Annotated in this window: 52 protein-coding genes, 1 tRNA gene and 1 pseudogene (2 of these 54 only partly in view); 32 read left to right on the top strand and 22 right to left on the bottom strand. The window is 66.0% G+C overall.

Annotated elements, in window-relative coordinates:
- From AB1411_12105 to AB1411_12095, 3 genes are all read right to left on the bottom strand, one after another.
- Positions 1 to 1057, bottom strand: the 5' portion of a protein-coding gene (locus tag AB1411_12105; protein MEW6544342.1) for an ATP-binding protein. 341 nt of this gene lie to the left of the window's left edge; the window shows 1057 of its 1398 coding nt (coding positions 1-1057); its start codon is at positions 1055 to 1057; the stop codon falls past the left edge of the window.
- Positions 1058 to 1255: 198 nt separating this feature from the next.
- The gene (locus AB1411_12100; GenBank protein ID MEW6544341.1) at positions 1256 to 2650 is read right to left on the bottom strand and encodes a sigma-54 dependent transcriptional regulator; all 1395 of its coding nucleotides are present in this window, start codon (positions 2648 to 2650) and stop codon (positions 1256 to 1258) included.
- Positions 2651 to 2700: 50 nt separating this feature from the next.
- A complete protein-coding gene (locus AB1411_12095; protein ID MEW6544340.1) occupies positions 2701 to 3102 on the bottom strand; it encodes a response regulator in 402 nt (133 codons plus the stop codon).
- A gap of 469 nt (positions 3103 to 3571) precedes the next feature.
- On the opposite strand from AB1411_12095, the gene AB1411_12090 reads away from it, so the two are divergent.
- Complete coding sequence (locus tag AB1411_12090; protein MEW6544339.1) at positions 3572 to 4075, top strand: response regulator; 504 nt, start codon at positions 3572 to 3574, stop codon at positions 4073 to 4075.
- Here AB1411_12090 and AB1411_12085 read toward each other — a convergent pair.
- From AB1411_12085 to der, 6 genes are all read right to left on the bottom strand, one after another.
- Positions 4052 to 5299: a protoglobin domain-containing protein gene (locus AB1411_12085; GenBank protein ID MEW6544338.1), complete on the bottom strand. Its 1248-nt coding sequence runs from the start codon at positions 5297 to 5299 to the stop codon at positions 4052 to 4054. The two genes, AB1411_12090 and AB1411_12085, sit on opposite strands and share 24 nt — an antisense overlap.
- Positions 5300 to 5320: 21 nt before the next feature.
- Complete coding sequence (locus AB1411_12080; GenBank protein ID MEW6544337.1) at positions 5321 to 6706, bottom strand: sigma-54 dependent transcriptional regulator; 1386 nt, start codon at positions 6704 to 6706, stop codon at positions 5321 to 5323.
- 101 nt (positions 6707 to 6807) lie between these two features.
- The gene (locus tag AB1411_12075; GenBank protein ID MEW6544336.1) at positions 6808 to 10257 is read right to left on the bottom strand and encodes an efflux RND transporter permease subunit; all 3450 of its coding nucleotides are present in this window, start codon (positions 10255 to 10257) and stop codon (positions 6808 to 6810) included.
- Between the two features lie 74 nt (positions 10258 to 10331).
- Positions 10332 to 11411: an efflux RND transporter periplasmic adaptor subunit gene (locus AB1411_12070; GenBank protein ID MEW6544335.1), complete on the bottom strand. Its 1080-nt coding sequence runs from the start codon at positions 11409 to 11411 to the stop codon at positions 10332 to 10334.
- Between the two features lie 14 nt (positions 11412 to 11425).
- Entirely contained in the window at positions 11426 to 11614 is a 189-nt protein-coding gene (locus AB1411_12065; protein MEW6544334.1) for a DUF2892 domain-containing protein, read from the bottom strand.
- Positions 11615 to 11871: 257 nt separating this feature from the next.
- Positions 11872 to 13227, bottom strand: a complete 1356-nt coding sequence (gene der / locus AB1411_12060; GenBank protein ID MEW6544333.1) for a ribosome biogenesis GTPase Der — start codon at positions 13225 to 13227, stop codon at positions 11872 to 11874.
- Positions 13228 to 13409: 182 nt separating this feature from the next.
- On the opposite strand from der, the gene AB1411_12055 reads away from it, so the two are divergent.
- The 7 genes from AB1411_12055 (at position 13410) to AB1411_12025 (ending at position 19920) form a co-directional block, all read left to right on the top strand.
- The gene (locus AB1411_12055; GenBank protein ID MEW6544332.1) at positions 13410 to 13634 is read left to right on the top strand and encodes a type II toxin-antitoxin system VapB family antitoxin; all 225 of its coding nucleotides are present in this window, start codon (positions 13410 to 13412) and stop codon (positions 13632 to 13634) included.
- A 187-nt stretch (positions 13635 to 13821) separates the two neighbouring features.
- Positions 13822 to 15381: an ankyrin repeat domain-containing protein gene (locus AB1411_12050; GenBank protein ID MEW6544331.1), complete on the top strand. Its 1560-nt coding sequence runs from the start codon at positions 13822 to 13824 to the stop codon at positions 15379 to 15381.
- 73 nt (positions 15382 to 15454) lie between these two features.
- On the top strand, positions 15455 to 15694 hold the full coding sequence (locus tag AB1411_12045; GenBank protein MEW6544330.1) for an AbrB/MazE/SpoVT family DNA-binding domain-containing protein: 240 nt from the start codon (positions 15455 to 15457) through the stop codon (positions 15692 to 15694).
- Complete coding sequence (locus tag AB1411_12040; GenBank protein ID MEW6544329.1) at positions 15691 to 16086, top strand: type II toxin-antitoxin system VapC family toxin; 396 nt, start codon at positions 15691 to 15693, stop codon at positions 16084 to 16086. Before AB1411_12045 ends, AB1411_12040 begins: the two co-directional genes overlap by 4 nt.
- A gap of 14 nt (positions 16087 to 16100) precedes the next feature.
- Entirely contained in the window at positions 16101 to 17639 is a 1539-nt protein-coding gene (locus AB1411_12035; protein ID MEW6544328.1) for an ankyrin repeat domain-containing protein, read from the top strand.
- Positions 17640 to 17665: 26 nt separating this feature from the next.
- Positions 17666 to 19156, top strand: a complete 1491-nt coding sequence (locus tag AB1411_12030) for an ankyrin repeat domain-containing protein (protein MEW6544327.1) — start codon at positions 17666 to 17668, stop codon at positions 19154 to 19156.
- A gap of 92 nt (positions 19157 to 19248) precedes the next feature.
- Complete coding sequence (locus AB1411_12025) at positions 19249 to 19920, top strand: HAD family hydrolase (GenBank protein MEW6544326.1); 672 nt, start codon at positions 19249 to 19251, stop codon at positions 19918 to 19920.
- 78 nt (positions 19921 to 19998) lie between these two features.
- On the opposite strand, the gene AB1411_12020 is transcribed toward AB1411_12025, so the two are convergent.
- Both AB1411_12020 and AB1411_12015 read right to left on the bottom strand, forming a co-directional pair.
- Positions 19999 to 21483: a PAS domain S-box protein gene (locus AB1411_12020; protein ID MEW6544325.1), complete on the bottom strand. Its 1485-nt coding sequence runs from the start codon at positions 21481 to 21483 to the stop codon at positions 19999 to 20001.
- Positions 21484 to 21513: 30 nt separating this feature from the next.
- Entirely contained in the window at positions 21514 to 24828 is a 3315-nt protein-coding gene (locus tag AB1411_12015) for a PAS domain-containing protein (protein MEW6544324.1), read from the bottom strand.
- A gap of 474 nt (positions 24829 to 25302) precedes the next feature.
- Between AB1411_12015 and leuS the strand changes: the two genes are divergently transcribed.
- The 3 genes from leuS to holA all read left to right on the top strand — a co-directional run bounded on the left by leuS (position 25303) and on the right by holA (position 29798).
- Positions 25303 to 27939: a leucine--tRNA ligase gene (gene leuS / locus AB1411_12010; GenBank protein ID MEW6544323.1), complete on the top strand. Its 2637-nt coding sequence runs from the start codon at positions 25303 to 25305 to the stop codon at positions 27937 to 27939.
- A gap of 151 nt (positions 27940 to 28090) precedes the next feature.
- Positions 28091 to 28618 carry an LPS assembly lipoprotein LptE gene (gene lptE, locus AB1411_12005; GenBank protein MEW6544322.1) on the top strand — a complete coding sequence of 176 codons (528 nt, stop codon included), beginning with the start codon at positions 28091 to 28093 and terminating at the stop codon, positions 28616 to 28618.
- A gap of 25 nt (positions 28619 to 28643) precedes the next feature.
- Positions 28644 to 29798, top strand: coding sequence for a DNA polymerase III subunit delta (holA, locus tag AB1411_12000; GenBank protein MEW6544321.1), 1155 nt, complete (start codon positions 28644 to 28646; stop codon positions 29796 to 29798).
- On the opposite strand, the gene rpsT is transcribed toward holA, so the two are convergent.
- Positions 29770 to 30048, bottom strand: coding sequence for a 30S ribosomal protein S20 (gene rpsT, locus AB1411_11995; GenBank protein MEW6544320.1), 279 nt, complete (start codon positions 30046 to 30048; stop codon positions 29770 to 29772). The genes holA and rpsT overlap by 29 nt on opposite strands.
- Before the next feature lie 126 nt (positions 30049 to 30174).
- On the opposite strand from rpsT, the gene pyrF reads away from it, so the two are divergent.
- The 4 genes from pyrF (at position 30175) to AB1411_11975 (ending at position 32509) form a co-directional block, all read left to right on the top strand.
- A complete protein-coding gene (gene pyrF / locus AB1411_11990; protein MEW6544319.1) occupies positions 30175 to 30891 on the top strand; it encodes an orotidine-5'-phosphate decarboxylase in 717 nt (238 codons plus the stop codon).
- Positions 30892 to 31058: 167 nt separating this feature from the next.
- Positions 31059 to 31134, top strand: a tRNA-His gene (locus AB1411_11985).
- Positions 31135 to 31205: 71 nt separating this feature from the next.
- On the top strand, positions 31206 to 31718 hold the full coding sequence (locus AB1411_11980; GenBank protein MEW6544318.1) for a type II secretion system protein: 513 nt from the start codon (positions 31206 to 31208) through the stop codon (positions 31716 to 31718).
- Positions 31719 to 31873: 155 nt separating this feature from the next.
- Entirely contained in the window at positions 31874 to 32509 is a 636-nt protein-coding gene (locus AB1411_11975) for an outer membrane beta-barrel protein (GenBank protein ID MEW6544317.1), read from the top strand.
- A gap of 478 nt (positions 32510 to 32987) precedes the next feature.
- On the opposite strand, the gene AB1411_11970 is transcribed toward AB1411_11975, so the two are convergent.
- From AB1411_11970 to AB1411_11960, 3 genes are all read right to left on the bottom strand, one after another.
- Positions 32988 to 34886 (bottom strand): sigma 54-interacting transcriptional regulator, encoded by a 1899-nt coding sequence (locus tag AB1411_11970; protein ID MEW6544316.1) that lies wholly within the window; start codon positions 34884 to 34886, stop codon positions 32988 to 32990.
- 533 nt (positions 34887 to 35419) lie between these two features.
- Positions 35420 to 35920, bottom strand: a complete 501-nt coding sequence (locus AB1411_11965; GenBank protein MEW6544315.1) for a polymer-forming cytoskeletal protein — start codon at positions 35918 to 35920, stop codon at positions 35420 to 35422.
- Positions 35921 to 35967: 47 nt separating this feature from the next.
- Positions 35968 to 36201 (bottom strand): hypothetical protein, encoded by a 234-nt coding sequence (locus tag AB1411_11960; GenBank protein MEW6544314.1) that lies wholly within the window; start codon positions 36199 to 36201, stop codon positions 35968 to 35970.
- A gap of 362 nt (positions 36202 to 36563) precedes the next feature.
- Here AB1411_11960 and AB1411_11955 point away from each other — a divergent pair, with 362 nt between their 5' ends.
- From AB1411_11955 to AB1411_11930, 6 genes are all read left to right on the top strand, one after another.
- A complete protein-coding gene (locus tag AB1411_11955) occupies positions 36564 to 37043 on the top strand; it encodes a hypothetical protein (protein MEW6544313.1) in 480 nt (159 codons plus the stop codon).
- 22 nt (positions 37044 to 37065) lie between these two features.
- On the top strand, positions 37066 to 37548 hold the full coding sequence (locus tag AB1411_11950) for a hypothetical protein (protein MEW6544312.1): 483 nt from the start codon (positions 37066 to 37068) through the stop codon (positions 37546 to 37548).
- 5 nt (positions 37549 to 37553) lie between these two features.
- The gene (locus AB1411_11945) at positions 37554 to 38111 is read left to right on the top strand and encodes a hypothetical protein (GenBank protein MEW6544311.1); all 558 of its coding nucleotides are present in this window, start codon (positions 37554 to 37556) and stop codon (positions 38109 to 38111) included.
- A gap of 132 nt (positions 38112 to 38243) precedes the next feature.
- A complete protein-coding gene (locus AB1411_11940; GenBank protein MEW6544310.1) occupies positions 38244 to 38705 on the top strand; it encodes a cytochrome c in 462 nt (153 codons plus the stop codon).
- 5 nt (positions 38706 to 38710) lie between these two features.
- On the top strand, positions 38711 to 40183 hold the full coding sequence (locus tag AB1411_11935; protein ID MEW6544309.1) for a hypothetical protein: 1473 nt from the start codon (positions 38711 to 38713) through the stop codon (positions 40181 to 40183).
- A gap of 37 nt (positions 40184 to 40220) precedes the next feature.
- On the top strand, positions 40221 to 41099 hold the full coding sequence (locus AB1411_11930; protein MEW6544308.1) for an SHOCT domain-containing protein: 879 nt from the start codon (positions 40221 to 40223) through the stop codon (positions 41097 to 41099).
- A 16-nt stretch (positions 41100 to 41115) separates the two neighbouring features.
- On the opposite strand, the gene AB1411_11925 is transcribed toward AB1411_11930, so the two are convergent.
- Positions 41116 to 41571 (bottom strand): hypothetical protein, encoded by a 456-nt coding sequence (locus tag AB1411_11925; GenBank protein MEW6544307.1) that lies wholly within the window; start codon positions 41569 to 41571, stop codon positions 41116 to 41118.
- A gap of 22 nt (positions 41572 to 41593) precedes the next feature.
- Here AB1411_11925 and AB1411_11920 point away from each other — a divergent pair.
- Together AB1411_11920 and ade are read left to right on the top strand one after the other, a co-directional pair.
- A pseudogene (locus AB1411_11920) lies at positions 41594 to 41689 on the top strand (QacE family quaternary ammonium compound efflux SMR transporter).
- Positions 41690 to 41753: 64 nt separating this feature from the next.
- Positions 41754 to 43562, top strand: a complete 1809-nt coding sequence (gene ade, locus AB1411_11915; GenBank protein ID MEW6544306.1) for an adenine deaminase — start codon at positions 41754 to 41756, stop codon at positions 43560 to 43562.
- Between the two features lie 19 nt (positions 43563 to 43581).
- Here the strand turns inward: ade and AB1411_11910 are convergent, their stop codons facing one another.
- From AB1411_11910 to AB1411_11890, 5 genes are all read right to left on the bottom strand, one after another.
- Complete coding sequence (locus AB1411_11910) at positions 43582 to 44184, bottom strand: hypothetical protein (protein ID MEW6544305.1); 603 nt, start codon at positions 44182 to 44184, stop codon at positions 43582 to 43584.
- Positions 44185 to 44239: 55 nt separating this feature from the next.
- Positions 44240 to 45199 (bottom strand): diguanylate cyclase, encoded by a 960-nt coding sequence (locus tag AB1411_11905; GenBank protein MEW6544304.1) that lies wholly within the window; start codon positions 45197 to 45199, stop codon positions 44240 to 44242.
- A complete protein-coding gene (locus AB1411_11900; protein MEW6544303.1) occupies positions 45196 to 46053 on the bottom strand; it encodes an HDOD domain-containing protein in 858 nt (285 codons plus the stop codon). The genes AB1411_11905 and AB1411_11900 overlap by 4 nt, the downstream gene beginning before the upstream one ends.
- Positions 46050 to 46388, bottom strand: coding sequence for a Fur-regulated basic protein FbpA (locus AB1411_11895; GenBank protein MEW6544302.1), 339 nt, complete (start codon positions 46386 to 46388; stop codon positions 46050 to 46052). The genes AB1411_11900 and AB1411_11895 overlap by 4 nt, the downstream gene beginning before the upstream one ends.
- An 85-nt stretch (positions 46389 to 46473) precedes the next feature.
- The gene (locus AB1411_11890; GenBank protein MEW6544301.1) at positions 46474 to 47412 is read right to left on the bottom strand and encodes a diguanylate cyclase; all 939 of its coding nucleotides are present in this window, start codon (positions 47410 to 47412) and stop codon (positions 46474 to 46476) included.
- A 431-nt stretch (positions 47413 to 47843) separates the two neighbouring features.
- Between AB1411_11890 and AB1411_11885 the strand changes: the two genes are divergently transcribed.
- The 7 genes from AB1411_11885 to AB1411_11855 all read left to right on the top strand — a co-directional run bounded on the left by AB1411_11885 (position 47844) and on the right by AB1411_11855 (position 55288).
- Positions 47844 to 48833, top strand: coding sequence for a Gfo/Idh/MocA family oxidoreductase (locus AB1411_11885; GenBank protein MEW6544300.1), 990 nt, complete (start codon positions 47844 to 47846; stop codon positions 48831 to 48833).
- An 81-nt stretch (positions 48834 to 48914) separates the two neighbouring features.
- Positions 48915 to 49073, top strand: coding sequence for a hypothetical protein (locus tag AB1411_11880; protein MEW6544299.1), 159 nt, complete (start codon positions 48915 to 48917; stop codon positions 49071 to 49073).
- A gap of 175 nt (positions 49074 to 49248) precedes the next feature.
- On the top strand, positions 49249 to 51348 hold the full coding sequence (locus AB1411_11875) for a PAS domain-containing protein (protein MEW6544298.1): 2100 nt from the start codon (positions 49249 to 49251) through the stop codon (positions 51346 to 51348).
- Between the two features lie 8 nt (positions 51349 to 51356).
- Positions 51357 to 52691 (top strand): NCS2 family permease, encoded by a 1335-nt coding sequence (locus AB1411_11870; protein MEW6544297.1) that lies wholly within the window; start codon positions 51357 to 51359, stop codon positions 52689 to 52691.
- A gap of 63 nt (positions 52692 to 52754) precedes the next feature.
- The gene (gene pxpB / locus AB1411_11865; protein MEW6544296.1) at positions 52755 to 53489 is read left to right on the top strand and encodes a 5-oxoprolinase subunit PxpB; all 735 of its coding nucleotides are present in this window, start codon (positions 52755 to 52757) and stop codon (positions 53487 to 53489) included.
- Positions 53490 to 53559: 70 nt separating this feature from the next.
- Positions 53560 to 54330, top strand: a complete 771-nt coding sequence (locus tag AB1411_11860) for a 5-oxoprolinase subunit PxpA (protein ID MEW6544295.1) — start codon at positions 53560 to 53562, stop codon at positions 54328 to 54330.
- Complete coding sequence (locus AB1411_11855) at positions 54320 to 55288, top strand: biotin-dependent carboxyltransferase family protein (GenBank protein ID MEW6544294.1); 969 nt, start codon at positions 54320 to 54322, stop codon at positions 55286 to 55288. Before AB1411_11860 ends, AB1411_11855 begins: the two co-directional genes overlap by 11 nt.
- 126 nt (positions 55289 to 55414) lie before the next feature.
- On the opposite strand, the gene AB1411_11850 is transcribed toward AB1411_11855, so the two are convergent.
- Positions 55415 to 55765 carry a hypothetical protein gene (locus AB1411_11850; GenBank protein ID MEW6544293.1) on the bottom strand — a complete coding sequence of 117 codons (351 nt, stop codon included), beginning with the start codon at positions 55763 to 55765 and terminating at the stop codon, positions 55415 to 55417.
- A gap of 283 nt (positions 55766 to 56048) precedes the next feature.
- Between AB1411_11850 and AB1411_11845 the strand changes: the two genes are divergently transcribed.
- Together AB1411_11845 and AB1411_11840 are read left to right on the top strand one after the other, a co-directional pair.
- A complete protein-coding gene (locus AB1411_11845) occupies positions 56049 to 56732 on the top strand; it encodes a TIGR00266 family protein (protein ID MEW6544292.1) in 684 nt (227 codons plus the stop codon).
- 89 nt (positions 56733 to 56821) lie between these two features.
- On the top strand, positions 56822 to 56924 hold the 5' end (the start) of the coding sequence (locus tag AB1411_11840) for a M48 family metallopeptidase (GenBank protein ID MEW6544291.1). 1001 nt of this gene lie beyond the right edge of the window; 103 of the gene's 1104 nt are visible here — the first part of the coding sequence; its start codon is at positions 56822 to 56824; its stop codon lies beyond the right edge, outside the window.

The following is a 56924-nucleotide window of genomic DNA, read 5'->3' as shown; positions in this document are numbered from 1 at the left end:
CTTGGCTGAGCTGGGTTTCGTCGCCCAGCACGCGGCCCAGTCTGTCGGCGAGCAACACCCGGAGTTCGATGCCCTGTTCGTTGGCCTCATATTGCATCAGTGATGCGACGTGGGCGATCGAACGCTTGACGTCGACTTCGTGGAGCGTCATCGTTGCCGGACGCGCAAACTTCATGAAGTTGTCCAGGATGCCGGTGAGCCGTCTGGTTTCGGCCTCCAAGACCTCGATGTATCGCGACACCTTCGCCGACGCCGGACCGTGACCGCTCAACTCTTCCTCCAGGAGTTGGAGGTTCAGGTCCACCGCGCTCAACGGGTTTCGCAGTTCGTGGGCCACGCCGGCGGAAAGGGTGTGGAGAGCGGCGAGCTTTTCCGCCACTTGGACGCGCCGTTCGAGGGCCAGCCATTCGGTCACGTCCTGTGCCTGCAAGATTACGCCCGCCGGCTGTCCATGGTCTCCTGTCAGCTCCGCACTGCTGACGCGGATCGTGCGCGGCGGCCGATTGGCGCTTTCGTAGACCAGATCCCTGTGCTCGACGTGATGGCGGCCGTGCAGGGCCCCGTCGAGGACCACCCGGATCGTATCTCCTTCCGGGAAGATCGAATCGTAGGTATGACCCAACAGCTCGGCTGCGGACCGGCCGAGGACGGCTTCCGCCCCAGGGTTCACCGCCGTAATGAGCCCGTGCTGGCTCACCGTCAGGATCCCGGTCGGGATGCCCTGCAGGATGTTGCGAGCCAGGCCTTTGACTTCCTCCAGAGTCCGACGCGTGTTCCCGTAATGGAGGAAGGTGATGACCGCGGCGATTCCGATGGCGCTCACCAGGAACAGCAACACCGCGATCGCGATCAGATCGCGGCGGGATTGCCAGAGGGCCGGAAACAGCCCCGTGGGGATGGTCTTCCCTTCCGTCAGGCCGTGAACGACGAACTTCTCGTGCTCGATGCTGAACAGGAGCAGCACCGAGACCGCGAGCGCAAGAATGAGCAGCACCGCGCCGATGAGGCGGAAGGGAACGACCTGAAACAGCGTCGGCTCCGGTGCGGGACGGAACATCGCTACTCCTCGGTCAGGCTCGTGGGCGCGAAGCCGCGCTCCCACGCGGAGGCAGTCCGCTACGGCCGTGCAAGCTGCTCGGTGCATTCAAGGGCAGGATCACCCGGCCGGGACATCCAAGCGCGGGTCGGGGGAGGGCTCCACGGGGTTTCGACGTCCACGCCGTATGCAAGGCAGATAGATCAGGGAGAGAAGCGATCATTCAATTCCATAGGCCCGCAGCTTGTTGTAGAGGCCGGCGCGGCTGATCTTGAGGAGACGGGCCGCGCGGGCGCGGTTGCCGGACGCCTGCCGGAGCGCCTCGAGGATGCGGGCCCGCTCCGCCTCGTGCACGGCGTGGCGCGCCACGCTCCGGAGATCGGCGCAGGGGGGCGTTCCGGCCGGCCCCCCGGCGACCCCGCAGAAATTCTTCAGCGTGAGGGCCGGGCCCGGCGCGGTCACCACGACCCGCTCGATCGTGTGCTGCAGCTCCCGGATGTTCCCCGGCCAGGGAGCCTGCACGAGGGCCTGCATCGCGTCGGGCGCCACGTCGCGGACCGGCTTCCGATGCCGCTTGCAGGAGGCTTCGATGAAGTGCCGGACCAGCAGAGGAATGTCCTCCCTGCGATCCCGCAGCGGAGGCAGCACCAGCGGGAGCACCGCCAGGCGATAATACAGGTCTTCGCGGAAGGCCCGGGCTTTCACCAGCTCATGGAGGTCCTTGTTGGTGGCGGAGACGACCCGGACATTGACCTTGGTCGAACGGCTGCTCCCCACCGGCTTGATCTCCCCCTCCTGCAGGACCCGCAGGAGCTTGGCTTGGAAATGCTGGCTCGTGTTGGCGATCTCGTCCAGGAAGAGGGTCCCGCCGTCCGCCTCTTCGAACAGGCCTTTCTTGTTCGCCGTTGCGCCAGTGAAGGCGCCTCTCACGTGGCCGAACAGCTCGCTCTCCAACAGGGTCTCGGGGAGGGAGCCGCAGTCCACCACGACGAAGGGCTTGTCCCGCCGGTAGCTCAGTTGATGGATGGTGCGCGCGACGAGCTCCTTGCCGGTCCCGCTTTCGCCCTGGAGCAGGACCGTGGCCTGGCTGTCGGCGACGAGCCGGATCATCTCGAAGAGGTGCTGCATCGGGAGACTGGCGCCGATCAATTCGCCGAGACGAGCCTGGGCCGGCTCCGCGGCCGGTCGGGCCGCCGGAACGGAGGGAGGCTGGCCGATCCCCGGAGCGCGGGACGACGGGTTGAGAATCTGCACCACGCAGGCCGGCTCGCCGTCCGCTCCGAACAGGGGAAAGACCTTCACGAGCCCGCAGTCGGCGGCGACTTCTTCGGTCGAAGGGGCGACGATCCTTTCGTCGAACACCCGTTTGGCCGGACAGGAGGAGCAGGGGGTGGACCGGCGCACGAAGGCGGCGTAACACTTGGTGGGAGATCCTCCCGCCCCCCGGCAGTCGGCGGTCGCGTAGGCGGGCCGGTTGGCGTACAGGAGGTTGAATCGCCGGTCAATGACCGTCACCGGCTCGGTGAGCCGGTCGCCCAGCAAGCGGACGGCCTCCAGACGGGCGGAGAGCACGGGGTCAGTCAGTGAGAGCGAGTCCATCTGAGATCCGGCCATCTCGCGCGCCCCTCGTGGTGACATGATTGCCGATTGCTCGACCCTGCTGGTCAGGCATGCGGCCCGGTGGAACCGTTGGCGTTGTGGTTGAGGAGCAGGTTCTTGATCGCGGCCTTCAGGTCCTGCATACGCACCGGCTTGTCGAAATAGGCGGCCACGCCGTACTGCTTGGCCTGTTCCCTCGTCTTCGCGTCTCCGAAGGCGGTCATGAGGATGATGGGGCAGGCGGGTGCCAGGGTCCGGAGCCGGGCCACGTAATCCAGCCCGCCGGCCGGCATCCGGAGGTCCGTCACGATCAGATCGGGCACGGATTCGCTGATCCGTTCCAGGGCTTCGTCGCCGTCGCCCGCCTCGATGATCCGCGCGCCAAGGTCCCACAACTCGTCGCAGAGGAGGCTCCGCATCGCCAGATCGTCCTCGACCACCAACAACATCACCTGCTGCTTCCCCACGCTGAGCCTCCCTAAGTCTCCCAAGGCAGAAGAATCCGGCACCGTTGAAGGGGGAAGTTCAGCAAAAGACATGCCCGTTACGCTGATTCCGTGATCAAGGAAAGTCTAGAAGTTTCAGATGGTTACCGATACTAACGAACCGCAGCGTTTATGATGCGGAGGTGTAAGTGGAGAGAATCACTACAGACCCCGGTTTTGTTTCTGGCGCAAGATGCCCCATCCGATGAACGATTCGAAAGGCTCGCTGCCGAGCGTTCGATGCAATCCGATTCTCCGTCGTCGGCCCAGGACAACTGATTCCGCCTGGTTGGCCTTCCCGCTCGGGACGGTGTGCGGGGCGAGCCGACACCTGGCACATCCCGTGCTTGCAGCTCATCGAGTCAGCTCCCCGCCGGCCCGAAGCAGGATGAAAGGGCGTTCGGTCCGGAGAGTACAGGATCGAGGGACCGGAAGTAAAGGAACAAAGAACGTGGGTGACGCAGCGATTTCCGTGCTGATGGTGGAGGACGATCCGGGAGACGCCGTCCTGATGAGGGCCTTGTTGCAGGATCAGGACGTCCCGGGCGGCGAAACACCGCGATTCGAAATCTCCCGGGTGGACCGGGTGGAGGCGGCGGTGCCGGCGCTGGAACATGGGCGCTTCGACGTCGTGCTGCTGGATCTCTGCCTGCCGGACGGCCGGGGGTTGGACGTGGTCCGGAAGATCAAGGCGGCTGCCGGCGACCTCCCCATCGTCGTCATGGGCGCCGGGGACGACGAACCCCTGGCGGTCCAGACTCTCCGGGAAGGGGCGCAGGACTACCTGATGAAGAGGCGCGTGGACGGCTCGCTCGCCCGGCGCGTTCTGCTGAATGCGATTCGGCGAAAGCGTGGGGAGGAGAGGGCACGGGAGTGGGAGGAGTGTCCGCGCGGGGGGACGGGGGGAAAAGACTGGAGCGGGCGGCGGGAGCTAAGCCGGCTGGACGGGCAGTAGGACCGTGAAGGTCGTGCCGCGATCCGGCTCGCTCTCGACGGTGATCGTGCCGCCGTGCTCCTGGACGATCCCGTGCACGACGGTGAGCCCCAGGCCCGTGCCCTTGCCGACCTCCTTGGTGGTGAAGAAGGGATCGAAGATCCTGGGGAGCGCGTCCTTGGGGATCCCGTGGCCCGTGTCGGTCACCGTCATCCGGACGTGGCTTCCCGCCGGGTCGAGTCCGATGCGCAACGTTCCCCCCTCCGGCATCGCGTGAACGGCGTTGATCACGAGGTTGAGCAGCACCTGGCTCATGTGATCCGCATCGGCGTGCACCGGCGGGAGGGACGGGGCGAAGCGGGTCTCGGCCTCGATACGGTGCCGCCCCAGCCGCTCGCGGACGACCTCCAGACAGTCCTCGACGGTCCGCTTGAGGTCCAGCGGCCGCCGCTCGAGCGGCCGCCGCCGCGCGAACGTCAGCAGTTGATTCATGATCCTGGTGATGCGCTCGACCTGCGCGACGATCGTCTCCAGTCCCTTCTTGGTCGCGTCCTCCTGCGTCCGCTGCATCAGGTACTCGGCCCGCCCCAGGATCACGTTCATCGGGGTGCCGATCTCGTGGGCCATGCCGGAGGCCAGCGTGCCCAGCTCGGCCAGCCGCTCGGTCTGCCGAAGCTGCTCCTGAGTCTCCTGGAGATCCCTCTTTTTCTGAGTCAGTCCCTTCTCCAACTGGCGGCTCAGCTCCGCGAGCTGCTTGTTGGCGAACTCCAGCTTGTCCGACGACTTCCGGATGTAGGCCTCGATGGCGAGCTGGATGTCCAGGAACACGATCTTCGTGAGCGCGATCCGCAGGAACTGGCACCGTTCCGGCCGGCCCCGGAACTCCTTGAAGATGAGCGGGTGGAGCATGTTCAAGTAGAGCGCGTAGGCGCCCAGGTACCAACTGGGCGTCAGCCCGATCCGCTCGTGGACCTCGCCGATCTTGATCCGCCCGTCGCGGTAGGCTTCGTCGTAGGGGCCGGTGACGAGCGAGAGCAGGTACCGTTGCTGGGCGTCCTTGAGCCTGGTGGCGATCAACTCGTCCGACAGCAGTTTCCGCGTCTCGGCGAACTGGAGCAGGTGCCGGTAGAAGCCGTCCACCAGCTCGCCCACGTGACGGGTCATGAGCGGCTGGAGGGATTTCAGCCCCTCCTCTTCCTCTTCCGTCAGGAGGAGGTAGTCTTTTCGGGTTTGCCAGTCGTCCATTTCTCAACGCTCAGCCGGCGGCTATTTCTTCCGCTCCTCGATCTCCGACAGTTTGCGGTACAACGTCTTCCGGTCGATCCCCAGCGCGATGGCCGCCTGGTACTTGTTGCCCCCGGTCTTCTCCAGGACCCGCATGATGTATTCCTGCTCGAGATCCTCCAGCGGGAGGATGCGCTCCGCCGCCTCGTCCAGAACCCGCCGCTCCCCGCGCGAGCCCTGGATGGCCTGGGGCAGGTCCTCGGGCGCGATCTTCTCCCCCCGGGCCAGCGTCACCGCCCGCTCGATCACGTTCTCCAGTTCCCGCACGTTGCCGGGCCAGGCGTAGTCCATCAGCAGGGCCAGGGCCGACTCGCTCATGCCCCGCACGGCCTTCCCGCCGGACTCGGCGCACTTGCGGAGGAACGCGTCCACCAGCAGCAGGATGTCCTCCCGGCGCTCGCGCAGCGGCGGGAGCCGGATCTCGATCACGTTGAGCCGGTAGTAGAGGTCCTCCCGGAAGCGCTTGGCCTTGACCTCTTCGGCCAGGTTCAGGTTCGTGGCCGCGATGATCCGGACGTCCACCGGCACGGACCGCGTGGCGCCCACCCGCCTGATCTCCCGCTCCTGAATGGCCCGGAGCAGCTTGGCCTGGAGCATGAGCGGCAGCTCGCTGATCTCGTCGAGGAAAAGCGTGCCCTTCTGGGCCTCCTCGAACAACCCGCGCTTGTCGGCCTTGGCGTCGGTGAAGGCCCCCTTGACGTGCCCGAAGAGCTCGCTCTCCAGCAGCGCCTCGGGGATGGCGGCGCAGTTCACCGGCACGAACGGGGACTCCCGCCGCGCGCTGTTGTAGTGGATGGCCTTGGCGACCAGCTCCTTGCCGGTGCCGCTCTCGCCGGTGATCAGGACGTTGGTCGGGCTGTCGGCCACGCGGCGGATCAGGTCGAAGACCTCCTGCATCGGCTTGCTCTTGCCCAGGATCTGGTGGAAGCTGTACTCCTTGCGGACCTCCTGGCGCAGCCGGGTGACCTCGCGCCGCAGCGCGGCCTCGCGCACGGCCTTCTCGGCGACGAGGGCCAGCTCCTCGGCCTTGACCGGCTTCATGAGGTAATCGTAGGCCCCCTGTTTCATGGCCTCGATCGCCGTCTCCACCGAGCCGAACGCCGTCATCAGGATGACGTTGATCTCGGGGTGCTCCCGCTTGACCTCCGCGAGCAGCTCGATGCCTTGCATCTCCTTCATGCGGAGATCGGTGAGCACCACCTCGTAATCCTCCTCGGCGAGCCGCTTCAGCGCGTCGCGGCCGCTCTGGGTGGCGGTCACCTGGTGGCCCCGATCCGCCAGCACGTCTTTGAGCAGGGCGCACATGTCCGCATCGTCGTCCACGATCAGGATGCGGCCGCTCGCGTCGGGTGCGGCTGGCCCGCCCATGCGGCTCACGGGTGACGTCTCCTTTCGCGACAAGTCGGCATAAAGATGCCAGGATCGGGCGTCAAACGCAAGTCCAAGCGGTAGAGGAGAAAGAGGGCGGGCTACGGCGCCGTTTCCAACGCGGCTCTCGCCTCAGCCGGCACGACCGAGGGCGCGGAGCCGGCCTGCCCGTCCGGCGGACCGGCGGGGGGCGCGGGAGACGAGGAGACGGACGGGCGGCGTCCCCCAGCCAGGGTGTAGTAGAGCACGGGGATGACGATCAGCGTCAGGAGGGTCGAGGCGCCGACCCCGAACAGGAGGGAGACCGCCAGACCCTGGAAGATGGGGTCCAGGATGATGACGAAGGCACCGACCATCAGAGCGGCGGCGGTCAGCAGGATCGGCCTGGTGCGGATTGCCCCGGCCCGGATCACCGCCTCCGCAAGCGGGACGCCCTGAGCCTGCTGAATCTGGATGAAGTCCACGAGCAGGATCGAGTTGCGCACGATGATCCCGGCCAGCGCGATGAACCCGATCATGGAGGTGGCGGTGAAGTAGGATCCGGTCAGCCAATGGCCCGGCACGATCCCGATCAGGGTCAGCGGGATCGGGGCCATGATGATGATCGGGGTCAGGAAGGACTGGAACTGGCCGACGATCAGCAGGTAGATCAGCAGCATGGCCACGGCGAAGGCGAGACCCATGTCCCGGAAGGTTTCGTAGGTGATGTGCCACTCGCCGTCCCACTTCACGGCGAGGCGGGACTCGGACCAGGGCTGCGCGGCATAATACTGCTCGATCTGGTAGCCCTCCGGGGGCCGGTAGGCCTCCAGCAACTTCCCGATTCCCAGCACCCCGTAGACCGGGCTCTCAGCCTTTTCAGCCCCGGGCCCGCCTACGTCGCCGATCACGTAGACGACCGGCTTCTGGTTCTTGTGGTAGATCGCCTTCTCCTGGATCGTCTGCTCGACGACGAGCAGCTCCGACAGGGGGACCAACCCGGCCCTGCCCTTCAGCGCGATCTCGCCGAGGTGCTCCAAGCCCGTCCGCTCGGCCAGGGGGAGCCGCAGCACGATCTGCACGGGGCTCTTCTCCTGGGGGATGTGCACGAGCCCGGCGGGCATCCCCTCCAGGGCCATCCGCAGCGTGCGGACGATCTCCTCCGAGGGGATGCCGGCCAGGGCGGCCTTGGCCCGGTCCACGGTGAAGACGTACTTGACCTGATCGGCCTCCAGATAGTCGTCCACGTCCACCACGCCCGGCGCGGCCTCGAAGAGCTTCCGGACGTCCCGCGCGACGGCCCGCTGCCGCTCGTAATCCGGGCCGTAGACCTCGGCCACCAGCACCGAGAGCACCGGCGGGCCCGGCGGGACTTCCACGACCTTCACGTTGGCCCCGTACTGCCCGGCGATCCGCCGCACCTCCGGCCTCAGGCGCTGCGCGATCTCGTGGCTTTGGGCCTGGCGCGCCTCCTTGGGCACGAGGTTGATCTGGATGTCCGCCTGGTGCGGGTCGCGGCGGAGGAAATAGTGGCGCACCAGCCCGTTGAAGTTGAACGGGGACGAAGTCCCGACGTAGGCCTGGTAGTCCCGGACCTCGGAGACGGTCCGCACGTAGCGGGTGAGCGCCTGGGTCACGCGGGCGGTCTCCTCGAGCGTCGTCCCCTCCGGCATGTCCACCACCAGTTGCAGCTCGCTCTTGTTGTCGAAGGGCAGCATCTTGACGACCACGTGCCTGGTGTAGAAGAGCGAAACCGCGGCCAGGAGCAGGAGGGCGATCAGGGCGAGGAAGGCCCAGGCGACGACCGGGTGGGCCATCAACGGGGTCAGCAGCTTCTGATAGAGCCGGTAAGCCCACCCGGGCTCGTGAGACGTGAGAGGTGAGCCGTGAGACGCGGCGGACTCGGAAAGGTCGGGTTCACGTCTCACGTCTGACGTCTCACGTTTCCGGTAACAGGCCTGGCAGAACCAGGGAATGACCACGAAGGCGACGAGCAGGGAGAAGAACATCGCGATCGAGGCGTTGACGGGGATCGGGCGCATGTACGGGCCCATCAGGCCGGACACGAAGGCCATCGGGAGCAGGGCCGCGATCACCGTGAAGGTGGCCAGGATCGTCGGGTTGCCCACCTCGTCCACCGCGTAGATGGACGCTTCCAGGTGGGGCCGACTCCGGAGTTGCAGGTGCCGGTAGGTGTTCTCCACCAGGACGATCGCATCGTCCACGAGGATGCCGATCGAGAAGATCAGGGCGAAGAGGGTGACCCGGTTGATCGTGTAGCCGATCATCATCGAGGTGAAGAGGGTGAGGGCCAGGGTCAGGGGGATGGCGATCGAGACCACGAGCGCCGGCCTGGGGCCGAGCGCGAGTCCCAGGAAGAGGACCACCGACACGACCGCGATCAGGAGGTGCCAGAGGAGCTCGTTGGCCTTCTCGTCCGCGGTCTGGCCGTAGTCCCGCGTGACGGCCACGCGCACGTCCGCCGGGATGACCGTGCCTTTCAACTCCCCGGCCTTGTCGAGCACCCCGCGCGCGACCGTGACCGCGTTGGTGCGCGCCTGCTTGGCGATCGCGACCGTCACCGCGGGCGACTCGGACGTGGTCGGTGGCAAGGGGGTGGTGGTCGGTGTGATGGACGGAACGACCTTCTGCGTCGGCTTGTCGCTGACCCCCGACCCCTGACCACTTGTCTCACCACCGCCCGGGCCGAGGCCGAGCCAGACATAGCTCGTCGGCTCGCCCGGCCCGTCCGTCACGTCCGCCACCTGCCGCAGGTACACGGGCCGCTGGTCCTGCACGCCGACGACGAGGGAGTCCAGATCCTCCCGCGACCGGATGAACCGGCCGGTCTCGACCAGGAATTCCCGGTTCTGGCTCTCGAAGCGCCCGGACGGCAGGGCCAGGTTCTCCCCCCGGATCACGCCGGCGATCTCGAGCGGCGTCACGCCGTAGGCCTTCAACCGGCTCGGGTCGAGCTGCACCCGCAGCTCGCGGGGCCGTCCGCCGACGATGAAGCCGCCGGCGGTGCCGGGAACCTTCTTGACTTCCTCCAGGAGCAACTCGGCCTGCTGGCGCAACTGGAAGTCCGTGTACCGGTCGCTCGAGAGCGTGAGCGTGACGATCGGGACGTCGTTGACGTCGCGCGGCTTGACCATGAACGGTCCCGAGCCGGGGGGAAACAGGTCCTGGTTGGACATCAGCTTGTCGTAGAGGTCCACGAGGCTCTGCTCCATCGGCTCGCCGACGTAGAACCGGACGACGATCAGCGTGCCGCCGCGGCTGGAGGTCGAATAGAGGTACTCCACGCCCTTGATCTCGGAGAGCGCCCGCTCGACCGGTTTGGTGAGCTGCTCCTCGACGACCTTCGCCGAGGCGCCGGGGAAGGGGATGAACACGTCGGCCATCGGCACGACGATCTGCGGTTCCTCTTCGCGCGGAGTCAGGAGGACCGCGAAGAGCCCGAGCAGCAGGGCGCCGAGCATGATGAGCGGCGTGAGCTTGCTCGCGATGAAGAGGGCGGCGATGCGCCCGGAGACACCGTAATGGGTGATGGGTGATGGGTGATGGGTCATACACGGGCCAGGGTGTGAGTTGCGACGACAGACAGCGGCAAGCGCCAATCACGCATCACTCATCACCGATCACCTCATCGCGGCGGTCCCGCCGCGATGATTTCCACGCGGGCCCCGTCGGAGCCCTTCGCCGCGTCGGTCAGGACCAGCTCCCCGACGTTGAGGCCCGACAGAATCTCCAGCCGGTCCTCGAACCGGCGACCGACCTTCACCCAGCGCAGGCGGGCGATGCGGTCGCCGCCCACGACGTAGACGCCGGTGAGCTGGCCCCGCTCGATGACGGCCGACTTGGGCAGCACCATCGTCTGACTGGTGCCCTTCTCGAATTGCATCCGGCCGAACATGCCGGTCTTCAGCCCCGGCGCGGGCGGCAGGTCGATCTTCACCAGGAACGTGTGGGTCGCGGGATCGCCGGTCGGGAGAATCTGGGCGACGGTGCCTTGGAGGGGTGTCGGCCCCAGGGCGTCGATCGTGACCGGCATCTTGGCCCCGCGCTGGATCGCCTTGAGGTCCCCTTCGGCCACGGTCGTCTCCAGGCGGAGCCGGCGGGGATCCTCCAGCTTCAGGAGGGGCTGGCCGGGAGAGGCGAGCTCGCCCACCTCGACCTTCTTCTCCGTGACCACGCCGCTGAACGGCGCCTTGATGACCGTATAGCTGAGCTGAACCTGCGCCGCCCGGCGGCCGGCCTCCGCCACCTTGAACGTCCGCCGCGCGTCGTCCACCTCCTGCTTCGTCGCCGCATCCTGCGCCAGCAAGTGCTCGATGCGGTTCAGGGTGCTCCGTGCATTCTCCAGCTCCGCTTCCGCCCGCGCCAGATTCGTTTCCAGGTCGCGGCTGTCGAGCCTTACGAGGACCTGACCCTTGGAGACCGCCGAGCCCTCCCGCACCGGCAGCTCCTGGACGGTTCCCTGGATCTTGCTGGACAGGGTCGCCTGGGAGGCCGCGGCGACCTGGCCCGTCACTTCGACACGGATCGGGAGGGGGGCGAGCCCGACTTCCACGACGGACCCCTGCACCACGGCCGGTGCGGGGGTGGAGGCTGCGGGCGGCACCGGCTCGTCACCGGGGCTGCACCCGGCGAGCGACAGGGCAAGAACCGTCGCAAACAGGATCACTCGGTGGGCTGATCGGAGGATGGCGAGCACGGCGGCCATTATAGCCCGTTCCGCTAGTCCTGGACCCCGAGCTGCCGGAGCAACGCCATCATCGGGCACCAGCCGGTGAAGGCGGACTGGATCAGATTCAGGGCCACGAAGGCGGCGAAGTAGTTCCAGTAAGGATGGACAGTCGCGCCAAGAAAAACGGCCAGCAGGACGAAAAGGCCGGCAATCAGGCGGAGCCAGTCGTTCACGCGCATCTCGTGTCGGGTCATGGTTCCCTCCGTCGGGTTTTCCCGCTTCGCCGGTATAGAGGCACGAACCGTCGAACGGATTCGCCAGAGGCGTGCCAAACCAGGCGTTTTGACTGGCAAAGTCGCGGTGGAGAATAAACGACAATCTTTCAAAGAGTTAGAATCGGCCTCGACTTGGGCGAGCAGGAGAGGGCCGGAATGGGCTGGCGTGAAAGGCTACAGGGCGCAATCCTCCGAGGCGCGGGACGCTACAATCGGTGCGGCTATTTCCTTCTGACCAGGATGCGGACCGGCGTCCCGAGAAAGTCGTAGTGCTCGCGCAGGCGGTTCTCCAGGAAACGGAGGTAGTTCTTGTCCACGTCCTCCGGGTGGCCGACGAAGAACGCGAAGGCCGGAGGCTTCGTGGCGACCTGGGTGATGAACACCGACTTGACCGCCTTGGACGGCTTGCCCTTGCGGACCGGCAGCGGGTTGGTGGCGAGGAGGGCCTGCAGAAACTGGTTCAAGGGGCCGGTCGGGACGCGTCTGGTGAAGGACGCGACCGCCCGGTCGAGCAGCCGGAAGATCGCCTGCACGGAGTCCGGCTTCAGGGCCGATCCGAACAGGACCGGCGCCCAGGGCAGGAACGAAAACCGGCGACGCAGGTCGGCCTCGTAGTCGGCGCGGGCCGCCTCGTCCCCTTCCCGCAGGTCCCACTTGTTCACGACGAGCACGCAGGCCCGGCCCTGCTTGAGCACGAGCCCGGCGACCTTCGTGTCCTGCTCGGTGATGCCTTCGACTCCGTCCAGCAGCAGCACGGCCACGTCCGAGCGACCCATCGCGCGCAGGGCCCGGGCGACGCTGTAGCCCTCGATGCCCCGCTCGATCCTCCCGCGCCGCCGGATGCCGGCCGTGTCGGTGAACACGTACCGCCGGTCCTTGTAGGTCACGAGCGTGTCAATCGGATCGCGCGTGGTGCCGGGCAGATCGCTGACCAGCACCCGCTCCTCCCCCAGCAGGCTGTTGACCAGCGTGGACTTGCCCACGTTCGGCCGCCCCACGATCGCGATCCGGGGCAGGTCGGCTACCGAGGGGCCGTCCCCGGATTCCGGCAGCAGCGGATGGACGGCGTCCAACAGCTCGTCCACGCCGATCCCGTGCTCGGCCGACACGGGAAAGAGGCGATCCTGCCCGAGCCGGTAGAAGTCCGCCAGCAGGGGCTCCGACTTGGGCGTGTCAATCTTGTTGACGGCGAAGAAGACCGGCTTCCGCACGCCGCGCAGGAGGCCGGCGATCTCTTCATCCGCCGGCGTGAGACCGGCCCGTCCGTCCATGACGAGCACGAGGACGTCCGCTTCGGCGATCGCGATCCGCGACTGTTGCTTGATGAGGGCGAGCATGCCCTCGGTCGCGGCCGGATCCAGCCCGCCCGTGTCCACGAGCCGAAAAGGCCGGCCTCGGAAAGACCCGTCCGCATAGTTCCGGTCGCGCGTCACGCCGGGCACGTCGTCCACGATCGCGTTCCTGGTGCCCAGGATGCGGTTGAACAGCGTGGACTTGCCCACGTTGGGCCGGCCGATGATGGCGATCACCGGGAGCGGTGATGGGTGATGGGTGATGGGTGATGAGCGGTCGGTCATGGGAGTCACAAGCAACGCCTAGATGCGGGTTGATTCTCTCACGATTGACGGATGACGATTGACCAATGACGATTTCCCCGCGCAACGAACGGTAGCACAGGGGTTTCGGCAAAGACAAGAAACGAGCGGGAGAGAAGAAAGAGACCGGCGCGCTTGACGGGATCGCATATACACAACATACTGTGCAGCGGGCGGTGTACGCCATGCGCACCAACATCGAGTTGGACGACGCCTTGATCAAGGAAGCGCTTCGATTCGCTCAGGTCCGGACCAAACGAGAGCTGGTGGACCTCGCCTTGCGCGAATTCATCGCGATGCATCGCCGGAAAGACCTGCGCGAATTGCGGGGCCGGGTGAAGTTTCGAGCCAAGTACGATCACAAGAGTCTTCGAGCGGGGGTAGCTTAGCCCGCAATATTCATGAACGCTTCTACTGCAACCGCGGATACGCTGCTGCGACAGGCGGGCTCACTGCTCAGTCGGTCGACATACTGCACGAGTATGCCTCCCTCCCGGCTCCACGCGCCTGTCTCGCGACGCGTCTGCGCGGTTTCGTCACGAATCGTCGTGAACAGTGCGGGCTAGGAGGCCAGCCATGGGGACACGCATCGGGATCGTGCTGGGCGCAGCGCTCCTTGCGGGAGCGTTGGCCGGCTGCGCCTCGGAGTTGTACAACGCGGCGGAACGCGGTGATCTGAATGCTGTTCGGACCCTGGTGGACCAAGGCGCAGCCATAAATGAGACAACCGGCCCGTATGGAGAGAATCTTCCCCTCGTCGGGGCCGTCAGGAGCGGCAATGTGGAGGTGGTTCGGCTCTTGCTGGATCGCGGCGCCAACGTGAATAAGCCGGAGGGTATCTTGCATACACAATTTACCGCGTTACAAGTTGCGGCCTCCAGGGGTGATTTACCGATCATACGACTTCTCCTTGATCGCGGGGCTAATCCCGATGTCGCGAAGGGAGATGCTGGAACCGCCTTGTTCTTTGCTGCAAGGAGAGGGGATTTGCCAATAGTTCAGCTTCTGCTGGAGCGAGGAGCGGATGTCAATAGCCACGATGCCGCTGGCGAGACGGCTCTTTGGATAGCGGCACATGAAGGGAAAACAGAGATCGTGCAATTCTTGTTGGGACATGGTGCAGATCCGGGGATTAAGGGACGGGAATGGACCTTTACGTCCTCGCCCCGTACTCCCTTAGCGGTTGCGCAAGAGAAGGGATACACCAAGATCGTGCGGCTCCTTCAGCAGGCTGAGGCGCGGCAGCTTGGAACAACTCCAACGATCGCGTTACCTCCTGCTGCCGTCGCTCCCGCACCGCCGGCTGCCGTCAGCGTCCCGACCAGCGACGTGGATACGCCGCCGGTCCAGCGCGCGAAGGCCCGGGCGAACGCCTATGCGGTCATCGTCGGCATCGAGCAGTATCAACAGAAGCTGCCCAAAGCCGACTTCGCCGCCCACGATGCCGAGGTCATGGGGCAGTATCTCACCAAGTCGCTCGGCTATGCGGAGGAGAATGTGGTCGTGCTCCTCAACGACCGGGCGACAAAGACGGGGGTAGAAAAGTACATCGAAGGCTGGCTGCCGGATCGTGTCGAGAAAGATGATGCGGTCTTCATCTACTTCTCCGGGCATGGCGCGCCCAATCCGAAGACCGGCAAGGCGTTCCTCGTCCCGTACGATGGCGATCCAGCTTTCGTGGACCAGACCGGCTATCCCTTGGACCGGCTCTATGACCGGCTCGCGGCCCTTCCCGCCAAAGAAGTCGTCGTGATGCTCGATTCCTGCTTCTCCGGCGCGGGTGGCCGGTCGGTGATCGCGAAGGGGATGCGGCCGATGGTGCTCTCGGTGGAGAATCCGGTCTTAGCCAAGGGCAAGCTTATGGTGCTCGCCGCCAGTTCCGGGGCGCAAGTCTCCAGCACTTACGAGCAGAAGAGTCATGGACTGTTGACCTACTTCTTCCTCAAGGGCCTGCAGGGCGAGGCGGATCGCAACCAGGACGGGCGCATCGAATTAGCCGAAGTCTTCGACTACCTCAAACCAAACGTAGAGCGCACCGCCCGGCGGGAATTTCACAACGAGCAGACGCCGCAACTGCTGGGCAATACGGAGCTGCTGACGAAGGGCGTCAGGCTGGTCGAGCGGGCCAATCCGTAAAGGCGGGCCGGCTTGCAATCTGGCCATCCTTTCTATAAGGTAAGGAATCATTAAAGTAGAAAGGACGCTGGCAATGCCGACCTCAACCGTGACCAGCAAGGGCCAGACGACCATTCCCAAGGAGATCCGGGAACGCCTGAACTTGCAGCCGGGTGACCGCCTGGAATTCGTCGTGGACGACGACGGACGGGTCGTGGTGCTTCCCGCGACCGTGGATGCGGCGGAACTCGCCGGCATCCTCAAGCCGCCGTCCAAGCCGGTGACCGTGGAGGCCATGAATCAGGCCATCCGCAAGCGCGGGGGGCGCCGGTGATCGGTTTGGACACGAACGTCCTTGTCCGGTATCTGGTGCAAGACGACCCCGGGCAATCCCGGAAGGCCTCGCAGTTCATTACGCGTGGGTGCACGCGGGAGAGCCCCGGATTCATCAATCGGATCGTACTGTGCGAACTCGTGTGGGTGCTTGAGACCGCTTACGGATATTCAAAGGAAACTATCGCCGGAGTGTTGGAAAAAGTCCTCAGGACAAGCCAGTTCGAAGTCGAAGATGTGCAGGCTGCCTGGACGGCGTTCCGCCTGTACCAGAAAGGCAAGGCGGATTTTGCCGATTGTCTCATCGGGATCCTCAATCGTCGCCATGGGTGCGATCGGACGATCACGTTTGACCGACTAGCCGGTGAACTCGACGCCTTCGAGATGCTGTGAGGTGTCACATGAGGATGCGCGTCAGAGTCGTGCTGGGGGCGGTGCTGATCGGGGGACTACTGACCGGGTGCGCTTCGGCGCTGTACAACGCCGTCGAACGCGGAGACATGCAAGGGGTCCAGACGCTGCTGGACCAGGGCGCCGGCAAGGACAAGGATGATGCCGCTGAAGCCTTCGTGCATGCGGCAGGGGCTGGGAACCTGCAGATTGTGGACTTGTTTCTGAAACGAGGAGTGGACCCCAACGTGCCGTACCGCTCCTTCAACTACGCGTCTTATCCGTTGGAACGGGCGGCGAGCCGGGGGCATCTTGAAGTTGTCCGGATGTTGCTTGACCACGGCGCCCAAGTAAACAACGTGGACAGTCCCTTTCACTTCACTGCCTTGACTCTGGCGGCATCCGCAGGGAACACGGAGGTCGTGAAATTGTTGTTGGATCGTGGAGCGGACGTTGCGATACCCGATGCCTGGGGCACTCCGATTCTCTGGTGGGCGGTACATGACGCCGGGAATGCGGATGTCGTCCAATTGCTGCTGGAGCACGGGGCATATCCCGGCGTCAAGGGCAGGGAAATTGACATCATGAAGGACTGGCGGCCGCCCCTGACGGTGGCGCAGGAAAAAGGGAACACGAGGATCATTCGTCTGCTGCAGCAGGCCGAGGCCAGACTGTCCGGGGCGGCGGCAGTGCCTCCCGCCCTGGCTCCCGCGCCTGCTGCTCCGCCGCCCCCGGCCGTCCCGGCGAGCGACGTGGATCGTCTGCCGTCGGTCAAGGCCAGGCCGAAGCCGAACGCCTATGCGATCCTGATCGGCATCGAGACCTATCGGAACAAGCTGCCGAAGGCGGATTATGCGGCCCACGATGCGCGGGTCATGAGCGACTATCTGACCAGGGTCATGGGGTACCAGGAGGAAAACGTCGCGCTGCTGCTCAACGACCGGGCGGCGAAGGCGGACATCGAGAAATACTTCGAGAAGTGGCTGCCGAACCGGGTGGAGAAGGACGCCTCCGTCTTCATCTATTTCTCCGGTCACGGCGCGCCCAATCCCAAGACCGGGGACGCCTACTTGGTTCCCTATGACGGGGATCCAGGCTTTGTGGACGAGACGGGGTATGCCCTGAAGCGGCTCTATCACCAGGTGGGCAAGCTGCCGGCGAAGGACGTGGTGGTGATGCTGGATTCCTGCTTCTCCGGGGCCGGCGGCCGGTCGGTGCTGGGGAAAGGGATGAGGCCGATGGTGCTCTCGATCGAAAATCCGGTGCTGGCCGGCAATAAGACGGTGGTCCTGGCGGCCAGCGCCGGGGATCAGGTCTCCAGCACCCACGACCAGAAGGGCCACGGGCTGCTGACCTACTTCTTCCTGAAAGGCTTGCAAGGCGAGGCCGACAGCAATAAGGACGGGTCGGTGGACTTGAGGGAATTGTTCGCCTATCTCAAGCCGCAGGTCGAGCGCACAGCGAGGCGGGAATACAACAACGAGCAGACGCCACAACTGCTGGGGAGTCCGGAATTGCTCGCCAAAGGCGTCAAGCTGGTGGAACGGACGCCGTGAGTTGGAATGGAGTGAGGTGCGCTATGATGGCACGTGTCGGGGTCGGGCTGGGAGCGATGGTGCTGGCAGGACTCTTGGCGGGCTGTGCCACGCCCCTGGGCACGGCGGTCGAACAGGGCAACGTCAAAGGGATCAATGCGCTGTTGGATCAGGGGACGGATGTCAATGAAAGGGGCGCCTGCGGATGGAATGCGGGAGAAACTCCCCTCATGTGTGCCACATCAACGGGCAATCTCGAGATCGCCAAGCTGCTGCTGGACCGCGGCGCCGACGTCAATGCCAAGCACGACTACGGAACGACCGCGTTGGATATCGCCGTGAGCGAGGGGAACGTACAGTTGGTGCAACTGCTGTTGCAGCGGGGGGCCGAAACGAACAATGCCCAGGTCCAGGTCTGCGACCGTGGCGGGCTTGCCGTCGAGATGTGCACCTCGATTCAGTATGCCCAGCTCAAGGGATACACCAAGATCATACGGCTGCTTGAGCAGGCTGAAGAGCGGGAATTGGCCAAGCTCGGCGTGTCCTCGTCACCCACACCCTCGCCATCCAAGCTCGAAGCCCCGGCTGCCTCCGTCAGCGATGTGGACAGTCTGCCGGGGGTGCGGATGACGCCGAACCCCAACGCCTATGCCATCGTGATCGGGATCGAACAGTACCGGCAGCAGCTCCCCAAAGCCGACTTCGCCGCGCACGATGCCAGAGTCATGGGGGACTATCTGACCAAAGTCATGGGCTACGAGGAGGAAAATGTCGCGGTGCTGCTCAACGACCGGGCGGCGAAGACCGATCTGGAGAAATACATCGAGCACTGGCTGCCCAAGCGGGTCGAACCGGGCGCCTCGGTGTTCATTTACTACTCCGGGCATGGCGCGCCGAATCCGAAGACCGGCGACGCCTACCTGGTGCCCTATGACGGCGATCCCACTTTCGTGGATGCGACCGGCTATCCGCTGAAGCGACTCTATGAGCAGGTCGGCAAGCTGCCGGCGAAGGATGTGGTGGTGATGCTGGATTCCTGCTTCTCCGGGGCTGGCGGCCGGTCGGTGCTCGGCAAGGGGATGCGGCCGATGATGCTGACCGTGGAGAACCCGGTCCTGGCCAGCGGGAAGACCATCGTGCTGGCGGCCAGCCAAGGCGATCAGGTCTCCAGCACCTATGACCAAAAGAGCCATGGGCTGCTGACCTACTTCTTCCTCAAAGGCCTTCGCGGCGATGCGGACAAGAACAAGGACGGATCGGTGGATTTGGCCGAGATCTTCAATTACCTCAAGCCGCAGGTGGAACGGAAGGCCCGGCGCGACTTCAACAACGAGCAAACGCCACAGCTCCTCGGGAGCCCCGAGTTTCTCAAACGGAGCCTCCGGCTCGTCGACCTAGCCGAGCTGCAACCCAGCCACGCGGTGCAGACCTCACCCCAACAGGATGTCTCCGAGGAGCCCATTGGCGAAAAGCCAGAGCCCAGAAAAAGCGTGCCGAGAAAAAGCGCACCGGGTTTCTTGGGGGTCCCGAAGAAGTGAATCGTCTCTCTATGTCGGCACCCTGCAAAATCTTTCACACATCATCCAGCACCCGTCACGCGTCACCGGGACCCGTTGCTCCCAGGAATGCAATGGGTGTCCCGCGTCACGCGGTTCCCTGGGACCAGGTGGACGACGTCCTCCTCGATATGGACGGGACGCTGCTGGACCGGCACTTCGACAATTTCTTCTTCGAGGAGGAGCTGCCGCGTCGCTATGCGGCCAAGCACGGGCTCTCTTTCGACGAAGCGCTGACCAAGCTGCTCGCCCTGTATCGCTCCGTCGAGCGCGAGCTGGCCTGGACCGACCTCCACTATTGGACGCGGCTGTTGGACATTGATCTGATTGCGTTGACCAGGGAATTCGATCACTTGATCGGCTTCCATCCCGACGCCGTCGAATTTCTGGAATTCCTGCGTGCCCGAGGCAAGCGTGTGCACATCATCACCAACGCGCACGAGTCCGGCATCCGGATCAAGGTCGCGAAGACCGGGGTGGACCGGCACGTGGACCGGATCGTCAACGCCTTCGAGGTCGGCTACCTGAAGATGCGGGAGGAGTACTGGCCGGCCTGCCGGCGTCTGATCGGATTCGATCCGGCACGGGCCCTCTACGTGGACGATGACGAGGCCTGCCTGGCCGCGGCCCGGGAGTTCGGCGTCGGGCACATCTATCACCGCTCCAAATCCAGCTCCCGGCTCCCGCCGCAACCTTCTTCCCGGTACCCCTCCATCGAGAGCTTCCGCGTCTTCATGGCCGGATGACCGGCGGCGAAGGCTCTTCGGATCGGGCGCCCGCCAGGACGCACGCCGCGTGCGACCGTGGGGCGCATGCTCCGGGTTCTACGCGTCGCTTTTGAAGAGGTCAGGATTGGCCTTGGCGAGCTTGTGGTACAGGTCCGGATAGAGCCGTTTCATGCAGTCGGGGCAGGTCCCGTGGGTGAACTCCGCTTCCGAACGGGCGCTGATGTAGGTTTCGATCTGGTCCCAGTAGCCTTGGTTGTTGCGGATCTTCTTACAGCTTGCGCAAATCGGGAGCAGCCCGCGCAGGGTTTTGACGTTGTCGAGGGCCTCCTGTAGCTCGCAAACCAGTCGGTCCCGTTCGTACTCCGCCCGCTTCCGCTTGATGAACTGCCCGATCTGGCTGCCGAGTTCGTCGAGGACCTCCAGCAGGGCTTGGTCCGGCTCGTGAGGTTGGCGGCTGAAAAATTCGAGGACACCGATGGTCGCCCCGTCCAGCCGGATGGGGAACGCGAAGGCTCCATGGAGTCCAGCGTGGTCGGCGACGACCGCTCTGGGAAAGTTGGGGTCCTTCGTGGCGTCCACGATCCAGGCCGGCTCTCCGCTACCCCAAACACGGCCGGGCAGCCCGATGTTTCTCGGCATCGGCGTGGCCCTGGTCATCGCCTCGAACTCCGTCAGATCCACGGCGGGCACGTGCCAGAGGTCCAGGCACCGCATGGCCTGAACGGTCGGATCGAGTTCCCAGACGGCCCCGGCTTCCCACCCGAGCCCTTCACAGATGGTCCGAATGATCTCGGGGACGGCCTCCTTGATCGTCGGCGCTTCCGCCAGGATGCGCGTCACTGCGTGGACGACGGCGATCCGCTGTTCGACCCGCTTGCGCGACGTGATATCGCGGAGGATGACGGTCAGGATCGGCTCGTCGTCCGTCGTCAGTTTGGAGATCGAGGCCTCGGCCGGAAATTCGCTGCCGTCCTTTCGCCGACCGAGAATCTCACGCCGTTCGCCCTTGCGCTGGCTGGCAACGGTTATCGGGGAATCGGCGAGCTCCTGGATATGCCCGCGATGGGCTTCCAGGAACCGTTCAGGGAGGAAGAGGTCGAGCGGCTGGCCGAGCACCTCGCGAGCCTGGTATCCGAAGATCCGCTCGGCGCCCTGGTTGAAGAGCAGAATGCGTTGGGCCCGGTCAACCGAGATGATCGCATCGTCGGCGATGTCCACCGTGCCGGAGAGCCGCGCCCGGGCTTTCTGGGCCGCCTGGTCCGCCGCTCTGCGTTGCATGATCAACAGGGTGGCCAGCCAGAGGACGGCGACCCCGGTCGCGCGGTTGAAGAGGAAGACAGCCGGGGGAGCCCCCGGCGGCGAGTAGAGGATGCCAAGCCCGATGAGCCCCGTGCAGACGCCGGCCAGCCAGACGGGAGCCTGCTTGGTCGGCGACCCGAGCGTGAGCAGGAGCGGCACGAGATAGAGGGTCCAGATCGCCTTTCCCAACGGCGTCGCGAGGTCCAGCAGAAAAATGCCGGCGACGAGACAGAGGGCCACGGGCAGGGACAGACCCCTGTATCTTTCCACGATGCCGATCATGCGTGCCTCAACCTGTTCTCCCTCGTCGGATCACCGAACCGTTTGGTGTGTCGCAGTCGCCTGGCCGTTGGGCGGCGCGTCGAGCACCTCGCGGACCTTTCTGATGAGCGAGGGGGGCGTGAAGGGTTTCTGGAGGAAAGCGTTGCTTTCCGAAAGGGCACCGCGGCGCCGGAGCGCGTCGTCCGCATAGCCGGACATGTACAGCACCTTCATGTCCGGACGGAGAGCGGTCAGACGCTCGGCCAACGTCAGGCCGTCCATGCCCGGCAACATGACGTCGGCGAGCAACAGATGGAGAGGACCTTGGCGCTCCCGACAGAGGCGCAGGGCCTGCTCGCCGTCGCTTGCCTCCAACACCGCGTAGCCTTTCGAATGGAGAATCGTCCGCGTCAGGGCTCGAACTTCGGCCTGATCTTCAACGAGGAGGATGATCTCCGATCCACCGTCCGCCGGAACGGCCGGGCTCTCGTGCGTTTCGCGCAAGACCGGTTCTTCGACTCGGGGGAGATAGACGGTAAAGGTCGTCCCCTGTCCCGGCTTGCTGCGGACGAAGATGTATCCGCCGCTCTGTTTCACGATCCCGTAGACGGTCGAAAGGCCGAGCCCGGTTCCTTTGCCCGGCTCCTTGGTCGTGAAGAACGGCTCGAAAATCCTGGCCTGGGTGGCTTCATCCATGCCGCAACCGGTGTCCGTGACCGTCAGTCTCGTGTAGGGTCCCGGAGGAACGGTCGGGTCCAGGGGAGCGGCTGTCTGGGTCAGCTCCTCGTTCGCGGTTTCGATCGTCACGATTCCGCCCCGGGGCATGGCATCACGGGCGTTCACGGCCAGGTTCAGGAGCACTTGCTCAATCTGCCCCGGCTCGGCTCTGACCGGCCACAGGGCCGGATCGAGTCTCGTCACGAGCCGGATATTCTCGCCGATCAGCCGCGCGAGCATGCGCTCGACGTTGGCGACGACTTCGTTCAGGTCCAGGACCCGTGGATGCAGGATCTGCTTCCGGCTGAACGTCAGGAGCTGGTTGGTCAAGGCGGTTGCCCGCTCTCCGGCCCGGAAAATCTCCTGTACATGTCGGTATCTGGGGTCCAGCGGACGCATGTCGGACAGAAGAAGCTGGCAGTACCCGTTGATCACCGTCAGCAGATTGTTGAAGTCGTGCGCGATGCCTCCGGCCAGCCGCCCGATCGCCTCCATCTTCTGCGCCTGGCGAAGCTGTTCCTCGAGCCGTCTCTGCTCGGTGATGTCCTGGACCGTTCCCATCATGCGGATGGGACGACCTTGCGCATCGAACGTGACTTCGGCCTGTTCGTGAACGGTCCGTACCGTGCCGTCGGGCAACACGATGCGGTGGTCAATGCCGTAGGGGGCATGCCGGTACAAGGCATCGTTCACCGCTTGCTTCACATGCTCGCGATCGTCGGGGTGCACGGAGCCGAGGAATGCCTCGTAGGTGGCGCCGAATTCCTGCGGGGTGAGCCCAAAGATGCGATAGATCTCATCGGACCAGCGCAGCTCGTTGGTCACGATGTTCCAGTCCCAGTTCCCCAGGTGCGCGATCCGCTGGGCGTTCGCCAAGCTGGCCTCGCTCCGGCGCAGCGCCTCTTCCGCCAGTTTGCGCTCGGTGATGTCGGTGACGATGCCGCCGATCGCATGCACGCGTCCTTGTGAGTCCCGAAGGGGGAACTTGCAGACGAGACTGGTGTGAGGGCCGTCGTCGTGGAGCGCAACTTCCTCGAATAGCAGCGGAACGCCGGCGTCCAGCACCCTGCGGTCGTTGGCCCGAAAGGCGGCGGCTTGCTCCGGCGGGAAAATGTCCTCGTCCGTCCTGCCGAGAATGGCTTCGCTGGGCCGATGGGTGATCTTCTCAAACTGGCGATTGCTCAGCAGGTATCGGCCCTCGGGATCCTTGAGAAAGATCATGGTCGGGCTGTTGTCGAGAATCGCTTCGAGTTGGGCCCGGTTCTTCGCCAGATTCTCTTCCGCCCGCTCGCGTTCCGTCACGTCGTTGAGCGAAAAAACGAGGAACTCGACCTCGCCCGACCGGTCCAGGATCGGCACCAGAGTCCAGTCCCAGTAGGTCACGCCCCATTCCGGGTGGTCGGGGAAGACGAAGGGGCGCGCGAACGTCTGGAAGGGCTTCTTCGTCTCGCGGACTTGCTCGAAGATCTTCTGGGCGTCGGACGGGTAAAACTCGAAGTGGTTGTGGCCCGGAAATTCCGATACCTTGCGCCGGCAGGCGCGGGCATAGGCTTCGTTGACGCGGATGAAATTGAAGTTCCGGTCCAGGAGGACGAGGCAGGTCAGGCTGTCGTTGAAGAGGAGCTCGAGGAGGCGGGCCTTCTCCTGTGCCGCCACCTCCGCTTCCGTTGCCCGCCTCTGCTCCGACTGGGCCTTGGCCCATTCTTGCTTGAGGCGCCCCGTTGTCCATATCAAAAATCCGACGGCCGGCAGGAAGACGAGGCCCATCGCGGCACCGAACTTCCACAGCACGTCGTGAATCGGCGCCAGGACATCCTGCCGGTCCCTGCGCACCAACACCCCCCAGGACAGCCCGGCGAACTCGCCCGAGCCCCTGGTCCGGGCGTAGCCGGTGATGACCGGCACGTGGCGGCGCAGATGCTGTTCCTCGACGTAGCCGGGCGGAGCCGAGTCGAACAGTTCGGCCGACGGCAGCCGGGCCCGTTTCAAGTTCACCGTTCCCTCCTGCCTGAGGGCGGAATCCACGATGACGGTTCCATCCTGGGTGAGGAACTGATATTCGACTCTCTCCGCCGTGCCCTGCTGGACTTGCATCGGAAACACCGTTGCGTCTTCGAGGGACGACAGCCCGATCTGGGTCACGACAGCCCCTCTGAACTCTCCGCGGGGGCCGATGATCGGGGCCGCGAACGACGCGGCCAGCCCTCGCTCAACCTCTTCGGACTCCTCGACGTCCAACACCCGGATGCGGTGTTCGCCGCGGACGGCTTGAAACCATGTGGCCCGGCTGCGGTCCCCGCCCACGCTGGTCTGGTCGGTCGCGGCCACGATTCGCCCCTGCGCATCCGTCACCCCCAGCCAGAGGTAGATAGGGTAAGCCTTCTGCAGTTGGCGGAGATAGACGGTCATGGCTTCGACGTCATGCCCCTGCATGACGTCTGCCTGGACCATCATCTGGATGTCCCCGTACCGCTCGGCAAGGACCAGATCCAGCTTTTCGGCGATGTCCACGGCGGCGAGGGCAAGATTCTCTCCGGCTGCCCCTATCAGACGGTTCTCAACGACCCGAAGGATGACGGCCCCGGTGACGAGGGCGGCGAGGATCAGCGCCAGGATGATGGCCGGGAGTGTTTGATAGCGAATGGGCACGTGGTTGGTCCGCTGCGGTGTATCCGGTGTCACTCGGGAGAGAAAATGTCGGGAGGATCGCCCGCCATCTTTCTCCCGCGAGCACAAGCCGCCCCTGCCGGACGGCGAGTGGGTGGTTTATGCTTCTGTATCGGTGAGGCCTTTGAGGACCTGAGGAGTTTCTCCAGGCGAACGAGGGGCCGTTAATACATTAGATAGGGGGCGGGAACGTCCCTGTCTTACCGCCGTTCCTGCTCGTTGCACAAACATCCTACAAACGATGTGTCGTGACTGTCAAGGAACCCGCTCGTCAGCTCAATCCCCGTTCCTGCCTCGATCCCTCGGCCCCGTCATCTTGTGACCCCCCATCGTGTATGCTAGAGTCTCGACTCCCAAAAAACGACGCAGTCAGTCATCGGCGTTCAGCCATGGCTCGTGGGTCTCGGACTCGGCGGCGTGCTGAAAGCTGAGAGTTGACGGCTCAAGGCTATGCCCATGAACTCCCAGTACGAACATCGCGTGATCGAAGAGAAGTGGCAGGCTTATTGGGCCCAACAGGGCACCTTCCTGGCCACGGAGGACCAGGCCCGTCCCAAGTACTACTGTCTGGAGATGTTTCCATACCCTTCCGGACGGATCCACATGGGCCACGTGCGGAACTATGCGATCGGAGACGTGGTGGCCCGCTACAAGGCGATGCGGGGCTTCAACGTCCTGCACCCGATGGGATGGGACGCGTTCGGCCTGCCGGCCGAGAACGCGGCCATCGCCAAGGGCGTGCATCCCAGCCGATGGACCGAGGAGAACATCGCCTACATGCGGGACCAGCTCCGGCGCATGGGCCTTTCCTACGACTGGGAGCGGGAGGTGGCCACCTGCGCGCCGGACTACTACAAGTGGAACCAGTGGTTCTTTATCAAGATGTATGAGCGCGGGCTGGCCTATCGCAAACGCTCGGCCGTCAACTGGTGTCCGAGCTGCGAGACCGTGCTGGCCAACGAGCAGGTGGAGGAGGGGCTCTGCTGGCGGTGCGACTCGGTCGTGATCCAGAAGGAGCTCGAACAGTGGTTCTTTCGGATCACCTCCTATGCGGAGGAGCTGCTGCGCGACCTGGACAAGCTGGCCGGGTGGCCGGAGCGCGTGCTCACGATGCAACGCCACTGGATCGGGAAGAGCGTCGGCGTCGAGGTGGACTTCCCCCTGGCCGAGCCGGCCGGCGATCTGCGGGCCGTCCGCATCTTCACCACCCGCCAGGATACGATCTTCGGCGCGACCTTCATGAGTCTGGCGCCGGAATCGCCGCTGGTCGAGTCCTTGATCCGGGGCCGGCCTGAGGCTGGGTCGGTGCGCGAGTTCGTGGCGCGGGTCTCCCGCCAGGACAGGGCGGTCCGGACCGCCGCCGACCGGGAAAAGGAAGGAGTCTTCACCGGCGCGCATGCGATCAACCCGTTCACGAAGCAGGCCATCCCGATCTGGGTGGCCAACTTCGTCCTCTACGAATACGGGACCGGCGCGATCATGGCGGTCCCCGCCCACGACCAGCGGGACTTCGAGTTCGCGAAGAAGTACGGCATTCCCGTCCGGCTGGTCATCCAGAATCCAGCCGGGACCCTGGACGAGCCGAATCTGGAGGCCGCCTATGAGGAGCAGGAGTCAGCCGGCCTCCTGGTCAACTCCGACCGCTTCACCGGTCTGTCCGTGCCGGAGGCGAAAGACCGGATCGCCGAATTCGTCGAGGCGCAGGGGATGGGCCGGCGCACGGTGAACTACCGGCTGCGCGACTGGGGCGTCTCCCGGCAGCGCTACTGGGGCACCCCGATCCCGATGGTCTATTGCGAGGCCTGCGGCGTCGTGCCGGTGCCGGAGCGCGACCTGCCGGTGGTCTTGCCGCCCGATGTGCCCTTCACCGGCAAGGGCGCCTCGCCGTTGGCGCAGTCCGAGAGCTTCGTCCGGACGTCCTGCCCCACGTGCGGCCGCCAGGCCCGGCGCGAAACCGACACGATGGACACCTTCGTGGACTCCTCCTGGTACTTCCTCCGCTATTGCTCTCCGCGCGAACACCGGCAGCCGATCCAGCCGGCGGCCGCCCGGTACTGGATGGCGGTGGACCAGTACGTCGGCGGCATCGAGCACGCCGTGCTCCACCTGCTCTACGCGAGGTTTTTCACGAAGGTCATCCGGGACCTGGGTCTGACCCACGTGGACGAGCCTTTCCAAAGCCTGCTCACGCAGGGGATGGTCTGCAAGGAGACCTACCGCTGCCCGACGCACGGCTGGCTGTTCCCCGGCGAGCTGGCCGGCTCCGAGAAGGACGGCTGGCGCTGCGCTCTGTGCCAGGCGGAGGGAAAGCGGACGCCCGTGGAGCGGGGCCGGGTGGAGAAGATGTCCAAGTCCAAGAAGAACATCGTGGACCCGGAGCACCTGATCGCCGCCTACGGAGCCGACACCGCCCGCCTCTTCTCCCTCTTCGCGGCGCCGCCGGACAAGGACCTGGAGTGGAGCGACTCGGGCGTGGAGGGCTGCGCGCGGTTCCTCAACCGGGTCTGGCGGCTCTTCGCGGAGCTGGAGGCGCGAGGCGCGGGGCGAGAGGGGGAGCGCTCGACCTCGACGGTCGAAGCGCCGCCGCGCGCGATCGAGCTGCGCCGCCTGACGCACCGGACGATCAAGAAGGTCACCGACGACATCGAGCGGGAGTTCCAGTTCAACACGGCGATCGCGGCCCTTATGGAGTTCGTGAACGGGCTCTATAAATGGGTGGCGGAGCGGAAGGCCGACGGGGCGCCGGACGAGACCGCCGCGCTCCGTGAGGCGGCCCGGACGCTGGTCCTCCTCCTGGCGCCCTTTGCGCCCCACCTGGCCGAGGAGCTCTGGACGTCGTTGGGCCGGCAGCCGAGCGTGGCGCGCCAGCCTTGGCCCGAGTACGAGCCGGCGCTGGTCGCGAGCGAGCGGCTCACGATCCCGATCCAGGTGAACGGCAAGCTGCGGAGCAGGATCGAGGTGCCGGCCGATTCGACCGAGGAGCAGGTCGTCGCGCTGGCCAGACAGGACCCCAAGCTTGCGGAGTGGCTCCAGGGCAAGAGCCCCCGCAAGGTCATCTACGTCGAGAAGAAGCTCGTCAACTTCGTCGTCTAGCCGGCCGACGCAAGCGAACCGTGAACGATTAATAGTGAACGGTGAACAGTTCAAAGTGAACAGCGGGAGTTGGAGACAGTCTTTTTTACTGTTCACTCTTTACTGTTCACTGTTCACTTCTTCATGCGGGTATCAGTTCCGGGTTGACGGAGTGGCAGGGCCGACGATCGGCGGGACTTCCGCCAAACCCGCCGCCTCCACCCGGGAAGACGCACCCCGCCTGGTCATCCCCATCTTCGAGAACAAGACCTTCGAGCCGAACTTGGAGCAGAAGCTCACCACCTACGCGCGCCACGAGTTTTCGGCCGGCAGCGGGGTGCGCGTGGTGCCAGGCGCCGAGGCGGCCGACCTGCGGCTCAAGGCGACGATCGTCTCCGTCCTGACCCCGTCCCTGAGCTTCACGCAGTCGGCGACGTTTGAGACCCGGGTCACGGTGACGGTGAAGGCGGTGGTGGAGGACTTGCGCTCCGGCAAGGAGGTCTGGAACCAGAATTCCACGGCCTCTTCCGAGTTTTTCATCACCAACGACCTGCAGTTCAACCGCGTGCTGCAGGCCCGCGCCCTGGAGCAGGCCGGCCGCTTGATCGCGGAGGATCTGGCCACCCGCTTCCTGGCCCACTTGGAGGCCAAGGCTCAAGCGAAGGACGCGGCGCCGGCCGAGAAGAAGAGCGCCCAGTAAGAAGCCGCAAGGCTCTCGTCACACCATGAACGTCAGGCCTCAGGAATTGAGCGCGACGATCGGGCGGCAGGGGATCGCCTCCCTCTACCTGGTCGTCGGGGAGGAGGACTGTCTGCGCGACCAGGCGGTGGCGGCGATCCGTGCGGCGGTGCTGGGCGGGGGGAGCGGCGCGTCGGCTCCCGACGGGGGATTGGAGGCGTTCAACCATGATCTGCTCTACGGCGACGAGACTGGGGCGGCGGAGATCCTCGCGCGAGCCGGCGAGGTTCCGGTCTTCGCCTCGCGCCGCCTGGTGATGGTCAAGGCAGCGGAGAAGCTGCCGGCCCGGGAGGGGGAGGCCCTGCTTTCCTACTGCAAGGCTCCCTGCGACACCACGACCCTGGTGTTCGTCGCGGCGAAGCTGGACGGCCGGACCAAGTTCGCGCAGGGGCTCGGGAAGGCCGCGGTGGTGGTGGACTGCTCGGCCTTGACCGAATGGGACTTGACCGGATGGATCACGCGGGAAGCGGTGTCACTCGGCGTGCAACTGACCGGCGAGGCGGTCCAGACGCTCAAGGAGCGCGTGCTCTCGCTCAAGGATCAGGCCGGAGGCGCCCTCTACCCGGTCCGACGGGAGCTGGAAAAACTGGCGGCCTACGTTCCCAAGGGGTCGATTGCGGGACCGGCCGAGCTGGAGGCAGTCCGAGGCATGGAAGCGGGGGCCTCGGTCTTCGACCTGACCGCGGCGATCGCCGCCGGGGACCGGGAGCGGGTGCTGCGCATCGCGGCCCGCAACTTGGAAGCTGGCGAGGCGCCGGTGCGGATCCTCGGGTCGCTGGTCTGGCAGTACCGCCGCATCTGGAAGGTCAAGGACCTGTTGCGGCAGGGCGGCACCGAATCCGAAGCCGCCCGGCACCTGCGGATGCCGCCCTTCAAGGTCAAGGCGTTCCTGAGCCGGTTTCCCGACCCGGCCCTGCGGAGCGCCTTCCGGTTGTTCCTGGAGACCGACTCGAAGTTGAAGGGCGGCAGCGCGACCGCTCCGGAGCGGTCGCTGGAATCGCTGTTGCTGGCGCTCTGCTCGCTTGGCGGGGCCGGGACTGGTGGGAAGGGCCAGCCGGCTGATCGAGACAGGCCCAGCTCGTCTCTTCCGACGAAACCGGCGGCGCGGGCGGTCAGGCCCGGCCGGCCGACAGAGCGTTGACCCTGACGGCGAGACGGGAGATCCGTCGGGACGCGGTGTTCCGCTTGAGTACGCCTTTGGAGACCGCCTTGTGCAGCGAGGCCGTGGCTTCGCGCAGCGCAGCCTTGGCGCCGTCCACGCTCTTCTCGTCCACGGCGGCGAGCACTTTCTTCATGACGCTCTTGACCGCGCTCTGGACGGCCCGGTTCCGCTGGTTCCGCTTCTCGGCCTGGCGGGCCCGCTTGATGGTTGACTTGTGAATGACCGGCATGGGACCTTCTCCAAACGTGACTGGTGATAAAGAGCCGCCTTTGTAACACAGGCGCCCCGAGCCGGTCAAGCCGGCTTGGAGGGCCATGAAGCCGGGGATGCTCCGCGAACCGTAAGGGAGTCGCCGATGACGCAGATTGACGCCCGAGACCGGCTGATCCTGGCGCTCGACGTCCCGTCCGGGGACGAGGCCGAGCGGCTCATGGACCGCGTGGCGGCGGGTGTCCGGTTCGTCAAGATCGGCCTGGAGCTGTACACCGCGGCCGGGCCGGAGATCGTGCAGCGGGCCCTCGCACGGGGGAAGCGGGTCTTTCTGGACCTCAAGTTCCTGGACATCGAGGAGACCGTGCGGCGCGCCACCGCGCGCGTGGCGGACATGGGCGTGGACTTCCTGACCGTGCACGCGAACCGCAAGGCGCTGCGTGCGGCGGTCCAGGGTCGCGGCGAGCGGCCCCGGCTCAAGCTGCTGGCGGTCACGGTGTTGACTAACTTCGACGGGAACGATCTGCGGGACATGGGCATCCAGTGGAGCGTGGCCGATCTGGTCGCGGCGCGGGCCAGGCTGGCGGCGGAGGTCGGCTGCGACGGGGTCGTCGCCTCGGGGGAGGAGCCGGCGGCGATCCGGCAGCAGGTCGGGCCCCGGCTCCTCATCGTCACGCCCGGCATCCGTCCGGCGGGCAGGGGCGTGGACGACCACGCGCGCGCGACCACACCGGCCCAGGCGATCAAGGCCGGCGCCGACTATCTCGTGGTGGGGCGGCCGATCCGCGACGCCGCCGATCCGCAGGCCGCGGCCGATGCCATCGTGACCGAAATGCAAGCGGCGTTCGACGGACGAGCGTAGGCCCGGTCATCGGCCACTGGTCATTGGGAAGGCGCTCTCAAGTCATCCGAGTGACCAATGACGAATGGCGGTTGACGGACGGCGCTTTGGGGCCGCACTTGCGGCCATCTGGGCCATTTGTTAAGATCACTCGCCGCCACGCTTCCTCTTGCCATCTTGCCTGAGTGGTGGGTGTAGCTCAATGGTTAGAGCGCCTGGCTGTGGCCCAGGAGGTTGCGGGTTCGAAACCCGTCACTCACCCCACACGCTTCACAGGATCCCTTTCCGGCCCGCACGTCCGTCGCACCGGTTGCGCCTTCCAAGGAGCTCGTGAGTTGCGTCCTCGCCGGTCGTGTCGTCACGGCGTCTGCGCGGGGCATGATGTCCGCGGGGCGTCGCTGGTCGAGTTGCTGATCGTGATCGTCATCGTCGGCATCCTGGCCGGGATGGGGTTTCTGGCCTTCCTCACCTACCGGGCGAGAACCTACCAAGCCGAAGCGGCCGTCAATCTGGCGGGAATCTACGCGGCCGAGCGGGTCTTTTTCGCCGAGGCCGGCCGGTACAGCCATTTTTCCGACATCGGCTTCGCGTTGACCGACGGGGTCCACCGCTACACCTACCGGACCCACGGCACCACTGCAGAGGGACAGGACTCCGGCGAGGCGCAGATTCCGGCCGCCGTCGGCCCCGTGACGCCGGAGAACGGGCTTGTGCCGTCGGCCTCCGGCCCGACGGGGTTTACCGCCACGGCCACGGCCGATTTGGACGTGGACGCCGTCCTCGACCAGTGGCATGTCAACGACCGGGGGCAAGGAGTGCGAAAACCGGATGTCAACGACGCGGAGTAGCCGGTGACTTCGCGCTTGACTCTGCGTATCCGCCTCCCTATCCTGCGCCAATGCGCGCGACCGGTAGCCTCTCGGTTTTCCGCCTCCGACCTCGGGGTCGCTCCCTTTGCACCTCCGGCACGATCCCTTCCACCGCGAGTCCTCCCACCCCGCGCTTGGGACGTTTGCTCGTCGTCTGGTCGTGCGCGCTGTTCGTGACGCTCCTCGCCCAGCCGGCTTCGGCCGAGTGGTATATCGCGGGGCAGGTGGGCGGCGCCTTCCCGTCCAATCTGCAGGGACTCACAGGGGATCAGAGCAACGTCGGCGCGACGCTCACCAACGTCTCGTTGAAGATGGGACCGGTCTTCGGCGGCAAACTGGGGGTCTATTCCGAAGAGATGAAATGGCTCGGCATGGAGATCGAGGCCTACCAGAGCCTCCTCAAGGTGAAGGCCCAGACCTATACCCGTTCACAGTCCGGTACGACGACCACCGGGACTCTTTCGGAATCTTCGTTCAACATGACCACGATCGGGTTGAACCTGGTCGTGCGCTATCCTGGCGATTCCTTCCAGCCTTACGCGGGACTCGGCCTGGGGTTGTTTACCCCCAATACCGACAGCACGACTCAGGCCGGGCTCAACGCGCTGGCTGGGCTTCGCTACAAGTTCAGCCAGCACTTCGCCCTCTTCGGAGAGGGGAAGTACAATCGGGCCACGATTGACTTCAGAGATCCAACGAACTCCAGCCAGTTGTTTCAGGGGACTTACAGCGCAGTCCTGTTCGTAGCCGGCCTGTCCATCCATTTCTGATCGTTCCCCTCGTCCGGCCCAGGAGATTGGTTCGGACGGATCGTCGCCGAAGCGATCCCGCCTGGCGGACAAAGTCGGCGATGTTCTAGTCTGTGTGAAAAGAGCAACAATTTATGGCGAGAACCGCGCAATCGGGGGCCCTGTTCCTTGAGTCGCCACCTGCTTATCAAGAGTCGCAAGACTCATCTAACTCATTGATTCTAATGCCTGGAAGCTAATATTAAGGCGGGGAGTTCCGGCTTGGTACCGATCTTGCGGAAATCAATCCCCGTCACTAAGTCGGCCGGATTCACACGGAGGTCGAAACATGGTTACCGCAATGCTCGTCGCCTTCCTGGGCTGGATCCTCCTGCGGGGCGGGATCACCGACTGAACTGCCCTCTCCGTCCTCATTGCCTTCTCTCGTCAGCACGCGATTCCTTCACCCCCGAGCCTCAGGCCCGTTCCTCGTCCGATGCGACGTGCCGGCCGGGCTGGCTCAGGAAATGCCCAGTTGCCTGCACAGGCGCGACAGGTAGGTGGGTTGCAGTTTGAGAGCCAGGGCCGCCTTGCCCTTGCTCCCACCGGCCTTGTCGATGGCGTGGCGGATGAGGGCCCGTTTGTGCGCATTGATGGATTCGTGGAACGGCAGGTCCAGCAGCGAGGCAGCGGGCGCCGTCTCGAGGCTGGCGACCCCCAGAGCGATGTCCGAAGCCTGGATCGTGTCCCCGACCGCCAGGACCACGGCCCGCTCGATCACGTTCTCCAGCTCCCGCACGTTGCCGGGCCAGTCGTGCCGCTGGAGAACCGTGATCGCCTCGCGGGACAGCGTCATCGGGGGGCGCATCAGCTCGCGGCGGAACCGCTTGAGAAAGAAGGTGGCCAACGGGAGGATGTCTTCCTTGCGCTCCCGCAACGGAGGCAGCGCGATCGTCACGACGTTGAGCCGATAGAAGAGATCCTTCCGGAAGCGCCCGGCCTTGACGGCGGCGTGGAGGTCCTGGTTGGTGGCGGCGATGATGCGGATGTCCACCCGGATCGGGTGCGTGCCGCCGACCCGCTCGAACTCGTGATCCTGCAAGACCCGCAGCAGCTTGGCCTGGAGCTCCGGCTTCATCTCGCCGATCTCGTCCAGGAAGACCGTGCCGCCGTGGGCGACCTCGAAGAGCCCCTTCTTCAACTGGTGCGCACCCGTGAAGGCGCCTTTCTCGTGGCCGAACAGCTCGCTTTCCAGCAGGTGATCCGAGAGCGCGACGCAGTTCACCGCGAGAAACGGCTTGGACGCCCGGGGACTCCAGGCGTGGATGGAGCGGGCCACGATCTCCTTGCCCACTCCGCTTTCCCCCAGCAGCAACACCGTGGCCTGGGCCTCGGCCACCTTGCGAGCCAGGGCCACCGCGTCTCGCATGGCGGCGCTCTCCCCGATGAGGGTTTTGTAACGCTCTTCCAATTCCCCCTGAAGGTAGCGGTTTTCCTCGCGGATCGTGGAGACGAGCTGAGCGTTCCGGAGCGCAACCGACGCGTGGGCGGCGAAAGCCGACAGGAGGTCGAGATCCACCTGCTCGAACTGCTTTTCCTTGGCCGTGTTGAGGACCTCGATGACCCCCAGAACCCGGCCGCGGTCTTGCAGCGGCACGGCCAGAATGGACTTGGTCCGAAAGCCGGTCGACTGGTCGACCTTGCGGTCGAACCGCGGATCTTTCGACACGTCGTTCACCAGCACGGGCCGGCGCTCCTTCACGACCCAGCCGGCGATTCCCTGCCCGGGCTGCAGGCGAATCTCCTTGAGCAGCTCGCTCGCCGGTCCGACCGGAACCTTGAACACGAGCTCGTTGGTCAGCGGATCGACCAGCAGGAGGCTGCAGGCGTTCGTGCACATCAACCGATTCGCGGTCTGCAGGATCAGGTACAGCAGGTGATCCAGGTCGACCGCTGAGGTCAGCAGGTGGCTGAGTTCCAGCAGAGACGCCAGTTGCTCCCTGGTCGGATTCGACGGGACCGGATGCTGGCTCAGCAGGTGCGCGATCGTGGGGCCGGCGCCGGGCTCGTGGCTGAACGCCAGGCCGAGGTAAAAGGTTTGATGCGCGTCGTCACCGTGAGCCGGGGTCGGGCTCGCGATCCACACGGGCCGTCCCGTGAGCCACGCGTCTTGCCCATCCTGGGCGGTGACCTGGCAGTCAATCTGGACGCGGCCGTTTCGCAAAAGGGTGGTGGAGCAGGGCAGGGGGCCGAGCGTGTGGAGACGCATGCCGTCGGTGCAGAGGTCGTAGGCCCAGGCGTTGCCCGACCCGATGAGCCGGGAACGGCGCTCCTCCCGGAGCCGGTACTGCACGAGAAAGGACCGGCGGAGGCGCTGGACCTTGCGTCGCTCCGGGCCGCTATACGCCGGAGAACCCATGCCGGCTTCGCCCCGCAAGATAAGGAGAGTTGAAGCTCTCCGAAAGGTGGCGGAAGTGTAGCAAGCTGCTTCGGAGAAGACAACCGCACGCCGCTCCCCTTCTTATCCTCCCGGATACATACCTTATCCATTCGTATCCGTGATGCGCGTCAAACCCGGGTTCTCTCTCCTATCCTGACCCTGGCCGTGCCGGGAAGCTTTCCGCATCAATTCAGCCGGTTGCGCCCGGTTATCGGGGCCGGCTCGGTCAACGATGGCGACTGGTACTGGGCTTGCTCAAGGGGTAAGCCATGGTCGCCGTCACGTCTCGCGGCGCAGCGATGGACACACGGGTGGGGCAGAGGTCTCTGATGCTTCCGATGGGAACTGAGGAGACCGTGGATGAATGCAGGAAGGCCGCCCAGCCTTCCTGGGGACGGACGCCTGCAAGCCGTCCCATCGGGGCGGGGCTTTCCATCCTCCGGAAATCCCCCGCCCCCCCTTTATTATCGTCAAGGACCTCATGGGCGCACAGGTCCGGAGTCGAAGGCAGTCTAGCCTGACAGCGGGCGGGTGAACGGCCCGGACCTGATGGGTGCTACGGACTCGATCGCCTGCGGTCTGGCCGGCTGGGACTCGGCCTGGGACATGTCCAGGGTCCCGCTGAAGACGACGCCCTGCTCCATGGACAGGAGCGGAGCCTTGATGGATCCCTTCAGGACCGCCGGTGCCAGGAGCTGCACCGACTCCGTCGCGATGATGTCGCCGGTGATCTGTCCCTGGCTGACGACCTTGCGGGCGTTCACGGACGCCGTGAGGATGGCTTCTTCTCCCACCAACAGCACGCCGGTCGTGTGGATTTCACCCTCCAGTTGCCCGTCGATCCGGACGGTGCCGTCGTAGCGGATGACCCCCTTGAACTCCACGCCTTTCCCGACGAAGGCGATGACATCCGCGCCCTTTCCGCTCGCGCTCTCGGAAGGGTCCCCTTCGAGCAGCGTCCGGCTGCCGTTTCCCCGCTTTTCACCCGCATCCCCGTTCCCGTTCTTCCACATGTCCCGTCCCTCCTTCTGGTTGTGTGGTCCCGTGTCGAATGAGGCTTTTACGTGTGTCTGACCATCCAGGCCGTACCCGGCGCGGCGGGCGAGATCGAGTAAGCGAATCGGGAGCTCTTGCGGAGATTCAGCGCCCCTTCCCGGCTGAGGTGGTCCACGGCGTGGAAGATCTGGTTCCAGGAATATGCGGGCAGGGCGCGCACCAACTGATCGAATCCGCAAGGTCCCAGGCGGGCGAGGTGATCGAGGATGGCTGTCTCCAGCGTATGAGTGCAAAGCATGACGGCCTCCCTCCGATGTAGGTGCGGTGCAGCGGTGCCGCTGAACGAGACCATGGGTTTATTAACTGAGCATGAACGGTGCCATCGCAATCCTTCCGGGCTTGTTGCGCAACTCGTTGAAATATTTGAATGGCCGACCCTCGCTCGTCCTCGATCCCCATCAATCTCACTGAAAGCGTCAAACCGTTGACGCCATTGACGCCGACTCGAAACGAGTGGCTGGCGGCGTCGCCGGACCTCGTTTGCTCCCTTGACAGGTGCGCAAGAGATCGGTCACCATCCGCGGCTCGCGACGGCCGAATCTTCCGCAATGAGAACGCTTCCACGGGCGGCGCCACGACCACGCGCTTGGACGAATGCGTGTGCATGTTCGACTGATCTGCCTCATGCTCCTCTGCGGGACCGGCTGCGTCTCGGTTCACGTGGAGCCGCTCGTCCTTGAGCCGTACCCGCCGCGGCTCGGCGGACAGCCGCCCGCGGCGCTTCAGGGGGAGCCGGTCAGGCCCAACGTGAAGCTCGCGCGCCTGATCGCGACCAGCGAGTCGGCCGACGAGGACGCGCTCCGAGGCAAGATCCTGCAGGTTGCCGGAAAAATGGGAGCCGATGCCGTGATCATGGGTAAGGCGGACGTGCTCGAGGGGGCGGACTTGGGACAGACGTACCAGTCCACCAACAGTCCAGAGGTGTCGAGCTCGCTCTTTGGCGGGATGGGCAGCGGGGTGCCGTTCTTTTTCGATCCCTGGACCTACGTGCAGGCCCCCACCGACCGGGTCGAATGGACCTTGTATCTGTCAGGAATCGCCATCCGGTACAAGGACGGGGCGGAGCCGGTGAGCCAATAGGCTGCGCAAAGAAAGGAGTCCTATGTTGAACAGAGCGATCGCGATGCTGGGCGCCACCCTGATCCTGGCGGCTGGCGGCTGTGTGGGGCCTGTCGGGATGCAGCGGGACGAGATCCATCCCTCGCACGTCGTCGTGAGCATGCTCGATCAGCACTTGAATCAGTTGAACGCCAACATCAGCGGGCTTGAGAAGCGGATCGCGGAGCTCCAGCGGATGCCGGACACGCCCGACCCGACCGTCCGCGAGATCCGGGCGCTGGACCTGGCGGGGTGGCAGCTTCACCAGCAGCAGTGGGCTCTCCAGCGAGACCATTTCCGGCTTGCCCAGGACCAGCTCCATCGTGCCCAGGGCGAGCCGGGGCAGAAGCCGCAATTGTTGGCACAGTGGCTCGCGCATGAGAAGGAGTACGAGGCAGCCCTTGAAGATTTTCGCCGTCGGCGGTACGAACTGGAGCGGAAGCGCCTGCAGGTCGAAGCCCGGGTCGTGGAACGGTACCTGCGGTGAAGGGGATGGGAAGGCCTCGGTCCAGACGAGCCGTTCGGCAGGCGGGCGGCATCCTGCCGGCCCTCGCCGTCCTGTTTGGCGCGGGACTCACCGGCTGCGCCGGCGTGGACACGATGCGCCTGACCAACGCGACCTTTCCGCCGAAGGCCTCAGTCGAGGAGGTGGAGGTGCTGGACCAGGTGCCGAAGTGCCCGCACGCTCAATTGGCGGAGCTCAGCATGGATGACGACTCCTCCGGGTTCGGGACCATGCAGAACAAGATCCTGCGGAAAGCAGCCGAGCTGGGAGCGGACGCCGTCATCTTCGCCAGGCCGGAAAAGCAGGTCGAGCATCAGGTGGCCTACCAGACCGCCTACAGTCCCTGGGGGTTCGGGGGCTGGACCTACGGTCCTTACGGCTATGGGACGGGCTACGAGACCTTCAGCATGGGCTATGGGGTCGGCGGCCCCTACCCGGGCATGTGGCCCGGCTACGGCGGCATGGCCGTGCCCTATGACGTCACGGTCAAATCGCTCAGGGGGCTGGCCATCAAGTACACGGGATCGGGCGGCCCCCGCTGCTAACGGCAGACAACTAGCCCGATCGGCTCTCGCGAAACGGCCGCCTGGCCTATTGTGCTCCGCCAGCCGCCAGCGCTAGACTACCGGCTCCATACGTGGCAGGAACTCAGCAATCCCACATTCACCAGGGTGAAGATGGGCTTCGTCGCACAGCCGAGGCTGCTCGTGCTAGCCGCGCTTATCGGCACTGCGGTTCTGGCCTGCGTGCACCATGATCCCCTCAAGCCGCGCGTCCCGGCGGACCGTCTCGACGAAGCCAAAGTCCTGAAAGCTCCCTTTGGCGACGCTCGGAAGGCATCCCCGGAGATCATCGCCGAGGGCAAGAAGCTGTTTCAGGGCAAGGGCTCCTGCTTTCACTGTCACGGCATGGAAGGCAAGGGCGACGGGCCGGCGGCGGGCAAGCTCTATCCTCATCCCCCCAGGAACTTCACGAGCTGCCAGTGGCACGAGGCCCGCACGGACGGGGAGCTCTTCTGGGTCATTGATCACGGGGTGCCCGGGACCGGCATGGTAGACCATGTCCACGACGGGCATCTGAAGGAAATTGAAGCCTGGAAGATCGTGGCCTATCTCCGCACCCTCTGCGAATTTCGGTGATCGCGATGGTGGGACGGCTTCTGAAGAAACGGCGGGCGGCCCTCGTGGTCTTCGGACTGATCGCCTTCCTCAGCTACGAATGGAGCGCGCTCGTTCCGAAGGCCAATGCGATCCCGGCCTTTGCCCGCAAGTACAACTTCGCCTGCAACGTCTGCCACGTGCCGGGGTTCCCCAAGCTGAACGACTTCGGGAATCTCTTCCGGGATCATGGGTATCAACTGGGTTCGGACAACGACCTGCCGGAATTCGAAGGGCTCGCGATGGGCTATTGGCCGGTCTCCCTTCGCAGCACCGTCGGCTACCGGACCCAGACCCTGGGGGTGAACGGAAGCGGGGGGAGCGGCACCAACGGCCCGGGCGACGTGACGACGGGCAGCTTCGGGTTCAAGACCCTGAACTTCCTCTCCTACGGGATCCTGGCCAAGAACGTCAGTTACGGGATCATCTATGCCCCCGCTCTCGGCAGCGGGAACTTCCAGACCAACCCGACGGGAGGCGACCTTCCCAACGCCTTCGTCCGGCTCAACAACGTGCAGCGGTTCCTCGGTGGATCGGCCGACAACTATCTGATGAACGTCAAGGTCGGAAAATACGAGCCGGAGCTGCCTTTCAGCGCCTTCCGGAATCCGACGCAGAACAATACGCCGATCGTCATCTACAACTACCAGGCAGGCACGGTCTACACCTCGGCGAATTTTCCGTCGAACAACCGGATCAGCAGCGGGTACACCAACGCCACGCTCTCCTCCCTGCAGCGCGGCCAGCCCGGCATTGAAGTTGCGGGGATCAAGCAGACAGCGGCGACCAACGGATTTTTCCGATACTCCCTCAACGCCTTCTCCAACAGCCAGGCCACCGGCGCCACCGGGGCGTCGGGAGGGCGCGGCTTTTACTTCTACGGCCACGCCACCCAGTCCTTCGGCGGGTACGGGATCGTGAGCGGCCATCGGATCGGCCTCTCCGGCTGGTACGGCGACGCTCCCACGCAGGCCAATCCGCTGAGCACGACCACGGGCACGGCTGGCGGCGGGCAGAAGTTCTATCGCGTCTCCGTGGACGGCAGCACCACGTTCGACGGGCAGTGGAACCTGTTCGGTGCGTTCATCCACGCTCAGGACGACAAAAATCTCATGACCGCGACGTCCGTCGTGAACCGACAGGATGCCCGGTGGAACGGCGGCTTCGTCGAGCTGGACTGGTATCCCAACGAGTTGCCCTTCTTCGGGACGCCCGGCTGGCTGTTCCTCTACCGCTATGACGTCGTCCGGAACGAGCAACAAGGAAACCGCACGTTCCGCGGGGACTTCAACAACGTGGACTCGCACACGTGGATGAGTCGGTACTACCTACACTTCTCCTCCCGCACCGATATCGCCTGGCACACCGAATATAATTGGTTCAGGAGCCGGGCGACCGGAAACAACGGACAGGACACGATCGGCCAGATGTTCTTCACCGGTTTTGACTTTGCGCTCTGACGGATCGAGTTTCGGAGCACACGCCAAGGACGGGAACATGAGCGGCAGAAGCTCACCCGGCTTGTCTCTTGGCGTGCTCGCCGTCGCCTGGTTGGCGGCGCTGGGCTTCTGCGGCTGTGCTGGCACGGTCCAGACCGGACCCCCGGAGACCAGGATCGTCTGCGGCCAGTGTGAGGAGGGAGACCGCTTCGTCAGGCTTCAGACCCGCCAGGCTCGGGAGCAAGGGGTCCGCTTCGCCCATCCGTTCAGGCTCAGTCCTGAAGACTGGAAGCCCATCCTGGCCAGCGTCCAGGTCCAGACCCTGACCACGAAGTTTCTGTTTCTGCCCGAGAAGCAGCCAGCCGTGCCGGCTTTCACGCAGGACGAGATCGACTACCTGAGCGGGACCCTCAGCAAAGCCTTCGCCGAGGCCCAGCCGCATGAGATCGTCGTGTTCGGGCTGGCCCACCCTGGCTCGCCCGACGTCGTCGAGATGACGACCGGCGGCTGGTTCGTCGAAAGGACGTCGCTCCACCTGGTGTTGGCCAATTACCGCTGCGCCGTCACCATGCCGGGAGTCCGCGAGCGGTTGAGCCGGGACCCGCTCAGCCCCAACACCGGAGATACCTTTGACCTCCCGGCCGGCGCACACCAGACGCTGGTCAGGGAGTCGAGCCTGGTCGGCCCGTCTCTGAATCCGACCCCCTCTGAGTTGGCGATCGATTACAAGCCCCTGCTTCTCACCCTGCTGGCGCCTCGGCCTAGGGGAGCGGCGCCCCCCGCGACCGCTGCTGATTCACCGGGGCGGGAGCAGAGGGGACCAGCGCGCCTCTCGATCGAAGAGTCGCTCGCGCTGCTGCAGAGGCTCAGAGATCGGGGATTGGTGACGGACGAGGAGTACCGGGCGAAGAAAAAGCAACTGATCGAGCAATTCTAGCCCGATCGTTCGCGGGTCACGGCTTCGGCTTTTCGTTCCCCTCCACGTATCGAATGGCGGTGGCGCTCATGTACATCTTCAGCGTGGCCACGTTGTATTCCATGATGTTCAGCAGATCCACCTTCTCCACCACGATCGCATCGGCGCCCAACGAGCGCGCCTCGGACAGGATCTTCGCTTGAAGCCGGTCCTCGTCGACGTGCTCGCCGGTGGCGACCAGCCGGGCCAGCTTCACGTGCGCCCGGGACGGGCTCTTCTTGAGGACTTCGACCTTGGCGTCGCCGGGCCGAGGCTGATAGCGGTCCTTCGTCAGCGGCTGCACGTCCAGCGACACGCAGCCCCCCAGCCAGAGGAGCGAGCCGAGGAGGACGGCTCCGGAAGCGACTTTCAGCAACCCCTGTTCGGCCGACATCTTCGTGCCCTGCGTGACCGGACCCGGCGCCCGCCCGTGACGGGCGTCGAACTGTCCCACAGCCGGGAGCCGATGTCAACCGGGCCTCGTCCTGTTCGGCGAACCGCGAAACCCGCTCCGCCTCGCCTGCATCCTGCTGATCGTGGCCGGCATCGCGGGGCTGAAGCTCGCGGGCTGAGCCGCCTCCTTGACCGGTCTTCCGGCAGGCAGTATCGTGGGGGAAAGGACTCCCGGGAAATCCCATGCCCCGCAAGACCCACTACCGTTCGCTCGCCGACCTGGCGGCCCACGTCCGCGTCGCCCGCGGCCTCGAGCCGGCCGATCTGGTGATCCGGGACACGCGCGTCCTCGACGTCTACACGGGCCGGTTCCTCGCGGGGGACCTGGCCGTCTACAACGGCTTCATCGTCGGCACGCGGGAGCGGTACGAGGGCCGCGCCCAGGTGGACGGGCGGGACCTCTTGGCCGTGCCGGGATTCATTGACGCCCACGTCCACATCGAGAGCAGCCTCCTCACGCCGGTGCGGTTCCAGCAGGCCGTGCTCCCCTCCGGCACGACCTCGGCGATCTGGGATCCGCACGAGATCGCCAACGTCAAGGGGAAGGACGGACTCGCCTGGGCCCTGGAGGCTTCGGAGGGGCTGGACCTCGACGTGTTCGTGATGCTGTCGAGCTGCGTGCCCTCCACGAGCCCGCAGTTGGAACTGGAGACGAGCGGGGCCCTGCTGCTGGCGGACGACCTGGCCGCGCTGCGGACGCATCCCCGCGTGCTGGGCCTGGCCGAGGTCATGAACTATCCGGGCCTCCTGGCCGGCGACCAGGAGGTCCTGCGCAAGTTGCTGGCGTTCCAGCCCATGCGGATTGACGGCCATTGTCCCGGCCTGCGTGGCCGGGACTTGAACGCCTACGGGGCGGCCGGCGTGCACAGTTGCCACGAATCCACGACGCTGGAAGAGGCCCGGGAAAAGCTGGAGAAGGGCTTGCACGTCCTGATCCGGGAAGGATCCTGCGCCAAGGACGCGGACGCGCTGCTCCCGCTGCTGGACGACTATTCGTCGGCCGTGATCGGGCTGTGCAGCGACGACCGGAATCCGGCCGACATCGCGAGAGAAGGACACATCGGCTTCATCGTGGACAAGGCGCTGCGAAACGGCCACAAGCCGGCCACGATCTTCCGTGCCGCCAGCTTTGCCGCCGCACGGGCTTACGGACTGGAGGACCGCGGGGTGCTGGCGCCGGGGTTCCTGGCGGATTTCTGTCTGGTCCGGCCGAGGGAAGGGGAGCGGTGGACGTCGGGGCTGAGCCTCGAGGCGGTCTACAAGAACGGGCAGCGGGTGGATCGCGAAGCGCTGGCCGTCCTGGCCGACGCGGGCGCACGGTCTGCAGGACGATCCCTTGCCCTTGCCCCGGCCCTGGGCGGGCGCAACATGAACCTCGACCCCTGTACGGTCGAGGATTTCCGCGTCGCGGCCCCGGCCGACGCCGACCGCCGGCGGGTGCGGGTCATCGGGGTCCGGCGCCGGCAGATCGTGACCGATTCCGTGACCGCGACGTTGCCCGCGTCGCGGGGGCAGGTGCTTCCGGACCCGACGCAGGACATCGCGAAGATCGCGGTCTTCGAGCGGCACCACCGCACGGGTCGGAAGGCGGTCGGGTTCGTCAAGGGTTTCGGCCTCACCCGCGGCGCGATCGCCACGTCGATCAATCACGACTCGCACAATGCGATCGTGGTCGGAGCCGACGACAGGGTCATGGCCGCGGCGCTCAACCATCTGGTCGCGATCGACGGGGGGATCGTGGTGGTGCGGGATCCGGACACGATCGAGGCGCTGCCGCTCCCGATCGCCGGGCTCATGTGCGACAAGGACCCCGAAGAGGTGGCGGCCTCGCTGGAGCGGCTGAAAGGGGCGGCTCAGGCGATGGGCTGCCGGTTGGAGGAGCCGTTCATCCAGCTTTCGTTCCTGGCTCTGCCGGTGATCCCGTCGCTGAAGATCACGGACCGGGGGCTGGTGGACGTGGACGCCTTCCGGCTGGTGTCGGCCGCCTGCTGAAGCGACAACCTGCGGCTTGTCAGAGCTGGGACTGGACGTACTGCATGAGGGCGTCCACGACCCGGTCCTCGGCTGAGCGGAAGCTGTCCGGATCGTCCGCCAATCCCTTGACCGAGATCTGGCCGACCTCCTGCTTCGTCTTCTTGTCCACGAACTGGAAGTCCACGAGCAGGTAGCCGTCCCCCACGGAGCCCGAGACCATCCCCACCTTTTCCTTGGTGTAGGACTCGTAGATCGCTCCGACGATCTCCGCGACCGAGCTCCACCACCGCAGGAAGCGGTTCCCCGTGTCCAACTTGACGATCGTGGCCTGCATCACGAGCACGTGCTGCTCGGAGTTCATCGAGGTGGCCACCCGGCGAAACTTTCCCATCGTGCCGATCTGCAGCAGCATTCTCTCCTGGAGATCGGCCACCAGCTTGGGCGGGGCGTTCTTGCCGCGGGGCGGGGGAATCTCGACGGCGTAGTAGGTGGTCAGCTTCCCTTCCACCGGCTTGACGACGTTCGTTTTCTGCAGCTCGACCGCGCAGCCGGTGGACGCGAGCAAGAGCAGGCAGGAGGCGACGAGGCGGCGCTGGAGTTGGCCTCGGCCCGGGCCGGTGGAACGGGGCACGGCGTGCATGGGCCGTATCTTACCCGAACGGATCGGAAAATCCTACCCGTCCGAGGGTGGGCCTTCAGGTCCGCCGCCGGTCTCCCTTCCGCTGGTCCCGCACGTAGGTGCTGCCCTCGAACGTCTTGGCGTGCCGCTTCAGCTGGGACACGATCAGGCTGACATCGGCCGGGTGGGTGATCGTGTCGGTCTCGCTCGAGACGGCCGCGATCGAGAGCGTCATGATCGGGAACTGCTCGTGGTTGCCGCGCCGGTCCACGGAGTCGATGTGGCCGCGCAGCCGGTCCTCGGTGTCGTAGAAGTCCGGGATCACGAGGTCGAAGCGCTTGATGATGGTCTGGCAGATGCCGTCGATCACGGCCGGATCGCAGAGAAACACGAAGTCGTCGCCCCCGACGTGGCCGACGAAGCCTTCGGCTCCGGCCTGCTCGCTCACGGCGGTGGTCACCAGACGGCAGGTGACCACCAGGACTTCGTCGCCCCGGGCGTAGCCGTACCGATCGTTGAACGACTTGAAGTTGTCGATGTCCAGGTAACCCACCGCGAAGGGTTTGCCGCTCTCGATCCGCCTGGCCGTCTCGCGGAGGATGGACGTGTTGCCCGGCAGCCGGGTCAAGGGATTCGCGTCGAGGGAACGGGTCTGGCGGCTCAGGCACAGGCGCAGGCGGCGGACGATCTCCTCGGGCCGGTAAGGAACCGTGACGTAGTCGTCCACGGCGAGGGCCCCCCAGTCCACGTCGTCTACGCGCACCTCGCGGAGCATGATCACGATGGGCAATTGCCCCAACAGGGGATCGGCCTTCAGCTCCCGGACCAGGGTCTCGACCGAGCGGCCCCCGGCTCCCTCCGCTGCCAGGATCAGGGTGGGAGGATGGTGAAGGAGGTCGTCCAGCTCGGCTCCGCCGGGATCGCCGGCGCACACCTCGAACCCGCACCGGCCCAGCACTTCGCCCAGCGCAGAGGCTTCGCTCGGGTCTCCGTGCAGGAGCAGCACCCGCCGGCAGGCTGTGGCGATCGCGGTCATAACAGGTACTCGTCCATCGTCTCGAACTCGTGCGCGGCGCGGGCCACGCAGACCGAGAGGTCTTCGTCGTTCAGATCGACCAGCTTCCAGGCCTCGTGCGACAGGGCTGGCACCAGGTCGTCGCCGGAGTCGCCGCAGCCCATCGCCTTGACGAGCACGTCGGCGACGTGGACGACCGCGGTCGGCTTCGGCGCGTCGCGCGCCAGGGTCGGCCGGTGGTGAAAGACCATGGGGTCCCGGAGCGAGGCCGGCAGGTTCCACTTGCTCGCCAGCAGGCCGGCGACGTCGGCATGGGTCAGCCCGAGTACGATCTGCTCCGCCTCGGTTCGATAGAGGTCCCGCTCGTGCACTGCCTGTTCGATGTGCGGGGCCAGCTCCGACAGTTTCACGTCGAGCACGACCTTCCCGAAATCGTGCAGCAGCCCCGCCACGAACACCTCCTCCAGGTTCTTGAGCCCCGAGCGGGCCGCCAGGATGCTGGACGTCATGGCTACGCCCAGCGAGTGGCGCCACAGCCGCTGCATGCCGGCCGCCTTCATCATGTCGAAGGCGGTCGCGCAGAGCGTCAGGCCCTTCACGACGTTCAGTCCCAGCACGACGACCGCATGGCTGACGGAGGCGATGCGGGTCGGGAACCCGTAGTAGGACGAGTTGGCCAGCTTCAGGACCTTCGCGGTCAGCACTTGGTCCTTCTCGATGATCCGGCCGAGGTCCTCGGCGGACGTGTCGTACCGGTTGCTCATCGTGACGACCTTTTGCACGACGTGGGGCAGGGTGGGAAGCTCGCCGAGGCTTTCGATCCGCCGCCGGATGGCGGCTTCGTCCATTGCGGGCTGGCCCGTCAGGGTCGTCATGGCGCCTCTCCCCGTTCACCGGCCGGGGCTCCGTACATGGTCCGGAGGTGCCGGACGATCGCCGCGCGAATCCGGTCCTGGAGCGGATCGCCGGCCACCTTCCGGAACCGCCGCGTCAGCTCCCGCTCCAGCTCGGATAGGGTCTTGGCCGACTCTCCCTCCTGCAAGGCCCGGCCCTCCACATAGATGGCGGCGAGTCCCATGCGTCTCAGCCTGGCGATCAGGGCGTCGCTCAGCACGGCGCCCTCGGAGAGGACGGGGAGGCCGTTTCCGTTCGTGACCGCCTTGGCGAGGGTCTGGCCCGGCTCGGCTTCCCCGATGGGGATCCGCCTCATGCGATCCTCTCCGACCCCGTCCGGTCAGTCATCGGCGCGTCTCCTTGCCCGATCCTGCTCGGCATCGTGATAGCGGCCCGGGACATCAGGCCGAGACGTTCAACCCCGATCCGTTGGAGGCCGTCGCCACGCGGTTGCTGGCGGCCTGCTTGGCCCTGACGAGAGCCGTCTCCGCGGCGCGGGTGAGCGCGTCGGGCCCCACGATCCCGTTCCGATGGCTGGCCGAGCTCACCCCGGCGGTGAGGGTCACGAAGAACGCGCCGCCTCGCTCGGTCGTCATGGGGCGGGACGAGAGGGCGAGCCGGAGCCGATCGGCCAGGGTGTTCGCGGCCTCGGCGTCGCACCCGGGGAGAATCACCAGAAACTCGTCGCCCCCGTACCGGCCGAGGCCGTCGTAGGGGCGCAGCACGCGTCGGAAACGCTGGGCGGCTTCGCGCAGCGCCATGTCGCCGGCCGCGTGACCGTACGTGTCGTTGATGAGCTTGAAGTCGTCCAGGTCGGCCAGCACGATCGCCAGCGGCGCCCCTTCTCGTTGCGAGCGGGTCAGCTCGCGGCTCAGACAGTCGAGCGCGGCGTCGCGGTTCCAGACGCCGGTGACGGAGTCCAGCGTCGTCTTGACGCGGATCGTCTCCCGGGCCTCGGCCAACTCTTCCCGGAGCTCCACGAGCCGTTCGCCGATCCGAAGACGGGCCCGCAGCTCGCCTGCGTCCACCGGCAAGGTCAGATAGTCGTCGGGACCGGGCTCGTGCCTGGCCGTCGGGTCCGGCTCCTGCTCCGGCGGGGTCAGAAGGACGGTGTAGGTGGCCGGCGCCGGCGCCTGTTTGAGCGCGGAGCAAATCCGCGCGCCATCCATGCCGGGCAGGCTCACATCCAGGAGGGCGAAGTCCGGCGGGTTTTGCCCCTGCAGCACCTGCCAGGCTTCCGTGCCATCCGTACAGGTCGTGGCGTGGTAGCCCCATTGGGCCACCGCAGTTTCCAGGACACGCCGAACCAGCGTGTCCTGCTCGGCGATCAAGACCCGCATGCCTCCCCTCCCGGTCCTGGTCATCGTCTCCGATCCGCTCCCGCGGGGAGCAAGCCCTTCCGGCTTTCCACCGGGGCATTCTCCGCGCCTCCGGCGCTTTCCCCCTCAGGCGAGCCGGCCGGGTTCGATCGGAGATCCAGCCCCTCGTCCCTTCGATTCGAGCAGCAAGCCGACCCCTGTACGGGGGCAGGGCACGGAGCCAGCCCTGAGGGCGGGAGAGGCCTGCCTTATCCATTCAGATATCGTGATCGGCTAACTGTGGCCGCGACTTGAGGGATTTCTGAAACCGTGGTGCCCGCGCCGCGCCTTCTCCGCCTATCCCATCCAGTTGCCAAGGCGGGAGGGTTCATGCTAGGAGCCTACCCCCGTCCGGACGGCGTGGGGCGTGAGGCGACGGGGCGACGCGGGGAAGGGGTGACGCGGAGCGGGGGATGGACATCGGGCTCGGTGTGATCGGACTCGGTCGTCACGGGATGCGGTACGCCCGCCATCTGCTCGAAGGCGTGGAAGGCTGCCGCCTGGTGGCGGTGTCGCGGCGCGACGCGACGGCCGGCGGTCCGTTCGCCCGGGAGCACGGGCTGGCCTTTTTCACCGACTGGCGCGACCTCCTGGCCTTGTCCGAAGTGGAGGCGGTGATCGTGGTCACGCCCCCCTCGCTGAACCACGACATCTGCCTGGCGGCCGCCCGCGCCGGCAAGGCCATGCTGATCGAGAAGCCGCTGGCCTTTTCCACCGAACAGGCCCGGACCATGGTCCAGGCGGCCCGCGCGGCCGGCGTGCCCCTCATGACCGCGCAGACCCTGCGGTTCACGCCGGTGCTGCAACGGCTGCGCGAGCGCTTGCCGGACGTCGGCTCGCTGGAGTACCTGACCCTTTGCATGCGCGGCGAGCGGCCTCCGCATGAATGGCTGGATCGCCCGGATCAGGCCGGCGGCGGGGTCGTGCTGGAGATCGGGATTCACCTGTTCGATTTGATCCGGTTTTTGACCGGCTCGGAGGCCGTGGAGGTCTCGGCCGAGACGGAACGCCGGCACACGCGGAACCTGGAGGACCTGGCGCATCTCCGTTTTCGTCTCGCGTCGGGCATGCCCTGCTACGTCGAGGTGTCGCGGGTCTCCGGAGGGCGGATGTGCCGGGTGGACGCGGTGGGCTCGGCCGGCGAACTGGTCGCGGACGTCGGGCCCGGCACCCTCAGCCGGATCGAGGGATGGAAGACCGTCGAGGTGGAGCCGGTGCCGGATCGCCCGACGCTCGTCACGGTGCTGGAGGCCTTCGCGCGGGGCGTGGCGAAGGGCGGGCCAATGCCGGTTACGGGCGAAGACGGTCTGCGCGCCGTCGCGATGGCCGAGGCGGCCTATCGTGCAGCGGCCGCAGGCCGGCCCGTGCAGATAAGAGGAGAGCCTATGGCTGATGGCCTCTAGCACAGGCGCAGGCCTACGGCGATCCTCTCGTTCTGAGCCATAAGCTATAAGCCATACGCCATTAACTCTTTTCTTCGTGCGATGGACTCGGTCGCGCTCTTCCAGGCGCGGACCGTTCAGCACGGCTATCCGGCGCCTTCAGCGAGCGTGGTGTGCTACCTTGTGCAATTCGGAGCGGACGCGCTCGCCGGCTTCCGGACCGGCTGCCTGCCCATCGAGCCGCTCCGCATGGAATTCTGACGAGTTGGCCGTTTTCGGTCCCGCGGTTGCACGGGTACCGATGTTGCTTTAGTCCGGACACAGGATGCCTGGTTCCTGGCTGGACATTTTCCCGACGGGTGTGTAGGCTGCATCCCTGTTCCACAGCCGTTCCCGGCCTCACGGTGCCGTTCCTTGACTGACTACGGAATCGCGAGTGGGCTCAGCGCGTCTCATCCAGCAGCTAGCCGCGCTCAATAAGCTGGTCCTGGGCGAACGCCTCCAACCCGACGACTTGCGCACGGGGCTCGGCCGCCTGGCGAAGGCCGCAGCGCAGACCCTCCAGGTCGAGCGGGTGAGCGTCTGGCGCTTGACTCAGGGCCGGACTGCGGCCCGCTGCCTCGAGCTCTACGAGCTGAGCCATGCCCGCCATTCCTCCGGCGTCGAAATTCCCGTCAACGACTACCCGCTCCATTTTCAGGCGATCGGCAGCGGCGACGTCATCGCTGCCGACGACGCCCTGACCGATCCTCGGACCAAAGAGTTCCGCGAGTCCCGCCTGTTCCCGCTGGGCGTCACCTCGATGCTGGCCGTGCCGATGCACCTCGTCGGCGGGCCGGGAGGCGCGCTCTGGCTCGAGCACGTCGGCCCGCCGCGCTCCTGGTCTCCCGAGGAAACGATGTTCGCGATGGGGGCCGCGGCGCTCGCGGCCCTCGTGATCGGCCAGTGGGAGCATCGGGAGGCGGAGGAGACGCTGCGGGTCAAGGAGGAACGGTTCCACTTCGCGTTCAACGCCTCCCGCGTCGGGGTGTGGGACTGGGACATCCTCGGCGGGCGGGTCACCTGGTCCGAGCGGGTCGAAGCCCTCATGGGCCTCCTGCCCGGCTCGTTCGACGGGACGTATGAAGGGTTCTTGAGCTGCGTCCATCCTGCGGACCGCGAGTTCCTGACCCAGGCCATCGCCGCCGCGGTCAACGACGGGAAGGACTACGACGTCGAGCACCGGGTCGTGTGGCCGGACGGGAGCGTGCACTGGCTGGCCTGCAAGGGGGACGTCTATCGGGACAAGGCCGGCCGGCCGGTGCGCATGAGCGGGACCGTGATGGACGTCACCGAGCGCAAACGGGCGGAGGAGGCGCTGCGGGAGAGCCAGGAGCAGCTCCGGCAGGCCCAGAAGATGGAGGCCGTGGGCAAGCTGGCTGGCGGGATCGCCCACGACTTCAACAACCTGCTGACGGTCATCACGGGCTACAGCCAGTTGCTGCTGAGCCGCCTCGACCAGGGCCATCCCCTGCGGCGGGAGATCGAGGAGATCAAAAAGTCGGGAGACCGGGCCGCCTCCCTGACGCAGCAGCTCCTGGCCTTCAGCCGGCGGCAGGTGCTCATGCCCAAGGCGCTGGACCTGAACGACGTGGTGTCCGGCATGGGCGGGATGCTCCAGCGGTTGCTCGGCGAGGACGTGGACCTCATCACCAACCTGGATCCGGCGCTGGGCGCGGTGAAGGCCGATCCGGGCCAGCTCGAGCAGGTCATCATGAACCTGGCCGTGAACGCGCGGGACGCCATGCCGCACGGCGGCAAGCTCACGATCGAGACCGCCAACGTCCAGGTTCGGGAGACCAGGGTCCACGGGCCGCACGTCATGGCTCCCGGGCGGTACGCCCTGCTGGCCGTCAGCGACTCGGGCTGCGGGATGGATGCGGAGACCCAGGCGCGTATCTTCGAGCCCTTTTTCACGACCAAGGGGACGGGAAAGGGGACGGGACTGGGGCTCTCCACCGTCTACGGCATCGTCAAGCAGAGCGGCGGGTACGTCTTCGTGTACAGCGAGCCGGGGCGCGGCGCCACGTTCAAGATTTACTTGCCGCGCATCGACGAGGCGATCGAAGGGGTGCCCACGGCGACGGCCGACCCGGGGCAGCCGAGCGGAACCGAGACGGTCCTGCTGGTCGAGGACGAGCCGGGGGTCCGGGGTTTCGTGCGCGAGACCCTGCACCTGCAGGGCTACCGGGTCCTGGAAGCCAGGCACGGCTTCGAGGCGCTCGTGATCGCGACTCGCCATCAGAACCCGATCCACCTGCTCCTGACCGACGTCGTGATGCCTCAGATGAGCGGGCGGGAGCTGGCCGATCAACTCGTCTCGATGCGCAAGGACCTGCGCATCCTCTACATCTCCGGCTATACGGAAAACGCCGTGGTCCACCACGGCGTCCTGGAGCCCGGCACCGCCTTTCTCCAGAAGCCGTTCACGCCCGACGTGCTGATCCGCAAGGTCCGGGAAGTGCTGGACGCACCCGCTCCGAAAGCCCCGCGATGATCGCGGCCATGCTCGACCGGCGGTTCTCCCTGCGCGCCAACGGGACCACAGTCCGGACCGAGGTGACGGCCGGCGCCACCACGTTCCTGGCCCTCTCCTACATCCTGTTCGTGCAGCCCGCCGTCCTGGCGACGGCCGGCATGGATTTCGGGGCGGTGCTGGCGGCCACCTGTCTGGCCAGCGCCTTCGCCACCCTGCTCATGGGGCTCCACGCCAACTACCCGATCGCCCTGGCTCCGGCCATGGGCCACAATGTCTACTTCGCCTTCACGGTCTGCGGCGCGATGGCGGCGGGGGGCATGGGCGTGCCCTGGCGAACCGCGCTGGGCGGCGTGTTCGTCTCCGGCGCGCTGTTCCTCATCCTGTCGCGGTTCGGGTTCCGGGAGCGGCTCCTGAACGCCGTGCCCGACGCCCTGAAGCACGCGATCGCGGTCGGCATCGGGCTCCTGATCGCGTTCGTGGGCTTGCAGTGGGCGGGGATCGTGGTGGCCCGGCCCGGCATCCTGGTCGGGCTGGGCCGGCTCGATTCGCCGCCGGTGCTCCTCTCGCTCTCCGGCCTGCTGCTGACGGCGGGGCTGGCGGCCAGGGGGAATCAGGCCGCCATCCTGTGGGGCATGGCGGCGACGACGGCGATCGGGCTGACGCTGGGGCTCGTGCGCTACGAGGGCTTGGTCGGCGCGCCGCCGTCCCTGGCCCCGACGCTGCTCCAACTGGATCTCGGCGGGCTCCTCTCCCATACCGGGTTGCTGATCGTCTTCACCTTCTTCTTCCTCGCCCTGTTCGACACGATCGGCACCCTGGTCGGCGTCGGCGCCCAGGCGGGGTTTCTCAAGGACGGGCGGCTGCCCAGGGCCGAGAAAGCCCTGGTCGCGGACGCGGCGGGGATGACGGCGGGGGCGGTGCTCGGCACCTCCACGATTACCAGCTACGTCGAGAGTGCGGCCGGCGTGGCGGCCGGAGGCCGCACCGGCCTCGCCAGCGTGGTCACGGCCGGCCTGTTTCTCGCGGCTCTGTTCTTCGCCCCCCTCGCCAAGATGGTGGGCGGCGGCACCGTGGCGCCGGACGGGACGCACCTCTATCCCGTGATCGCCCCGGCCCTGATCCTGATCGGGAGCTTCATGGTGCGCGGGATCACCTCGGTGCCCTGGCACGATCCGACGGAAGCGATTCCCGCGTTCCTCACGATCCTGCTCATGCCGGCGACGGTCAGCATTACCGAGGGGATCACCTTCGGGCTGGCGTCCTACACGCTCCTGAAGCTCGTCACCGGCCGGCTGGGCGAGGCCCACTGGCTGATTCACCTGTTCGCGGGGCTGCTGACGCTGCGGTACGTCGCCGCGTGAAGAATGCGGGGTGGTCGGTGGTCAGGGGTAGGGGAAGTGCCGAGAGGGGGATGGCCTTCGTTCATGAACCACCAACCACCGCCCCCTGACCGTTCTCCCTATCCGCGGCTGCTGGCGGAGGGCGATGCGGCGGTGACGGTCGAATTCGGCGCCACGATCGATCCGGCGGTCAACGACCTGGTCCTGGCCTTCGCCCGGGCGGTGGAGGAGCAGGGAGAGAGGGATTGGCCCGACTTGGTGGAAGTCGTGCCGACCTACCGCTCCGTCACCCTGTACTTCGATCCGCTGGTTGCGGATTGGCAGCGGCTGGCGGACCGGCTGCTCGCGCTGGCCGCCGGGATCGAGCCGGCCCGGAAGGCGGCGCCGCGGACCGTCGAGGTGCCGGTCCTCTACGGGGGCGAGTTCGGACCGGATTTGGATGACGTGGCGGCCTTCGCCGGTTGCTCCCCCGACGAGGTCGTCGCCTTGCACAGTTCCGTGACCTACCGGGTCTACATGCTCGGGTTCAGCCCCGGCTTCCCCTACCTGGGCTCGGTGCCGCCGGCCCTCGCGATGCCGCGTCTGGCGACGCCGCGGGCGAGCGTGCCGGCGGGATCGGTCGGCCTCGCCGGCTCCCAGACAGGGATCTATCCCCAGGAGAGTCCGGGCGGGTGGCGGATCATCGGGCGGACGCCGTGGCGGCTGTACGATCCGGCCCGTTCCGAGCCGTTCCTGATCGAGCCGGGCGATCAGGTGCGATTCGTGCCGATCACGCGGCAGGCGTATGAACGACTCCAGGCGCGGGACGAGAGCCGGTGAAGGGTGATGAGTGATGGGAGGACCAAGCGTGAGCGCTCAACCCATCACCCTTCACCTATTACTGAGTCGTATGCGGGTTGATTTGAATTGCGACCTGGGCGAGTCCGCCGATCCGGACCGGCTGGCGATGGAGGAGCGGATCATGGCCTCCGTGACCTCGGTCAACGTCGCCTGCGGGGTCCATGCCGGCAGTCCCGACGTGATGCGGCGGACCGTGCTGGCGGCGCGCCTCCACGGCGTGGCGGTCGGCGCCCATCCGGGGTTCCCGGACCGGGAGGGCATGGGACGAACTGAAGGCACGGTGCCGGTCGCAGAGGTGGAGCGGCTCGTGGCCGACCAGGTCAGGGCGCTTTCCGCCGTGGCGGCTGAGGAAGGGGTGACGCTCGCCCACGTCAAGCCGCACGGGGCCCTCTATCATCTGGCGGCCAGGGATCGGTCGGCGGCCGAAGCGGTCGCCCGAGCCGTGGCGGTCGTGGACCGCCGGCTGGTTCTGTTCGGCCTGGCCGGCTCGCCGGCAGTCGAGGCGGGCCTGGCACTCGGCCTGACCGTGGCCGAGGAGGCCTTTGCCGACCGGGGCTACCGGGCCGACGGGTCTCTGGTGCCCCGCGGTCAGGCCGGGGCGCTCATCACGGACGAGCGCGAGGTCGCCGCCCGGGTGCTGCGTCTGGTCCGGGAGGGGACCGTGGAGACGGTGGACGGGGCCATCCTGTCGCTGCGCGCGGACACGATCTGCCTGCACGGCGACACGCCCGGCGCGGATCGGCTGGCCCGACTCGTGCGGCGAGAGTTGATCCGAGCCGGCGTCAGGCTGTTGCCGGTGGGAGCCAGCGATGCGGCGTGAGCCGTCCCCCGCGCGTCTGGCCGTCGTCCGTCCCGGGTGGCTCACGACGGTGCAGGACCTCGGCCGGTTCGGGTTTCAGCGGTTCGGCATGCCCCCGGCCGGGGCGATGGACCCATTCGCGCTCCGGTGCGCCAACCGGCTGGTCGGCAATCCGGACCAGGCGGCGGCGCTGGAGATCACGGTACAGGGACCGGAGATCCGGTTCGAGGAGGAGGCCGTCATCGCCTTCACCGGCGCGGACCTGACGCCAACCATGAACGGCGCGCTCCTGCCGGCTTGGACGACGGTGATGGCTGGAAAGGGGAGCAGGCTGACGTTCGGCGCTCGCCGTTCCGGCGCCCGCTCCTATCTGGCTGTCGCCGGCGGCTTTGACCTGCCGATCGTGCTCGGCAGTCGTTCCACCCACCTGCGCAGCCACACGGGCGGCTTCGCCGGCCGTGCGCTGGTGAAGGGTGACACGCTGCACGGAGGGAAGCCGAACCCCGGAGTCTGGCGATTGGTCGGCCGGTCCCTGCCGGATGCCGCCAGGCCTGGCTACAGCCCGACGCCGATCCTGCGAACCGTGCCCGGCCCCCAAGCCGATTGGTTCACGCCGGACACGGTCAACAACTTCCTCGGCGGCCGGTATCGGGTCTCTTCCCAGTCCGATCGGATGGGGTACCGTCTGCTCGGGCCGGAACTGGACCGAGCCGGCCGGGAAGACATGGTCTCCGAGGCCGTTCCCCTGGGAGCCTTGCAGGTCCCGGCCGACCGGCAGCCGATCCTGTTGTCGGCGGACCGTCAAACGACCGGCGGCTATCCGAAGATCGCCGTCGTGATCTCCGCCGATATTCCTCTTGCGGCCCAGCTCCTGCCCGGCGATTCGGTCCGCTTCGCGCTGATCGAAGTCCCCGAGGCGCAGGCGCTCTTCCGGGCTCAGCGTGCTGCGCTCGATGCCGCGTTGCCGCCAATTGGTTAGGGGCAAAGGCGCAAGAACCGAAGGAAAGAAATGGTCAGGGGTCAGTGGTCGGTGATGAACGACAAGAAGTCTTACCCTGCTTCACCGACCACCACCCCCCGACCACGAATCTTCTTGCCTCGCGCCCTACTTCATCCTGGTGGCTTCCTTCACGGGCGGCTCGATCTTGATCTGGGGCCCCTGGACCTTGGGAAGCACTCCGGCGCCTTCACTCTTGAGGAGCCGCTGGTTGTTGGGGTCGTTCAGGTTCTGCTTCACGTGGGCGTCCTCGGCGGCTGCCGCGTCCAGGGCAGCTTTCTCTCCCACAGCGTTGGTCTGACCCGGGTCGTTCGCGAGCGGCTGGCCGGTGACGGGAGAGACCGCGTTGCCGGCCGGGTAGCCCGGATGCTTGGGCAGCATGGCTGGGTTGGCGAAGCCCAGGGAGACGGCGAAGCCGATCACCAGCACGATCGTAATGATGAAAATGGCGGTCCTCATGGCGATCACTCCTTTCGTGAAAAAACACAAAGGCCTTCCCGGCAGGCGCAGCCCGAGAAGGCCCGATTGGAGGTGCCGACGTGTGAAACGGAGGGGCTGTGGCTGGTTACCCCGGAGCCATGACGAGTCCTCCATCCGACAGGGGATCAACGCAATCCAGCATGCGCTCTGGCGCCGAAGTTTGTCAACCCTCCGGATTGGGCCGGTCAGCTCTGTTGACAGGCGCTCCTTGGTTTCCACAGAATCAGCCAGATTTCTTCATGAACGAAGGGGGAGCGGACAGATGAAGAGCGAAATCTTGTATCCGGGAGCGTTTCCGATGGCGCGCGTGGAGCTCGCGGCGGGAGAGTCCATCAAGGCGGAGTCCGGCGCGATGGTGGCCGCGTCGCCGACCGTGGACGTGGAGAGCAAGATGGAGGGCGGGTTCCTGGGCGCGCTCTCCCGGAAGATGCTGAGCGGGGAGAAGTTCTTCTTCCAGACCCTGCGGGCGACCCGAGGCCCGGGCGAGGTGCTGCTGGCCCCGACCGTGCCCGGCGACATCCTGATCCTGGAGCTCGACGGCGTGAACGAGTACCTGGTCCAGAAAGACGGGTTTCTGGCCGGAGCCGAGGGCGTCAAGATCGAGAGCCGGATGCAGAGCCTGAGCCGCGGCCTCTTGGGCGGGGAAGGGTTTTTCATCCTGCGGGTCAGCGGGACCGGGCAGTTGATCTTGAACAGCTTCGGGGCGATCCACAAGGTCGAGCTCAAGCCGGACCAGGAATACATCGTGGACAACAGCCATCTGGTGGCCTGGACCGCCACGACCTCCTACAACATCGAGAAGGCGGCCGCCGGCTGGATCGCCAGCTTCACCTCTGGCGAGGGTTTCGTCTGCCGGTTCCGCGGGCCGGGTGTCGTGTACATCCAGAGCCGCAACCCCGGCGGCTTCGGGGCCTGGCTCCAGCAGTTCATTCCGGTCGCCGAGTGACCAACGCGAAATGCTGAGTGATGAATGATAAACGTTAAACCCGTTCATCTCTCGTCTTCTATTCATCGCGCATCGTTTATCATTCAGCGATGAGTGTCTCCCACAACGCGCTCTGCTTCGGCGGCCGGCTTCCCGCGGAAGGGGCCCCCTGTTTCGTGGCGGTCTCGGGCTCCGGTCTGACCCTCTCGTTCC

The organism is Nitrospirota bacterium (genome assembly GCA_040757595.1).
Taxonomy (GTDB): Bacteria; Nitrospirota; Nitrospiria; order Nitrospirales; family Nitrospiraceae; genus JBFLWP01.
The sequence above is the reverse complement of the archived record's forward strand: the minus strand, read 5'-3'. Positions and strand labels throughout refer to the sequence as shown.

Bases quoted from the DNA above. Each gene is read 5' to 3' on its own strand.
- pxpB (MEW6544296.1), top strand. From the start codon at position 52,755: ATGAACCACCAACCACCGCCCCCTGACCGTTCTCCCTATCCGCGGCTG.
- AB1411_11885 (MEW6544300.1), top strand. From the start codon at position 47,844: ATGGACATCGGGCTCGGTGTGATCGGACTCGGTCGTCACGGGATGCGG.
- AB1411_11940 (MEW6544310.1), top strand. From the start codon at position 38,244: ATGGGCTTCGTCGCACAGCCGAGGCTGCTCGTGCTAGCCGCGCTTATC.
- AB1411_11935 (MEW6544309.1), top strand. From the start codon at position 38,711: ATGGTGGGACGGCTTCTGAAGAAACGGCGGGCGGCCCTCGTGGTCTTC.
- AB1411_11930 (MEW6544308.1), top strand. From the start codon at position 40,221: ATGAGCGGCAGAAGCTCACCCGGCTTGTCTCTTGGCGTGCTCGCCGTC.
- AB1411_12100 (MEW6544341.1), bottom strand. From the start codon at position 2,650: ATGGCCGGATCTCAGATGGACTCGCTCTCACTGACTGACCCCGTGCTC.
- AB1411_12070 (MEW6544335.1), bottom strand. From the start codon at position 11,411: ATGGCCGCCGTGCTCGCCATCCTCCGATCAGCCCACCGAGTGATCCTG.
- AB1411_11890 (MEW6544301.1), bottom strand. From the start codon at position 47,412: ATGCGGGTCTTGATCGCCGAGCAGGACACGCTGGTTCGGCGTGTCCTG.
- AB1411_11970 (MEW6544316.1), bottom strand. From the start codon at position 34,886: ATGGGTTCTCCGGCGTATAGCGGCCCGGAGCGACGCAAGGTCCAGCGC.
- AB1411_12065 (MEW6544334.1), bottom strand. From the start codon at position 11,614: ATGCGCGTGAACGACTGGCTCCGCCTGATTGCCGGCCTTTTCGTCCTG.
- holA (MEW6544321.1), top strand. From the start codon at position 28,644: ATGAACGTCAGGCCTCAGGAATTGAGCGCGACGATCGGGCGGCAGGGG.
- AB1411_11965 (MEW6544315.1), bottom strand. From the start codon at position 35,920: ATGTGGAAGAACGGGAACGGGGATGCGGGTGAAAAGCGGGGAAACGGC.
- AB1411_12045 (MEW6544330.1), top strand. From the start codon at position 15,455: ATGCCGACCTCAACCGTGACCAGCAAGGGCCAGACGACCATTCCCAAG.
- AB1411_12085 (MEW6544338.1), bottom strand. From the start codon at position 5,299: ATGGACGACTGGCAAACCCGAAAAGACTACCTCCTCCTGACGGAAGAG.
- AB1411_11860 (MEW6544295.1), top strand. From the start codon at position 53,560: ATGCGGGTTGATTTGAATTGCGACCTGGGCGAGTCCGCCGATCCGGAC.
- AB1411_12030 (MEW6544327.1), top strand. From the start codon at position 17,666: ATGGCACGTGTCGGGGTCGGGCTGGGAGCGATGGTGCTGGCAGGACTC.
- AB1411_11945 (MEW6544311.1), top strand. From the start codon at position 37,554: ATGGGAAGGCCTCGGTCCAGACGAGCCGTTCGGCAGGCGGGCGGCATC.
- AB1411_11870 (MEW6544297.1), top strand. From the start codon at position 51,357: ATGCTCGACCGGCGGTTCTCCCTGCGCGCCAACGGGACCACAGTCCGG.
- ade (MEW6544306.1), top strand. From the start codon at position 41,754: ATGCCCCGCAAGACCCACTACCGTTCGCTCGCCGACCTGGCGGCCCAC.
- AB1411_12025 (MEW6544326.1), top strand. From the start codon at position 19,249: ATGGGTGTCCCGCGTCACGCGGTTCCCTGGGACCAGGTGGACGACGTC.
- leuS (MEW6544323.1), top strand. From the start codon at position 25,303: ATGAACTCCCAGTACGAACATCGCGTGATCGAAGAGAAGTGGCAGGCT.
- AB1411_11855 (MEW6544294.1), top strand. From the start codon at position 54,320: ATGCGGCGTGAGCCGTCCCCCGCGCGTCTGGCCGTCGTCCGTCCCGGG.
- AB1411_11960 (MEW6544314.1), bottom strand. From the start codon at position 36,201: ATGCTTTGCACTCATACGCTGGAGACAGCCATCCTCGATCACCTCGCC.
- AB1411_11900 (MEW6544303.1), bottom strand. From the start codon at position 46,053: ATGACGACCCTGACGGGCCAGCCCGCAATGGACGAAGCCGCCATCCGG.
- der (MEW6544333.1), bottom strand. From the start codon at position 13,227: ATGACCGACCGCTCATCACCCATCACCCATCACCCATCACCGCTCCCG.
- AB1411_12050 (MEW6544331.1), top strand. From the start codon at position 13,822: ATGGGGACACGCATCGGGATCGTGCTGGGCGCAGCGCTCCTTGCGGGA.
- AB1411_11845 (MEW6544292.1), top strand. From the start codon at position 56,049: ATGAAGAGCGAAATCTTGTATCCGGGAGCGTTTCCGATGGCGCGCGTG.
- AB1411_11895 (MEW6544302.1), bottom strand. From the start codon at position 46,388: ATGAGGCGGATCCCCATCGGGGAAGCCGAGCCGGGCCAGACCCTCGCC.
- AB1411_11850 (MEW6544293.1), bottom strand. From the start codon at position 55,765: ATGAGGACCGCCATTTTCATCATTACGATCGTGCTGGTGATCGGCTTC.
- AB1411_12035 (MEW6544328.1), top strand. From the start codon at position 16,101: ATGCGCGTCAGAGTCGTGCTGGGGGCGGTGCTGATCGGGGGACTACTG.
- AB1411_12020 (MEW6544325.1), bottom strand. From the start codon at position 21,483: ATGATCGGCATCGTGGAAAGATACAGGGGTCTGTCCCTGCCCGTGGCC.
- rpsT (MEW6544320.1), bottom strand. From the start codon at position 30,048: ATGCCGGTCATTCACAAGTCAACCATCAAGCGGGCCCGCCAGGCCGAG.
- AB1411_11905 (MEW6544304.1), bottom strand. From the start codon at position 45,199: ATGACCGCGATCGCCACAGCCTGCCGGCGGGTGCTGCTCCTGCACGGA.
- pyrF (MEW6544319.1), top strand. From the start codon at position 30,175: ATGACGCAGATTGACGCCCGAGACCGGCTGATCCTGGCGCTCGACGTC.
- AB1411_12075 (MEW6544336.1), bottom strand. From the start codon at position 10,257: ATGACCCATCACCCATCACCCATCACCCATTACGGTGTCTCCGGGCGC.
- AB1411_11950 (MEW6544312.1), top strand. From the start codon at position 37,066: ATGTTGAACAGAGCGATCGCGATGCTGGGCGCCACCCTGATCCTGGCG.
- AB1411_12080 (MEW6544337.1), bottom strand. From the start codon at position 6,706: ATGGGCGGGCCAGCCGCACCCGACGCGAGCGGCCGCATCCTGATCGTG.
- AB1411_11880 (MEW6544299.1), top strand. From the start codon at position 48,915: ATGGACTCGGTCGCGCTCTTCCAGGCGCGGACCGTTCAGCACGGCTAT.
- AB1411_11910 (MEW6544305.1), bottom strand. From the start codon at position 44,184: ATGCACGCCGTGCCCCGTTCCACCGGCCCGGGCCGAGGCCAACTCCAG.